Genomic DNA, 57,044 nt, shown 5'->3' with positions numbered 1-57,044 from the left:
GCGGGTCAAAGTGGGGCCGTCGTCAACGGTGACTGTCGTTCTGACGGTCGAAGAAACGCCGCCTGAGAAAGTCATGTCTCTGGAAGAGATCTTTGCGCTCCGCCGTCCTCCCTTCCGTACCAAGGAAGAGATCGACGCCGATCTTCGTCGCGACCGAGACGAGTGGGATGACTGAGCCATCCTCACGTCGCATCTATCTCGATGCAAATGTCTTCATTTACGGCGCGGAGGCTCGTACCGAACTTGCCGAGCCCATACAGAACTTGTTTCGCGCCTTCAATGCCCGTCGTGGGATCGCCGTGACAAGCGAATTAACGCTGGCGGAAGTACTTCCCAAGGCTGCCGACTTTCAAAGGTGTTACTATCTGAATTTGATCGTCTGGAGCGGAATTATTGATCTGTATCCTGTTAGCCGGGACATTCTGATCGAGACGGCATCTTATCGTCGCGCGGCCGGAATGCCGAAGTTGGCGGATGCGGTTCACGTCGTCACGGCGATCAGGGCCAATTGCGCCCGTGTGCTCTCGGCCGATGGCCATATCAAGTTGCCGGAGGAAATGTCATTGCTCGATGCTACCCCGCAAAACGTGGCACGACTCATCAATGAGCTCTCCTGATGGACGCTATCAACCAGCCCTTGCTCTCCGTCGACGACCTCTCGGTCGCGTTTCACCAGCCGAGCGGCGCCACGACGGCGGTCGACCATATTTCGTACCAAATCAAGCGCGGCGAGTGCGTCGCGCTGGTGGGCGAGTCCGGTTCGGGCAAATCGGTCAGCGCGCTGTCGATCCTGAAGCTGCTGCCGTATCCGAGCGCGTCGCATCCCTCCGGCCAAATCCGGTTCAAGGGACGCGAACTGCTCGGGATGTCGGAGCGCGAGATCCGCGGTATCCGCGGCAACGAGATCTCGATCGTTTTTCAGGAGCCGATGACCTCGCTCAATCCGCTGCACACCATCGAGTCGCAGATCGGCGAGATCCTGCAATTGCACGGCGGCGTTCGTGGGAGCAAAGCGCGGGCGCGAATCCTCGAGCTGCTGACCCAGGTCGGCATCCCCGAGCCGGAGACGCGGCTCGCCAGCTATCCGCACCAACTGTCCGGCGGGCAGCGACAGCGCGTGATGATCGCGATGGCGCTCGCCAACGAACCGGATCTGCTGATCGCCGACGAGCCGACCACCGCGCTCGACGTCACCGTGCAGGCGCAGATCCTGGCGCTGCTCGCCGAGATTCGGGCGCGGCTGGGGATGAGCATGCTGTTCATCACCCACGATCTCGGCATCGTCCGTCGCATCGCCGACACCGTCTGCGTGATGCACACCGGCAAGATCGTCGAGCAGGGGCCGGTCGAACAGGTCTTCACCGATCCGCAGCATCCCTACACCAAGGCGCTGCTCGCCGCCGAGCCGAAGCCCGACCCGGCGCCGCCGCGTCCCGAAGCACCGGTCGTGATTTCGACCGACGATCTCAAGGTCTGGTTTCCGATCAAGCGCGGTCTGCTGCGCAAGACCGTCGGCCACATCAAGGCGGTGGACGGCGTCACGCTGGCGATCCGCAAGGGCGAGACGCTCGGCGTGGTCGGCGAGTCCGGTTCGGGCAAGACCACGCTGGGTCTGGCCATGCTGCGGCTGATCTCGTCCGACGGGCCGATCGTATTTCTCGGCAACGACGTCCAGGGCTTGAAGTTCAAGCAGATGCGGCCGTTCCGCCGGGACATGCAGATTGTGTTTCAGGATCCGTTCGGCGCGCTCAGCCCGCGGATGTCGGTGGGTGACATCGTCGCCGAGGGGCTCAGCGTGCATCAGCCCGAGCTCGGCGACACCGAGCGGGAAGCGCGCGTGGTCAAGGCGCTGCAGGACGTCGGCCTCGATCCGGCGACACGCTTCCGCTACCCGCACGAATTTTCCGGCGGGCAGCGGCAGCGCATTTCGATCGCGCGTGCGGTGGTGTTGGAGCCGAACTTCGTCGTCCTCGACGAGCCGACCAGTGCGCTCGACATGCTGTTTCAGGCCCAGATGGTCGATCTGCTCCGCGAGCTTCAGCGCAAGCGCGACCTCACCTACATGTTCATCTCGCACGATCTGCGGGTGGTGGCATCCCTCGCCAGTCATCTGATCGTCATGAAGCAGGGCAAAGTGGTCGAGGAAGGTCCCGCTGCGGATCTGTTCAAGGACCCGAAGACGGACTATACGCGAGCGCTGTTCGCCGCCGCGTTCCGGCTCGAAACCGCTCCGGGCGGCGCCGCCGCGCAATAGGTGCTTGATGAGCGAACGTGACGGAATTGATCAGCTCGCCGATCGCGAGGCCAATGTGATCCTGTCCCCGCCCGAGACGATCGGGAGGGGCTTCATGGCCTACGAGCGCTACGAGGTTTCGCTGCGGCGGGATGGCGAGCCGCCGCTGTTGCAGCAGCGCGACGTGCTGCGCGCCAGCAAGGTCGCAGCGGTAATTCCGGTCGATCTGGCGCGAGACGCGGTGGTGCTGATCCGGCAATTCAGGTTGCCGGCGCATCTCGCTACCGGGCGCGGCGATATGGTCGAAATCGTCGCGGGACGCGTCGATCCGCACGAGACTGCCACCGAAGCGGCCCGGCGGGAGTGCATCGAGGAGATCGGCGTCGCTCCGGATCGGGTCGTGGAGCTGTACAGCGTGCTGCCGACGCCCGGCATCACCGACGAGCAGATCGTGTTCTTCGTCGGGCACGTCGATTCCAGCTCGGTTCTGCAGCGTGCCGGCCTGGCGGAAGAGGACGAAGATACCGAGCCGTTCGTGGTGTCGATCGAGGATGCGCTGGCTGCGCTCGACCGCGGCGCCTTCGCCAATGCGCTATTGGTCAGCGCGATGCAGTGGCTTGCGCTCAATCGTGCTCGATTGCAGGAGTATTTCAGCCGAGCCGCCTGATCGCGGTCAGCGGACTACCGCCGGCTGCGATTCGGGCGATCGCCTGCTGTGCCGGTTCGATCGCCGTGGCCATGTGGAAGGCGTTGGCGTGGACGATGCTGTCCTCGTCACGCGCGATGGCGACGTGACCTTTCCAGAACAAAAGATCGCCGCGCTTCAGCGTCGGCCGCTCGGCGAGCGGCACAGGCGTGCCCAGCGCCGCCTCCTGCATGTCGCTGTCGCGGGGAGCCGCGATCCCGCACCCAGCGAGCGCAGTTTGGACCAGCCCTGAACAATCGATGCCGAGGCTGGTACGACCGCCCCACAGGTAGGGTGTCCCGACGAAGCGATCGGCAATGGTGACGAAGTCGCTCTCGAACCGGTCGAGCGCGACGAGGTGTTGCGGCGGTAGGTACGAGCCGTCCTGTGTCACCGCGAAGCCCGAGTCTTCGCGCAGGATCGCGAGCCGCGCCCCGAGCGGCAGTGTCGTGATCGGCGGCAGTTTGATCGACGGTCCGGGAAACGCGAAGGTTCGGAGTGCCGAGACCTTGTGGGTCGGCTCCGCGGCAGGTCGGCGCAGAGCCGCTTCCGGCAGCCAGCCGACATAGTGATCGATCGCGAGCTGACTCCAGGCCCAGCCGTCCTCGTTGCGATCGTAGACGACGACCCGCTCGCCCAGCAGCGCCTGGGTCTCCAGCGGCGCATCGGGTTGCGGGGCTCGCCGCAGCGGTGCGATCGCGTCGGCGATTTCGAAAGTTTCGCCTTCGACGAACCGCGCGGCGCTCACCCGGCCTTCGAGATGTCTCGCGGCGAGGTCTGGCCGCGCCGGCGTCAGCCTCCGATCGAAACTTGGATCAGCCATAGCGTTCGCTCAGCAACGCAAAGATCGCGCGCGCGGCCTGGCATTCGCCGCCTTCGGGCCGGCCGGGCTTGGCCTTCGGCGTCCAGCCGTAGATGTCGACATGCAGCCAGCTCCTGGCGGCTTCGACGAAGCGCTGCAGGAACAGCGCGCAAGTGATCGAGCCGGCGAAGCCGCCCGACGGCGCGTTGTTGATCGTGGCGACCTTCGAATCCAGCCAGGAATCGTAAGGTCCCCACAGCGGCATCCGCCACAACGGATCGTTCTCCGCCTTGGCGTGACGCGCGACGTCGAGCGCCAAGGCTTCGTCATTGGTGTAATAGGGCGGCAGGTCGGGACCGAGCGCCACCCGTGCGGCACCGGTCAAGGTGCCGAGATCGATCAGCAGATCCGGCGTTTCTTCGTCCGCATAAGCGAGCGCATCGGCCAGCACCAGCCGCCCTTCTGCGTCGGTATTGCCGATCTCGACGGTCGGGCCCTTGCGCGAGGCGAAGATGTCGAGCGGCCGCATCGCGTTGCCAGCGACGGAGTTCTCGACCGCCGGGATCAGCACCCGCAGCCGCAGCTTCAATCCGGCGTCCATGATCATCGCGGCCAGCGCCAGCACGTTGGCGGCGCCGCCCATGTCCTTCTTCATGATCAGCATCGCGCCAGATGGCTTCAGATCGAGTCCGCCGGTGTCGAAGCAGACGCCCTTGCCGACCAGCGTCACCTTGGGATGTGCGGGATCGCCCCAGCAGAACTCGATCAGACGCGGGGCGCGGACCGACGCCATGCCGACCGCGTGGATCAGCGGGAAGTTCCGGGTAACGAGGTCGTCGCCGACGATCGTGCTGAACGTTGCGCCGAACCGCATCGCCAGCGCCTGTGCGGCGTCTGCAAGTTCAGCCGGGCCCATATCGTTCGAAGGCGTATTGATCAGATCCCGAGCCAGCGCCGCAGCGTCTGCGACCCGGCCGATGGCGACCGGGTCGATGCCGTCCGGCGGCACCAGCTTCACGGCCGGCGGTTCGGCCTTGCGGTAGCGGCCGAACTTGTAGGCGCCGAGTGCGAAGGCCAGCGCGGCAAGTCGGGTGTCGTGCGGTGGATCGGCGAAGCGATAGACGCCGGCCGGCAGCAGGTCGGGCAGGGCGCCGGGACGGAACGGATCGTGGCCCTTTGCGCCCGGCTCGTCGAGCCCGAACAGCACGTGGCCGATGTCGCCGTCGGCGGTGGGCAGCGCCAGATATTGGCCCGGCTTGCCGCTGTAGCCGCTCGCCGTGGCGAACCGCTGTGCCGCGTCGGGCAGTCCGGCGCGCACCGCGTCCCAGTTCGATCGGGTGACGAACGAAATCGGAGTGCTCGGCTGGTCGGAAGCAGACTGGAAGATCGCATGCATGAGGGACGGCTCTTTCGAATCGTGGCGGGGCGGCAGCGCCTCGGGGATTAACCCAACATTAGGGTTAACGCTCTATTGCTGGACCAGAATTGGACGGCTTTGTGAGTAACGGTGCCATGCGCGAGCTGCCTTGTCTTGCCCGGTTTGCCACGTCCGCGGTGCTGACCGTCGGGCTGGCGCTCAGTCTGGCCGGGTGCAAGACCATGGCCGACGTCGCTGGCGCACTGGATAGCCGGGCCGAGACCTCGGCCGATCCGCAGCGCCTGGAACAGATCGCGGGCGAGCGCTATCGGTCCCGCCCCAAGGATCCCGACGCGGCGATCGCCTACGGCAATGCGCTCCGCGCGATCGGACAGCGGGCCCAGGCGGTGGCGGTGCTGGAGAAGGCGTCGCTCGCCAACCCGAGCAACAAGGCGGTGCGGGCCGCCTACGGACGCGCGCTCGCCGACAACGGCAATTTCCAGCTGGCGTTCGACACTCTGTCGCGCGCCCACAGCCCCGATAATCCGGATTGGCGCATCCTGTCGGTGCAAGGCACCGTGCTCGACCAGATGGCGCGTCACAACGAGGCGCGGCGCTACTATGCGAGCGCGCTGCGGCTGGCGCCCGGCGAGCCTTCGGTGCTGTCGAACCTCGGCCTGTCCTACGTGCTGACCAAGGAGCTGCCGAAGGCCGAGGAGGCGCTGCGGCAGGCCTATACCAGCGGCCGCGCCGACGTCCGGGTGCGGCAGAACCTGGCGCTGGTGATCGGATTGCAGGGCCGCTTCGCCGAGGCCGAGTCCATCGTCCGGGCTGATCTGCCGCCCGAGGAAGCCGCCGCCAACGTCGCCTATCTGAAGCAGATGCTGAACGGCAAGGAAGCTCCCGGCTCGAGCTCGCGCAGCGCCCTGGCCGCCGAACGTTCCTGACGCGCACCTCGACCCGGCGCGGAGTGTATTCTCTTCATTCTTGGCGACGAAAGCCCGATCGGTCGGAGCCGCTTCGGACCAGGAGATTGCGGATCACTGCATCGCCGCGACACGAATCCCGGTCGGGCCGAGGATCACCACGAACAGCACCGGCAGGAAGAACACGATCATCGGCACGGTGAGCTTGGGCGGCAGCGCGGCGGCCTTCTTCTCGGCCTCGTTCATGCGCATGTCGCGGTTCTCCTGCGCCATCACCCGCAGGCTCTGACCGAGCGGGGTGCCGTAGCGCTCCGACTGCTGCAGCGCCAGGCAGACCGACTTGACGCCGTCTAGCCCGGTGCGGGTCGCCAGATTTTCATAGGCCTGCTTGCGGTCCTGCAGATACGACAGCTCGGCGGTGGTCAGGGTGAATTCTTCGGCGAGCGGGATCGATTGCGATCCGATTTCGATCGACACTCTGCGGAACGCCGCTTCGATCGACATGCCGGACTCGATGCAGATCAGCAGCAGGTCGAGCGCGTCCGGAAAGGCACGCTTGATCGACAGCTGGCGCTTCGTGATTGCGTTCTTCAGGAACAGCATCGGCGCCTGCATGCCGAGGAAGATCGCGGCGATGCAGATGCCGATCTTGATCGTCAGCGGCTGGTCGAGATTGGCGATCACGAACACGTAGAGCGCCGAGGCGATTCCGAACACGATCGGCATCACCAGTCGGAAGAACAGGAACGTGACGTAGGGCGCCTGGCCGCGATAGCCGGCCATCACCAGCTTGTCGCGCGCGGTCTCCTGCGCCAGCCATTTGGTGAGATTGAAATCTTCCACGACGCGCGCCACCAGCTTCTTGGGGGCTTGGCGCAGTGATACTTTCTCGGACTTGGCGAGCCGGTCGCGTTCGCGCTGGCGCAGCCGCTCGCGCTCGCTGCCGACCGCCTTCATCCGCTTGGCGAGGGTTTCGCCGGCGAAGAACGGGGTGACCAGGGTATAGACAGTAGCGCTCGCCGCGATCGCGGCGAGTAGCGTCGCCATGAAGCGCGCGTCGTGGAATTTCTCGATCAGAAAATCGATCATGACGCACCCTCAGAAGTCGAAGTTGATCATCTTCTTCATCACGAAGATGCCCGCCGACATCCACATCGCGGAAATCGCGAGCAGGATACGGCCGGTCGGGTGCGTCCACAGCAGCGAAATGTAGTCAGGCGTGCTCAGATACACCAGCAGCATGACGATCGGCGGCAGCGAACCGATGATCGCGGCGGATGCCTTTGCTTCCATCGACATCGCCTGGATTTTTTCGGACATCTTCTTGCGATCGCGGAGCACCTTGGACAGGTTGCTGAGTGCTTCCGACAGATTGCCGCCCGACTTCTGCTGGATCGCGACCACGATCCCGAAGAAATTGGCCTCCGGGACCGGCATCCGTTCGTACAGGCGAGCGCAGGCCTCGCCGAGCGGCATGCCGATCGCCTGGGTCTCGATGATCGCGTTGAACTCGCTGCGGAGCGGCTCCGGCGAGTCGGCCGCGACCACCTTGATCGAGTCGAACAGAGGCAGGCCCGCCTTGATGCCGCGGACGATGATGTCCACCGCGTCGGGGAGGGCGGCCAGAAACTTCCGTTCACGGCGTCGCTTCAGGAAGCCCAGGATCCAGCGAGGCAGGCCGAAGCCTGCGGCGAAACCGAGACCGGCCGCGGCAAGCAGCCCCGCACCGAAGATCGCGGCGATGCCGAACACCGTCAGGCCGAGAAATGCCGAGACCACGCCGAACTTGGCTGGCGTCCAATCGAGCCCGGCTTGCGACAGCCGCGCGCCGAGCGGAAGCTTCTTCTGTCTCTCGCTTCGCGCTTCGATCTCCTTGAGCGATCCTTCGATCTGCTCGCGACGCGACCGCTGGGCGCGATCGACCTGGCGCACTGCCGGGGTGGTTCGCGCCACCGAGGTCAGCCGCTTCTCGACCTTGGTCTCGCCCGAGAGCATCGGATAGAGGAACACCCATGCCAAGCCGCCGACCGCGATCGCGGCGAAGAAGCCGAGTGCGAGCGTTTGCATCTCCATCGCGGCCGCCTCTCTATGAGTTCGCGACGACCTCCGCGGCGTCGAGCGCCGCGGCGAGTCGTTGCTCTTCGCCGAAGTAGCGTGCGCGCTCCCAGAACCGCGGGCGGCCGATGCCGGTCGCTCGGTGACGGCCGACGATATGACCGTTGGAATCCTCGCCCAGCAGGTCGTAAACGAAGATATCCTGTGTGATGATGGTGTCGCCTTCCATCCCCATCACCTCGGTGATGTGGGTGATGCGGCGCGAGCCGTCGCGCAGGCGCGCGGCTTGGATAACGACGTCGATCGAGGCGCAGATCATTTCTCGGATCGTCCGCGATGGAAGTGCGAAACCGCCCATCGTGATCATCGACTCGCAGCGCGACAGCGCCTCGCGCGGGTTGTTGGCGTGCAGCGTGCCCATCGAGCCGTCGTGACCGGTGTTCATCGCCTGCAACAGGTCGAATGCTTCGGGGCCACGGACTTCGCCGACGATGATCCGTTCCGGTCGCATACGCAGACAGTTGCGGACCAGATCCCGCATCGTGACCTGGCCTTCGCCCTCGATATTGGGTGGGCGGGTTTCCAGGCGCACGACGTGAGGCTGCTGCAGTTGCAGCTCGGCCGCATCCTCGCAGGTGATGATACGCTCTTCGTCGTCGATGTAGTTGGTGAGGCAGTTGAGTAGCGTAGTCTTGCCCGAACCGGTGCCGCCGGAGATCAGCACGTTGCAGCGGACGCGGCCGATGATCTGCAGAATCTGCGCGCCTTCCGGGGTGATCGCGCCGAACTTAACCAACTGGTCGAGAGTCAGCTTGTCCTTCTTGAATTTGCGGATGGTCAGCGCCGGCCCGTCGATCGCCAGCGGCGGAACGATCGCGTTGACACGAGAACCGTCGGCGAGGCGCGCGTCGCAGATCGGAGACGACTCGTCGACGCGCCGGCCGACCTGGCTGACGATGCGCTGGCAGATGTTGAGCAGCTGCTGGTTGTCGCGGAACCGGATGCCGGTGCGCTGAATGCGGCCCGCGACTTCGATGTACACCGTGCCGGCGCCGTTGACCATGATGTCGGAGATGTCGTCGCGCGACAGCAGCGGCTCCAGCGGACCGTAGCCGAGCACGTCGTTGCAGATGTCGTCGAGCAGCTCCTCCTGCTCGGCGATCGACATCACGATGTTCTTGATCGCGATGATTTCGTTGACGATGTCTCGGATCTCTTCGCGCGCGGATTCGCCGTCGAGTTTGGCGAGCTGCGCGAGGTCGATGGCTTCGATCAGCGCACCGAAGATCGTCGCCTTGACCTGGTAGTAGGTCTCGGATCGGCGCGTCTCGATCGCGGTCGGTGGCGGGGGGCTTGCGCGCGTCGGAGCGATCGGCGGCGAGGAGACGACCGGTCGCGAATCGGGGGCGCGCGCCGTCGCCTCCGGCGCAAAGCTCGCCGGCTTTGGGGCTCTGACGTCGTTATCCGGTCCGCGCTTACCAAACACCTCGATACTCCAACATCCGGCTCACTTGGCCCGCAGCTTCTCCAGGATCGGCGCCAGGAACGAGCCCTTGGTCTTCTTGGCCTCACCGCGTCCCGTCAATCGCTGGGCGATCTGCAGGAACAGGTCCGTGGTCTTGTGGTTGGCTGCGATCTCCGCGATCATCTGGCCGTTGTTGGCGGCGGCGCCGAACAACTGCGGATCGAACGGGATCGAGACGATCGGCGGGCTTTCGATCGCCTTGGCGAACTCGCCGGTGGAGATTTCCGGCCGCTTGGGCACACCGACCTGGTTGAGGCAGTACAGCGGCGGTCGATCGTTCGGGCGCGCGGCCTTGAGAAGGTCGATCAGATTCTTGGTGTTGCGCAGGTTCGCGAGATCCGGCGTCGCCACCACCAGGATGTCGTCGGCGGTCGTCAGCGCACGTTTGGTCCATCCGGTCCATTGGTGCGGCACGTCGAGCACGATGCACGGCATCGTGGTGCGCAGCGTGTCGAACACCGCGTCGAACGCGTCCGTGCCAAAATCGTAGACTCGATCGAGCGTCGCCGGTGCGGCGAGCAGGCTGAGGTGGTCGGTACATTTCGACAGCAGCCGGTCGACGAAGGCGGTATCGACCCGTTCCGGTGAAAACACAGCCTCGGCGATGCCCTGCGGCGGGTCCTGATTGTAGTCGAGCCCGGCGGTGCCGAAAGCGAGGTCGAGGTCCGCGACCACCGAATCCAACGCGAGGTCGCGCGCGATCGCCCAGGCGACGTTGTGCGCGATGGTGGAGGCTCCGACGCCGCCCTTGGCCCCGACCACGGCGATGATTCGGCCGACGGCCTTGGCTTCGGGGGCGGAGAACAGGCTGCAGATCGAGTGCACCACGTCGATCGGCTGGACCGGCGCGATCGCATAGTCGCTGACCCCGCGGCGAACCAGCTCGCGATACAGCGTGACATCGTTGACCTTGCCGATGACGATAACCCGGGTGCCTGGGTCGCACACCGTCGCGAGCTGATCCAGCCCGGCGAGCACGTCATTGCGCGCGTCGGTTTCGAGAATGATCACGTTGGGTGTCGGCGCCGAGCGATACGCCTCGATCGCCGCGACCACGCCGCCCATCTGGATCTTGAGATGCGCTTTGGCGAGACGGCGGTCCTCGCCGGCGGCCTGCACCGCCGCGGCGGTCTCCACGGTTTCGCAGAAGGCCTGAACGGATACCCGCGGTGCCGGCGCAATGTGCTCTTCCGGCCCGAGACCTGCAGCCGCGGTCGCCGGGTCATCCTGATTGTGGCGGGAGTAGCTGATCATTGTCCGACGCTGCTCAACTTGGTCTTATCGGTCGTGTCGGGCTTGGTGGTTCGATAGGTATCGTTGGTCACCACGCGCCGTGCGGTGTAGGGCGGAGTCTCGGGACGCGGCTGGACCAGATCCGCCGGATTGTCGACCATTGCGGCCAGATTGCGCTGATTGGCGCAGCCCAGATTCCAGTATTGCCGATTGTCGAAATAGCCCTTGTTCTTGATGCTGGGGCCGAGATCCTCCGGCCACAGACCGCAGGGGCCGGCGACCGCCGCGATCCTGGGATAGATCAACCGGACGGTGGCGAAAGTGCGCGGATCGGCCGGGCGATAGTGCTTCACGGTCACGCCCCGCGGCGGAACGCCGCCGGCGCCGAGGACCGATTGGATTTCCCGCATGGAGTCCGCGGCCGCCCTGGCATTCGGCGTCTCGATCGGCACTTCGGCGATGATGGGGCCGGTGCCCTCGCGCAGCCAGGTCTGGCCGAACTCGGCAACCTGGGCACGTTGCGGCGCTGTCAGACCGCCGCGGCCGTTGCCGACGAACACCTCGACCGTATGGTCGGCTTCGCGGATCGCGATCGGATGGCGCTGCCGATAGTCGGTCGGAATGCTCTGCGTGACTTCGACTTCGCGGTTGGTATGGGTGCAGGCGCCGAGCGACAGCGAGAAACCGATCAGAGCGGCCCCGAGACCGAGGCCGCGCATCGCTTTGGCGGATGTGGGGAGTGTCATCGTCCTGTCCTCGCTCCGCCTAGTCGGTGATGAAGCCGATACGGCCGCGATAGGAGCGCGCCGGCTCGGTGCGGCCCGGAACGCCGTAGAGCTTGTTAATGCTGCCGAGCAGATCGGACTGCGGATCCGAGGCGTCGGCGAAGCCGTCGTCGGGCCGCGACAGGTCCTTCTGCGCCACGGCGCGGACCACATAGGGCGTCACCAGCACCATCAGCTCGGTCTGCCGGTTGATGTAGTCGCGGCTGCGGAACAGCGTGCCGAGCACCGGAATCTGGGCGGCGCCGGGCAATCCGTTGATCGCCTGCTTGGTCTGCTCCTGAATCAACCCGGCCATCGCCAGCGAGCCACCGGACGGAATCTCCACCGTGCTCTCGACCCGCCGGGTCTTGATCGACGGCACCGACAGGCTGCTGATGATGACGGAATTGTCGCTCGAGACTTCCGAAACCTCGGTCATCACCTTCAGGCTGATCCGCCCGGCGGTCATCACCACGGGGGTGAAGTTGAGCAGGATGCCGAATTTCTTGAATTGGACCGACGGCGTGCAGACGCCATTGGTGCAGGTGACGCCGCTGGGAACCGGGAATTCGCCGCCGGCCAGGAAGGTTGCCGGCTCGCCGGAGATCGCGGTCAGGTTCGGCTCGGCCAGGGTCCGCACGACACCGGCGCTCTCCATCGCCCGCAGCGTCGCGGTGACCGACGGCAGCGATCCGAATTTTGTCGTCAGCGCGTTGTCGGAGACCAGCGCGCCGCCCGACTGCGTGAAGGGGTTGGTGTTCTTGAAGTTCACGACGGCGGTGCCGTAGGCCAGGTTGGCGCTGAGATCGACGCCGAGCTGCTTGACGACGTCGCGCTGCACTTCGGCGACCGTGATCTTCAGCATCACCTGGTCGCGTCCGCGCACGGCGATGTTGTTGACGACCTTCTTGTCGTCACCGACCAACCGCGCGGCCAGATCGAACGCCTGCTGGGCTTCGATCGGCGAGCCGACCCAGCCGGTCAGCATCACGCCTTCGCCGAGTCCCTCGACGTGGACGTCGCCGTTGGCGATCGACTGCTTCAGTGCGGCGCGGAGGCCGTTGAGGTCGCGGGTCACCGCGATGTCGTAGGCGGCGATCTGCTGGCCCGACGAGTCGAAGAACACGATGTTGGTCTGACCCACCGTGGCGCCGATGATGTAGGCGCGCTGCGCCGAACGGATCACCGCGTTGGCGATCTTCGGATCTGCGACCAGCACGTCCTTGATGTCGCGCGGCAGGTCAATCACGATCGATTTGCCGATGCCCAGCGCGATCGATTGGGCATTCAGGCCCGAGCTCGACGTCGTGGCCGGACCGGCGCGGTAGTCGCGAGCCTGGACCGCGGTGAAGCTCGGGATCAGCGCCAGGACGGCGGCAGACAGCGCGATCGCCACACTGCTCAGAGGCCGGAAGGGTCGGGTGCCGATTTCGCAGGTCATCTCGGGCCTCGAATCACTTCTGCGACGACGTCTGAGTGGTGACGCCGTAGCGGATGACATTCACGGTGTCGCGTTTGGCGTCGTGTTCGGTGGTTGCGGGCTGGCTGGCATCGGCCAGGCTGCGCAGCGCTAGCGACAAGGTCCCGCTCTGGCGCGCTCGAGCCAGGAATTCGGCTTGTTCCGGCTTCAGCTCCAGCGTGGCGGTCTTGCCGACGACGACCTTCTGGCCGTTCTTCTCTTCGATGGTCTGATCGATTGCGAGCACGCGAACATTGCCGAGAATGATCTCGGAATTGACGCGATCTCCGGAGGGATTGTCCGGGTTCTTCTCGCGCTTGGACAGGATCACGTCGACCCGGTCGTTCGGCAGGATGAAGCCGCCCGCGCCGGTTTCGGGCGAAATCTCGGTCGAGATCGCCCGCATGCCGCTGGGCAGGATCGCCGCCATGAAGCCCGAGCCGTCGGCTTTGACCAGCTTCTGCTCGCGGATCGGTTCGCCGGCGATGAACGGTGACCGCGCGATCGAGCCGACGATGTCGGAGGTGGCGTTGGGTTGATCGTTGCGGCGGATGAAGTTGGAGCTGGCGGTTGCGGCCGGCCAGGTCTGCCATTGCAGATCTCCAGGCGCGACCGCTTGGCCGAGCGGAATGTCGTTCTTGGCGACCAGGACTTCGACCGTCTCCAATTGGGCGACCGACTCGGTCGGAGTCGACGGTTGCGGCCCGGCACTGCTGGCCAGGTAAGCGGCGACGCCGCCGGCACCGACTGCGATGGTCAGGACGACAATGCGCGCGGTATTCATACGCTTCACTTTCCACAGGACACAGGCGGCGCACCCGCCGCAGTAGGGCGAGTTGACCAGCTATTCGTCAAAGCATGGTTAATGAGGCGTATCTAAATCGCGTTAACGCGAAGTTCCCAGGCGATCAGCTCAGCGTGAGCCGGGCGATATCGACGGCCTTGATCCATTGCGTGTGCGGGTAGACCACCAGCGCGCCCAGAGCCAGTGCGATCCCGTAGGGAATGCCGCTCTGCTGGTCGTGCAGGCGCAACAGCCAGCCCTGACCTGCGAGGCCAAAGGGTAGCGGCCATTGCCGGAAGCCGAGCAGCAGCAGCGTCAGCGCGCCGCCGAACAGCGATGCGTAAAGCAGGTAGTCCAGCAGATGCTCGAACCCGAACCACAGAGCCGCGGCCGCGACGACCTTGGCGTCACCGCCCCCGACCCAACCCATCGCGAAACAGCCGAACGCAACGGCGAGTACCAGCGCGCCGGCGCCGAAATGCAACAGGATGTCGTAGGCACCGAGACCGCTGAGCGGCGCAAGCACGAGAAAGCCTGCGACCAGCAGCAGCGAGACCCGATTCGAAATCGTCATCGTCAGCAGGTCGCTCGCCGCGGCGAACGCCATCAAGGCGGGGAACAGCGAGATGCGCAGAAGGTCGGCGATCATCCGGGACCTCGTCTCGACGCGGTGGAAATCTGAGCCGTCGCGGACTCGTTCCGTTAAATTAGTCCGCGAGAATGAACGATATGGAAATGGGTCTGGCCATCACCATAGCGTCAGGACGATCCGGATCAGCACTGCCCCGACCGCGAGAGCGAGCGCTGCGCAGACCGTCTGTCGGGCGGCGACATCGCGCGAGGCCGACGTCGTGCCGTGAGGTGCCGGTTGGATGTGACTGGATCCGGGCATATCCGCTCTTGCGACAGGCGAGGCGGTGAACAAAAAAGACCCCGGAGGGCCGGGGTCTTGATTGGTCGGCTGTTCTGCCGATTACTTCAGCGCGTTCGAGACGCTGGTGAAGGTGGTGCCGAGCTTGGTGCCGACGCCCTGCACGACCGCAATGATCGCGAGAGCGATGCCGGCCGCGATCAGGCCGTATTCAATGGCGGTGGCGCCGGACTCGTCCTTGATGAAACGCGCAACGATGTTCTTCATCGGATAGCTCCATGTACACGTGGCTGTCGAACTCTGATTGGTCTTGCCGGCGTTCTCAGCACCGTGACCATGGGGCTAACCTAGGGGTGGGAAATTGCAGCGCAGTTAATTCGATTGCGTAAACCCGGGGGCATCAGGTGTTTCATCCGCACTTATCCGGGAGGGTAAATGTGCTGTTAATTTGAAGTAATTGCGTCAGCGGAACGTCGTGCTGGCACCTTGTTACCGGGCTGGAGGCGGCCGCCAGCTCCGGTGGTTCAAAACCGGACAAATTGGCTCGAATACGCGCTGTTCGATTTGCGGTTCGTTCATCAATTCACGTCACCTTCGATCCGTCGGGCGCCGGCACCGCTGCGTATCGCTTTCGTCGGCTCGTAAACGTCCCGGAGTTGAGTATGTCGACGTTCCGCCTCACGCGCCGCCTCGGCGCGGTTCTGATCGTTCCTTCGCTGCTGCTCGGACTGGTATCGGCACCGGCGGTGGCGGGCACCGAGGATTCCATCGCCGTCAATGTCGATCAGGCCAAGCTGATCAAGCTGCCGCAAGACATCGCGACCATCGTGGTCGGCAACCCGCTGATCGCGGACGTGACCCTGCAGCCCGGCGGTATGGTCGTGGTCACCGGCAAGGGCTATGGGGCCACCAACGTCATCGCCATGGATCGTAAAGGAACGATCGTCGCCGACCGGGTCATCCAGGTCGAAGGCCCGTCCGACAAGGTGGTGACGGTGTATCGCGGCATCAATCGGGAATCCTACAGTTGTGCCCCGATCTGCCAGCGTCGCGTCACCCTCGGCGACTCCGAAGGCTACTTCAAGTCGACGATCGAGCAGACCGGAAAGCTCAACGAGCAGGTGATCGGAGCGATCGGCTCGTCCAGGACCAACTGACGGATGCGCTCGGCGCACGCCGCCGGGTGCGCCGGTCCGACATGGTCAACGAGAGCTTAATCGCCCGTGGCATTTTGCTTCAATACGGCGAAACACTTCCACAATGTGTTGCGACTAGGCTCCCGGTAGATTTCACCGACTCACCAACGACTCGATAGAGGGTTGCGATCGATGTCGTCCATCGTTGCTCTGGTCCGCCGATTCCGTCGCAACCGCCGCGGTGCGACTGCGGTGGAGTTCGCGATCGTCGCGCCGATCTTCTTCGCGCTGTTGTTCGCAATCATCGAGGTGGCGATGATCTTCTTCGCCAGCCAGCTGCTGGAAACCGCGGTCCAGGATTCGTCGCGGCTGATCCTGACCCGGCAGGCGCAGGACGCATCGATGTCGCAGTCGCAGTTCAGCACCGAGGTCTGCAACCGGGTCAAAATGCTGCTCAACTGCGGGTCGCTCCATATCGACGTGCAGAACTACGGCAGCGATTTCTCGACGGTGAGCATCACCACGCCGATCGACAAGGACAAGAACTTCGTCGACAACATGCAGTACAACATCGGGAAGGCCGGCGACATCATCGTGGTGCGGGCGTTCTATGAATGGCCGCTGTTCGTCATCGGCCTGGGGTTCGATGCATCGAACCTCTCCGGCGGGAAGCGCCTGCTGTCGGCCACTGCGGCGTTTCGCAATGAACCTTGAGCGAGCCGCCGCGATGCGCGTTTCCCCGAAACATCCCGTGCGACGAGCCCGCCTTCTGCTGTCCAGGCTGCGAGCCGATCGCCGCGGCGTCGCTGCGACCGAGTTCGCAGTTATTCTGCCGGTGATGCTGTTGATGTTCCTGGCGACCATCGAGGTCACGTCCGGAATTGCCGTCGACCGCAAAGTGACGCTGGTGGCACGGACGCTGTCGGATCTGGTTTCGCAGGCCACCACGGTCAGCGACAACGACCTGAAGAATGTGTTCGCAGCGAGCTATGGCGTGATGACGCCGTATTCGGCCACGCCCGCCAAGGCGACGATCACCGAGATCTTCGTCGACAAGGACAAGATCGCCAAGGTGCAATGGAGCAAGTCGGGCACGGTCACCCAGAGCGGCAGCTCGGCCACCGCGGCGCTGGCCACATCGACCCGATCGAAGGGCGACACCATCACCATCCCGGACGGACTGAAGGTCGCCAACACCTACCTGATCCTCAGCGAGGTCAGCTACTTGTATCAGCCGACGATCGGCTATCTGGTGCCGAAAGCCGGCCTGAATCTGACGGACGTGTCTTACACCCGGCCGCGGCAATCGCTCTGCGTGCTGTACAACACCACGATCTGTCCGGGCACTTGACGGCCCGGCGCCTCGACCGGGCGGTCACGCTTGCGGGGCGAGACCCGCAAAAGAAAAGGCCGTGCGGTCGGCACGGCCTTTTCCGGTTCAGAACCGAAATCTGCTCAGCTTGCGGCGCGCAGATTGTCGGCCGACGACTTGCCAGAACGACGATCGGCCACGATCTCGTAGCTGATCTTCTGACCCTCGCGCAGGGTGCCGAGACCGGCACGCTCGACTGCGCTGATATGCACGAACACGTCGTTGCCGCCGTCATCCGGCTGGATGAAGCCGTAGCCCTTGGTGGCGTTGAACCACTTCACGGTTCCCATGCTCACGGGTGGTAGTCCCTTCTCAATATAGACACGGTCGAAACCCACTTGGTCTCAGGTGGGCTGGTGAGATCGAATTTTTGGAAGGGTCGTCAGCGTTCTGAACCGGCTGTACCGGTGGATAGCTAATGTCGTCCGGCCGAAAATCGATTAACAGATATTATGCGAAGCCTGCCCCCAAAACAATCCTGGCATGCGCGATTTTTTGAACCAGGCGGTTCCGGGTGAGCGCTCCGGCGCTTTGCCGCCATCGGCAAAGCGCCTTGTTGTCAGGCAGCGCGCCCTCAGCGGCGGCGGAACTGACCGCGCGGCGGGCCGCTACGCGGCGGGCCGCCCGGTCGCTCGTCTTTGTGACGGAAGATCAGCCGGCCCTTCTCCAGATCGTACGGCGACATCTCCACCGTCACCCGGTCGCCGGCCAGCGTCTTGATCCGGTTCTTCTTCATCTTGCCGGCGGTGTAGGCGACGATCTCGTGGCCGGTGTCGAGCTGCACGCGGTAGCGCGCATCGGGGAGGATTTCGGTCACCAGTCCTTCGAACTGGATCAGCTCTTCTTTAGCCATTGGGATCTCCAGATCGGCTTAACGTTAGCGATGCGGTCGTTGTTGGGCTGCCGGGTGGGCGGGCCGGTTCTTGCGCTGCAAGAACGCCACGCCCTGCAGTCCCTCACCGTTGCCACCGTGCTGCGGTCGCGGCGCCGCCTCGTGGCGGTTGCCCTCCTGGCGAGCGGGCCCAGATGGCGGACCGCGACGCCGACGGCGCGGACCTTTGCTGCTGGGCGCAGCGTCGCCGTTGCGCGGCGGATGGCCGTGGGGCGATTGACGGGGGCCGCGATGGGGCGGCGGGGTGGGGGCGGCGTGGGCGCCAGGGGTACGGCGATCTTCCTTGGGCAGCGACACCTTGATCAGCTTTTCGATGTCGCGCAGATACGCCATTTCCTCGCCGGCGCACAACGAGATCGCAGTACCTTCGGCGCCGGCGCGCGCGGTGCGGCCGATGCGGTGGACGTAGGTCTCGGGGATGTTCGGCAGGTCGAAATTGACCACGTGCGACACGCCGTCGACGTCGATACCGCGGGCGGCGATATCGGTCGCCACCAGGGTCCGCAATTCGCCGGTCCGGAACGCCGCCAGCACCCGCTCGCGATAGTTCTGCGACTTGTTGCCGTGGATGGCGTCGGCGGTAATGCCGGCGCGGGCCAGCCCCTTCACCACCTTGTCGGCGCCGTGCTTGGTCCGGGTGAACACCAGCGCCTGGTTGATGTTTTCGTCCTTGAGCAGCTGGGCCAGCACCGCCGGCTTGGCGGAATGGTCGAGCTGGATCACCCGCTGGTTGATGCGCTCGACCGTCGACGACACCGGCGTCACCGCGACCCGGGCCGGATCGCGCAGCATCTGCTCGGCGAGGTCGGCGATGTCCTTCGGCATGGTGGCCGAGAAGAACAGCGTCTGGCGCTTGATCGGGAGTTTCGCGACGATTTTGCGGATGTCGTTGATGAAGCCCATGTCGAGCATGCGGTCGGCTTCGTCGAGCACCAGAAACTCGACCTGGGTCAGCTTCAGGGCGTTGCCCTGGACCAGATCGAGCAGTCGGCCGGGAGTGGCGACCAGCACGTCGACGCCGCCCATCAGGCTGCGCACCTGCCGGCCCATCGGCACGCCGCCGATCGCCAGCGCGGCGCTGAGATGAACGTGGCGGCCATAGGCGTTGAAGCTGTCGAGGATCTGGCCGGAGAGTTCGCGGGTCGGGCTCAGCACCAGCACGCGGCAGGTCTTGGAAGCCGGCTTGATGCGGTTCTGCAGCAGACGATGCAGGATCGGCAGCGCGAACGACGCGGTCTTGCCGGTGCCGGTCTGGGCGATGCCCACGACGTCACGGCCGGCCAGGGCGAGGGGGATCGTCTGTGCCTGGATCGGCGTCGGGGTGTGGTAGTTTTCTTCTTTGAGGGCGCGAGAGATCGGATCGGCGAGGCCGAATTCCTGAAAGGAGGTCAAAAGGTTGGTTCTTTCCATCATGAAAGCGAACGCCCGACGGGGCCCGTCGGGTGCGCTCGGAAACTCTGGGACGCTCGCGTGTCCGGAGCGTCGGCTATGATCGGATGAAAGGCGAACCAGAAACCGCAGTTCAGAACAGAATGCGGGCTCAGAACACGCGGTTCGCGACGACCTGACGATTCTCTAGGTCTCCCCGTCATATGGAACATCGCTGCAGCGCTTTCAAGGTCGAATTGCAGGTTCCGCCTCCGGATCGGCCCGGAACGACAAAAGTGCAAGAATTAATCAGATCGCGAACTACTGCGTAAATTATGTGCTGCATGGCCAATGTGTGGTCAGTCCCCATGCCCAATCGATGAGCGGGTGCGTCCTGGGCGGTCTTCGCCGTGGGGCGAATTGACGTGTGCGATCATGGTCTTACCCGCGCCGGGAGGCATGGCATGCTTCTTGCGACCAACTTGTCGCAGACGGCCGTTGGGGCCGCGCATCATGTCTGCGTCAGGGAGATGATACCTCATGCAAAACCACACCACGCGACTCGGAGCGAAGCCGGTCAGCCGCCGCAGCTGGCTGGCCGCAGCGACCGGCCTGGCTCTGGGTCTGTCGGCGTTCGGACCGGCGAAGGCGGCGGACGACACCATCAAGGTCGGCGTCCTTCACTCGCTGTCCGGCACTATGGCGATCAGCGAGACCACGCTGAAGGACACGGTGCTGTTCCTGATCGACGAGCAGAACAAGAAGGGCGGCGTGCTCGGCAAGAAGCTCGAGGCGGTGGTGGTCGATCCGGCGTCGAACTGGCCGCTGTTCGCCGAGAAGGCGCGCGAGCTGATCACCAAGGACAAGGTCTCGGTGGTGTTCGGCTGCTGGACGTCGGTGTCGCGCAAGTCGGTGCTGCCGGTGTTCAAGGAGCTGAACTCGATCCTGTTCTATCCGGTGCAGTACGAGGGCGAGGAGAGCGAGCGCAACGTGTTCTACACCGGCGCCGCGCCGAACCAGCAGGCGATCCCGGCGGTCGACTATCTGATGAAGGAAGAGAAGGTGAAGCGCTGGGTGCTGGCCGGCACCGACTACGTCTATCCGCGCACCACCAACAAGATCCTCGAGGCGTACCTGAAGTCGAAGGGCGTCGCGCAGGACGACATCATGATCAACTACACGCCGTTCGGCCATTCCGACTGGCAGACCATCGTCGCCGACATCAAGAAGTTCGGCTCGGCCGGCAAGAAGACCGCCGTGGTCTCGACCATCAACGGCGATGCCAACGTGCCGTTCTACAAGGAGCTCGGCAACCAGGGCATCAAGGCCACCGACATCCCGGTGGTTGCGTTCTCGGTCGGCGAGGAAGAGTTGGCCGGCATCGACACCAAGCCGCTGGTCGGCCATCTCGCCGCCTGGAACTACTTCCAGTCGATCAAGACACCGGAGAACGAGAAGTTCATCAAGGACTGGCAGGCCTACACCAAGAACCCGAAGCGCGTCACCAACGACCCGATGGAAGCGCACGTGATCGGCTTCGACATGTGGGTGAAGGCGGTGGAGAAGGCCGGCTCGGTCGATCCGGACAAGGTGATCGACGCGCTGCCGGGCATCAAGGCGCCGAACCTGACCGGCGGCATCTCTGAAATGCTGCCGAACCACCACATCACCAAGCCGGTGTTCATCGGCGAAATCAAGGCCGACGGCCAGTTCGACGTCGTCTGGAAGACCCCGGGCCTGGTGCCGGGCGACGCCTGGTCGAAGGAGCTTCCGGGCTCGAAGGACCTGATCGGCGACTGGGTGACGCTGAAGTGCGGCAACTACAACACCGTGACCAAGAAGTGCGGCGGTCAGGGCACCTGATCCTGCCCTGACGTCCGACAAGCGAAAGGGCGGCGACGCCTGTGCGCTCCGCCCTTTCGACCCTCCGACGCACCCTCATCCTTGCCGGGATATCTCAGTGCCTGTCATCCATCTGTCGCGCCTTCTGTTTGCCGCGGTCGTGATCGCGTTCACTGCTCTGGGGAGCGTTCCGGCGGCGGCCGGTCCCTATGAGGACGCCATCGCGCAATTCGCCCAGGATTCCTTCTCAGACACCGAGGACGCGATCGGCAAGCTGGTCGCCAGCGGCAATCCCCGCGCCGCCGTGATCATCACCGCGCTGCAGGACGGCAAGCTCTACGCCGACCCGGACAGCAAGGCGGCGTTTATCAAGGCCGACGACGGCAAGATCGCCGATGCGGCGACCGGCGATGCGGTCGGTGCGCTGCCGCCTAAGGCGAGCGCGGTCCGACTCAACAACAAGCTGCGCCGCGCCGTCTCCGGTGCGATGGCCGGGCTGACGCTGCTGTCGCCGGACCTCGACAAGCGCATCCAGGCGGCCCAGTCGGTGTTCAAGACCCACGACGAGACCATGCTGCCGACGGTCGAGGCGGCGCTGAAGGTCGAGAAGAACGCCGCCGCCAGGCAGGCCTTCGCCGAGGCGCGCGCCGCGATCCTGCTGTTCAAGACCGACGCCTCCGACGTCGACAAGCTCGAAGCCATCGCCACCATCAAGGCGCGCGGCGATCAGGAGGCGATGGCGCTGCTCACCGGCGTGTCCGGCGAGCAGAGCGCGGCGGTGGCGAGCGGTATCGCCGGCGCCAGGGCGGCGATCGAGCGCAATCTGGCGATGTGGTCGATGGTGCAGAACGCCTGGTACGGGCTGTCGCTCGGCTCGGTGCTGCTGCTCGCCGCGATCGGGCTGGCGATCACCTTCGGTGTGATGGGCGTCATCAACATGGCGCACGGCGAGATGGTGATGTTAGGGGCCTACACCACCTTCGTGGTGCAGGAGACGATCCGCACCTCCTATCCGGCGCTGTTCGACTATTCGCTGCTGATCGCGGTGCCGCTGGCCTTCCTGGTCGCGGGCGCGATCGGCGTGCTGATCGAGCGCAGCGTGATCCGCTTCCTCTACGGCCGCCCGCTGGAGACGCTGCTCGCCACCTGGGGCCTGTCGCTGATCCTGCAGCAGGCGGTGCGCACCATCTTCGGCCCGACCAACCGCGAAGTCGGCAATCCGAGCTGGATGAGCGGAGCGTTCGAGCTCGGCCAGATCACCATCACCTACAACCGGCTGTGGATCCTGTGCTTCACGCTCGCCGTGTTCGTGATCCTCTTGGCAATGCTGCGCTACACCGCGCTTGGCCTGGAAATGCGCGCGGTGACGCAGAACCGCAGGATGGCGGCGTCGATGGGCATCGCCACGTCGCGGGTCGATGCGCTGACCTTCGGACTGGGCTCGGGCATCGCCGGGATCGCCGGGGTGGCGCTGTCGCAGATCGACAACGTCAGCCCCAATCTCGGTCAGAGCTACATCATCGACAGCTTCATGGTGGTGGTGTTCGGCGGCGTCGGCAATCTGTGGGGGACACTGGTCGGCGCGTTCTCGCTCGGCATCGCCAACAAGTTCCTCGAACCGGTCGCCGGCGCGGTGCTCGGCAAGATCGCGATCCTGGTGCTGATCATCCTGTTCATCCAGAAACGCCCCCGCGGCCTGTTCGCGCTCAAGGGCCGGGCGGTGGAGGCATGAGGATGATGGGAATGCACCTCCGCTGTTCCGCTTCGCAGCCTGACTCCCTCTCCCGCTTGCGGGAGAGGGCTGGGGTGAGGGCTCTTGCCACAAGCTCTGTGCTTGTGGACCCCCGCCCCCAACCCCTCCCCGCAAGGGGGAGGGGAGCGCGGCGTGCTCGGGGAAGTCACGCATGACCCCGCACATCCTCACCCGTTCGCTGAACCGCAGCGCGACCGTCTTCCTGCTGATCCTGGCGGCGGTCGGCATCTTGCTGCCGCTACTCAATCTGCTGACGCCGGAAACCTCGGCGCTGCACGTGCCGACCTATCTGATTTCGCTGTTCGGCAAATATGTCTGCTACGCGCTGCTGGCGCTCTCGATCGATCTGATCTGGGGTTATTGCGGCATCCTTTCGCTCGGCCACGGCGCGTTCTTCGCGCTCGGCGGCTATGCGATGGGGATGTATCTGATGCGCCAGATCGGTAGCCGCGGCGTCTATGCCAATCCGATCCTGCCGGACTTCATGGTGTTCCTGAACTGGAAGGAACTGCCGTGGTATTGGTACGGCTTCGACATGTTCTGGTTCGCCGCGCTGATGGTGCTCGTGGTGCCGGGCCTGCTGGCGTTCTGCTTCGGCTGGCTGGCGTTCCGCTCGCGGGTCACCGGCGTGTATCTGTCGATCATCACCCAGGCGATGACCTACGCGCTGCTGCTGGCGTTCTTCCGCAACGATTTCGGCTTCGGTGGCAACAACGGCCTGACCGACTTCAAGGACATCCTCGGCTTCAACGTCCAGGCCGACGGCACCCGCGCGGCGCTGTTCATGCTGAGCTGCCTGGCGCTGGCGATCGGCTTCCTGATCTGCCGGGCGGTGGTGACATCGAAGCTCGGCAAGGTGCTGATCGCGATCCGCGATGCCGAGAGCCGCACGCGCTTTCTCGGCTACCGGGTCGAATCCTACAAGCTGTTCGTGTTCACGCTGTCGGCCTGCATGGCCGGTGTCGCGGGTGCGCTGTACGTACCGCAGGTCGGCATCATCAATCCGAGCGAATTCGCCCCGGGCAATTCGATCGAGGCGGTGATCTGGGTCGCGGTCGGCGGCCGCGGCACGCTGGTCGGGGCGGCGCTCGGCGCGATCGTCGTCAACTACGCCAAGACCGTGTTCACCTCCGGGCCGCTGGCGCCGTATTGGCTGTTCATGCTCGGCGCGCTGTTCGTGCTGGTGACGCTGTTGCTGCCGAAGGGCATCATCGGCACCTTCAATGCCTGGTGGGATGGCCGCAAGGAGAAGGACGCTGCGCGCGACACCGCCGCCGCAGCAGCCGCGGAAAGCGCCGCGCGCGAGGACGGCGTGATCGAACCGAAAGCCGGCGGAGCGACCTCATGAGCATGCTCGAAACCCGCTCGACCTCGGCGATGCTGTATCTCGACGGCGTCCACGTCTCGTTCGACGGCTTCCACGCCATCAACAACCTGTCGCTGACGCTGGAGCCCGGCGAGATGCGGGCGATCATCGGCCCCAACGGCGCCGGCAAGACCACGATGATGGACATCATCACCGGCAAGACCAAGCCGGACAAAGGCGAGGTGGTGTTCGACGGCACTGTCGATCTCACCAAGCTCGACGAGACCGAGATCGCCAAGCTCGGCATCGGCCGCAAGTTCCAGAAGCCGACGGTGTTCGAGAGCCAGACCATCGAGGACAATCTGCTGCTGGCGCTCAATGTCGATCACCGCGTCCGCGGCACGCTGTTCTGGCGCCGGAGCCGGGACGAGAGCGAGCGGATCGAGCGCGTGCTCGACATCATCCGCCTGCGCGACGCCCGCGACCGGCTCGCCGGCTCGTTGTCGCACGGCCAGAAACAGTGGCTGGAGATCGGCATGCTGCTGGCGCAGGACCCGAAAGTGCTGCTGGTCGACGAGCCGGTCGCCGGCATGACCGACGTCGAAACCCAGCAGACCGCCGAACTGCTGCGAGAGATCAACAGCCACGACAAGACCGTGATGGTGGTCGAACACGACATGACCTTCGTCCGCGAACTCGGCGTCAAGGTGACGTGCCTGCACGAAGGCACGGTGCTGGCGGAGGGAAGCATCGACGACGTCTCGGCGAACGAGCGGGTCGTCGAAGTGTATCTGGGGCGATGATGCGCAATCGTCCAATCATGTTTGATCCGGCGTCTCCGCAGTCTCAACCGTCATCGCCCGCGAAGGCGGACGACCCAGTATTCCAGAGCGTCGCGTGTACATCGCAGCGCTGCGGCGTACTGGATCCCCCGCATGCGCGGGGGACGACGTTTGTGGGTAGGACGACTGCAGTGTAATTGAAGCGAGCCGTCGCTGAACTGACGTATTGAGGACGCCATCGATGCTCACCGTCGACAACATCAATCTGTACTACGGCGCGGCGCAGGCGCTCCGCGGGGTGTCGATCGCGGCGGAGCCCGGCAAGGTGACCTGCGTGCTCGGCCGCAACGGTGTCGGCAAGACCAGCCTGCTGCGCGCGCTGGTAGGTCAGCAGCCGATCGCGTCCGGGGCGATCACCTTCGACGGCGCCGACATTTCGCACCTGAAGCCTTACGAGCGGGCGCGGCGCGGCATCTCGCTGGTGCCGCAGGGCCGCGAGATCTTTCCGCTGCTCACCGTCGAGGAAAATCTGAAGACCGGTTATGCGCCGCTGAAGCGCGCCGACAAGTCGATCCCGGACGACGTGTTCTCGCTGTTTCCGGTGCTGAACTCGATGCTGAACCGCCGCGGCGGCGACTTGTCCGGCGGCCAGCAGCAGCAGCTCGCGATCGGCCGGGCGCTGGTGATGCGGCCCAAGCTGCTGCTGCTCGACGAGCCGACCGAAGGCATCCAGCCGTCGATCATCAAGGACATCGGCCGGGCGATTTCGTATTTGCGCAATCTCGGCAACATCGCCATTGTGCTGGTCGAACAATATCTCGATTTCGCCTGCGAGCTCGGCGACAGTTTCGCGGTGATGGACCGCGGCGCAGTGAAATACACCTGCGACCGCGCAAATCTGGACCCCGCCGAGATCAGCCGGCAGATGGCGTTGTGACGTTTGCGCGGCCGATCGGCCGCGGCCGAGGGGATATGCAGACCGACAAGGCCGCCACGGCATCGCAGACCTTTGCGGCCAATCGCGCAGTCGGCGAAGTTGCCGTCGAAGTGCGGGCGGATAGCGGCGCGACCCGCCGCGTCGCCGTGCACGAATCCGGCTCGCTGCGCGTGCGCTTTCCGTCGCCGGAGGGCGAGGGGCTGTCGGCGGTGCTGGTCAATACCGCCGGCGGCGTTGCCGGCGGCGATCGCTTCAGCGTCAGCCTCGACGTTCAGGCCGATGCGCGGCTGACGCTGACCACGGCGGCGGCCGAGAAGGTGTATCGCACCCACGGCCCGGCCGCGCAGCTCGATATCACCCTCAAGGTCGCCAGTGGCGGCCATCTGGCGTGGCTGCCACAGGAGACCATCCTGTTCGACCAGGCCCGCGCCGAGCGCCGGATCGATATCGAGCTTGCGGACGACGCTTCGCTGCTGCTGTCCGAGATGGTGATCTTCGGCCGCTCGGCGATGGGCGAGACGATGCGGCACGGCCGCTTCGTCGACCGCTGGCGGATGCGGCGCGGCGGCAAGCTGGTATTCGCCGAAACCGTCCGGCTCGATGGCGACATCGGCAACCTGTTCGGCCGGCGCGCGGTGATGAACGGCGGCGTCGCGATCGGCACGGCGCTGATCGTGCCGGGCGATGCGGCGCTGGTCGAGCGGCTGCGCGCGGCGGCCGACGCGTTCGGCTCCGAGGTTGGGATTTCGGCGTGGAATGGGTTTGCAATGGCCCGGTTCTGCGCCCAAAATGCCGCGAAGCTGCGCGCCGACATGATGACCGTCCTCGGCCGCGCCGCCGGCCGCGCGCTGCCGCGGTTGTGGCTGAGTTGATCCGCGTCACGCCGAAACCAAGTCCAGGCTCATTCGATCGAGTGCCTCATGAACCTCTCCCCCCGCGAAAAGGACAAGCTGCTGGTCTCGATGGCCGCGATGGTCGCCCGGCGCCGCCTCGAGCGCGGCGTCAAGCTCAACCATCCCGAGGCGATCGCTCTGATCACCGACTTCATCGTCGAGGGCGCGCGCGACGGCCGCAGCGTCGCCGAACTGATGAAGGCCGGCGCGGAGGTGATCACCCGCGACCAGTGCATGGACGGCATCGCCGAAATGATTCACGACATCCAGGTCGAAGCCACATTCCCCGACGGCACCAAGCTCGTCACAGTGCATCAGCCGATCCGATGATTTTGGCACGACGTCTCATCCCGTCATGCCCGGCCTTGTGCCGGGCATCCACGCCTTGCTGCGCAGCGAAGACGTGGATGGCCGGGACAAGCCCGGCGAGGACGACTAACTAAGGAGGTCACATGATCCCCGGTGAACTGTTGATCGAAGACGGCGAGATCGAGCTCAACGCCGGGCGCGCCACGGTGACGCTGACGGTGTCGAACACCGGCGACCGGCCGATCCAGGTCGGGTCGCACTACCATTTCTTCGAAACCAACCCGGCGCTGCGCTTCGACCGCGACAAGGCGCGCGGCATGCGGCTCGACATCGCAGCCGGCACCGCGGTGCGCTTCGAGCCCGGCCAGAGCCGCGACGTGCAGCTCGTCGAACTCGCCGGCAAGCGCACGATCTACGGCTTCCGCGGCGACGTGATGGGCAAGCTGTAGATGACCGATCTCGTACTCGTCTCCCGCGCCGCGGATTTCGCCGCGCGTTGCCACGCCGGGCAGCGGCGCAAGGGTGCGGCGAAGGAGCCCTATGTCAATCACCTCGCCGAAGTCGCCGAACTGCTGGCGGTGGCGACCGACGGCTCCGACGCGGCGCTGGTCGCCGCCGGCTGGCTGCACGACACGGTCGAGGATTCCGGCACGACGCGCGACGAGCTGATCGAACAGTTCGGCGAGGACGTCGCTGCGCTGGTGATCGAATGCACCGACGACAAGACGCTGCCGAAGGCGACGCGCAAGCGGCTGCAGGTCGAGCACGCGCCGCATCTGACCGGCCGGGCGCGGATGATCAAGCTCGCCGACAAGATCAGCAATCTGCGCTCGTTGATCTTTTCGCCGCCCGACGATTGGGAGCGCGACCGGTTGGTCGACTATCTCGATTGGGCCGACCAGGTGGTCGCGGGTTGCCGCGGCGTCAACGTCTGGCTCGAACGCATCTACGACGAAACCGCCTCGTCCGGGAGGGCCGTGTTGTGAGCACCAGGATTGCACGTTCCGTGTATGCCGACATGTTCGGCCCGACCACCGGCGACCGCGTCCGGCTCGCCGACACCGACCTGATCATCGAGGTCGAGAAGGACTACACGACCTACGGCGAGGAGGTGAAGTTCGGCGGCGGCAAGGTGATCCGCGACGGCATGGGGCAGTCGCAGGTGACCAACGCGGACGGCGCCGCCGACACCGTGATCACCAACGCGCTGATCGTCGACCATTGGGGCATCGTCAAGGCCGATGTCGCGCTCAGGGCCGGCATGATCAGCGCGATCGGCAAGGCCGGCAATCCGGACATCCAGCCGAACGTCGACATCGTGATCGGCCCCGGCACCGACGTGATCGCCGGCGAAGGCAAGATCCTCACCGCCGGCGGCTTCGACAGCCACATCCATTTCATCTGCCCACAGCAGATCGAGCATGCGCTGATGAGCGGCGTCACCACGATGCTCGGCGGCGGCACCGGCCCGTCGCACGGCACCTTCGCGACCACCTGCACACCGGGCCCATGGCACATCGGGCGGATGATCCAGTCGTTCGATGCGTTCCCGGTCAATCTCGGCATCTCCGGCAAGGGCAATGCCGCGCTGCCCGGCCCGCTGAAGGAGATGATCGAAGGCGGCGCCTGCGCGCTCAAGCTGCACGAGGACTGGGGCACGACCCCGGCGGCGATCGACAACTGCCTCGGCGTCGCGGACGAATACGACATTCAGGTGATGATCCACACCGACACGCTGAACGAGTCGGGCTTCGTCGAGGACACCGTGAAGGCGTTCAAGGGCCGCACCATCCACGCCTTCCACACCGAAGGCGCCGGCGGCGGCCACGCGCCGGACATCATCAAGGTGGCTGGCCTGCCAAACGTGCTGCCGTCCTCGACCAATCCGACCCGGCCGTTCACCCGCAACACCATCGACGAGCATCTCGATATGCTGATGGTTTGCCACCATCTCGATCCGTCGATCGCGGAGGATCTCGCCTTCGCCGAAAGCCGCATCCGCAAGGAGACCATCGCGGCCGAGGACATCCTGCACGACCTCGGCGCGCTGTCGATGATGTCGTCGGACAGTCAGGCGATGGGCCGGCTCGGCGAAGTCATCATCCGCACCTGGCAGACCGCCGACAAGATGAAGAAGCAGCGCGGCGCGCTGCCGCAGGACTCTTCGCGCAACGACAACTTCCGGGTCAAGCGCTACATCGCCAAGTACACCATCAATCCGGCGATCGCCCACGGCGTCTCCAAGCTGATCGGATCGGTCGAGGTGGGCAAGATGGCCGATCTGGTGCTGTGGTCGCCGGCGTTCTTCGGCGTCAAGCCGGACTGCATCATCAAGGGCGGCAGCATCGTCGCGGCGCCGATGGGCGATCCCAACGCCTCGATCCCGACGCCGCAGCCGGTGCACTACCAGTCGATGTTCGGCGCCTTCGGCAAGGCGCTCACCGCGTCGTCGGTGGTGTTCACCTCGCAGGCGGCGGCCGCCGGCAATCTCGCCCGCGATCTCGGCATCGCCAAGACGCTTTATCCGATCAGCAACGTCCGCAGCGGCATCTCCAAGAAGAGCATGATCCACAACGACGCCACGCCGAAGCTCGAAGTCGATCCCGAGACCTACGAAGTCCGTGCCGACGGCGAACTCCTCACCTGCGCTCCCGCCGACGTGCTGCCGATGGCGCAGAGATACTTCATGTTCTGAGGGCGGGGCGGATGAGAGCGGAGTAGGGCAGAGCGCCACTCCACTAACAAATGTGGTCCCCCGCGAAAGCGGGGGACCAGTATCCCAGAGCGCTCGCCTTAGGCGCTGGATTCCGCAACGAACTCCCTGGAATACTGGGTCGCCCGCCTGCGCGGGCGATGACGGTGGTGTGGGTGGCGACGTTGTGCGCTCACTAGCGCCTCGAGCGTCGAGCCACCCCTTTGCATCCCCGCCGCATCCGCCTAATGTCCGGCGCGCCGGCGCCATGTCCGGCCTTGCAGACACAAACCGCCGGGAGGAATATTCGTGATCTATGTCGTCGCCACTTTGACCGTGAAGCCCGAAATGCGTGCCGAACTGATCGCCGCCGCCAAAGCCTGCATCGCCGAGACGCGCAAGGAGCCGGGCAACATCGCCTACGACCTGCACGAGAGCGTCACCGATCCCGGCAAGATGGTGTTCGTCGAGCAGTGGGAAAACGCCGAGGCGCTGGAGCCGCATCGCAAGGCCGAGCACATGAAGACGTTCGGCCGCGTCGCCGTCACCTGCTTCGCCGCGCCGCCGAAGATCGAGATCATCACGCCGGCGAACGTCGTCACCAGATAGGAGCCTCCATGATCCGCGCCACCGCCGTCCGCGGCCAGCATCGCTGGACCGACACCCCGGCCGACACCGTCGTGCTCGATTTCGACGACCGGCATCGCCGCCGCATGGCGATGACCGGGACCCGGGGCTTGGCGTTCCTGCTCGATCTGGAGCAGGCGGTGGCGCTGCGCGGCGGCGACGCGCTGGTTCTCGACGACGGCCGGCTGGTGGAAGTGGTCGCCGCGCCCGAGCCGCTGCTCGAGATCCGTGGCCGTGATCCGCAGCATCTGGTGCGGCTCGGCTGGCACCTTGGCAACCGCCATCTGCCGACGCAGATCATGGCCAAGGCGTTGCGCATCCGCCGCGACCATGTCATCGCCGACATGGTCCGCGGCCTCGGCGGCAAGGTGGTGGAGATCGAAGCGCCGTTCGACCCCGAAGGTGGCGCCTACGCACCGGCGCACGACAGCGGCGAGGCGGCGCACGGCCATCACGATCATGGGCATCACGGTCATGCCCATCACGATCATGATCACGGCCGCGGCTGCGGTCATGATCATCATGGCCACGATGATCACGTCCACGACGAGCACTGCGGTCATTCGCACGGCCATTCGCACAAGCATGAGCACTGAGCCGGAGGCGTCGGCGCAGCCGCTGCCGGCGGCGCAAAGCGCCGCGCTGTTCCGGCTGATGACCTGGCTGTCGCCGGCGTTTCCGGTCGGGGCGTTCTCTTATTCCAGCGGCATCGAATGGGCGGTAGAGGCCGGCGACGTCACCGACGCCGCCAGTTTGCGCGATTGGCTCGACGCGATGCTGCAGCATGGCGCCGGCTTCTGCGACGCGGTGCTGCTCTGCCATGGCTATCGCGCCACCGAGCGGCATCACGACGCCGGCCTGTGCGCCGTGGCCGAACTCGCCGCGGCGTTCGTCACCTCGGCGGAGCGGCAGCTCGAGACGCTGTCGCAGGGCCGTGCCTTCATCGAGATCGCCCGCAAGGCGTGGGACAGCGACGGCCTCGGCCGTGCGGTGGCGGCCTGCGGCGAGGCGATCGCCTATCCGGTCGCGGTCGGTCTCGTCAGCGCCGCGCACGGCGTGCCGCTGCCGGCGACGCTGCACGCTTTCCTGCACGCGGTGACGTCGAACTGGATTTCGGCCGGGGCGCGGTTGATTCCCCTCGGCCAGACCGACAGCCAGCGCGTGCTCGCCGCGCTGGAGCCCGCGGTGATCGCCACCGGCAGCCGCGCGCTGATCGCCGCGCTCGACGACCTCGGCACCGCCACCTTCCGCGCCGACCTCGCCAGCCTGCGCCACGAGACGCAGTACACGCGGCTGTTTCGGTCGTAGTAACAATCGTCATTCCGGGGCGCTTGCGCAGCAAGCGAACCCGGAATCTCGAAGTTGTTTGCGTGTCAGATTCCGGGCTCGCGCCTGGCGGCGCGCCCCGGAATGACGACGGTGGGTTACAAGAACTCGCCGCAGGACGGCGAGTGATCAGAACTACCCCACCATCCGGTCGCGGCCGGCCCAGAAGCCGGCGCGCAGGACTTTCTTGTCGATCTTGCCGACGCCGGTCATCGGCAGTTCGGGCACGAACTTGACCTGTTTCGGTGCATGCGCCGAGCCCTTGCGGGTCTTCACCAGTTCGATCAGTTCGCGCTCGTCGGGCTTGGTGCCGGGCTTGGCGACCACCACCGCGGTGACGGCTTCGCCCCATTTGTCGTCGGGCACGCCGACCACCGCGACCATCGCGACATCCTGATGCGTCGACAACACGTCCTCGACCTCGCGCGGGAAGATGTTGAAGCCGCCGGACACGATCATGTCCTTCTTGCGGTCGAGAATGTACATGTAGCCGCGGTCATCCTGCTTGGCGATATCGCCGGTGTGCAGCCAGCCGCTCTTCAGCGTTTCGGCGGTCTGCTCCGGGCGCTTCCAATATTCCGCCATCACGTGCGGGGCACGCACGCAGATCTCACCGGCCTCGCCGAGCGGCACTTCCTGATCGTTCTCGTCGAGAATCCGGGCATCGCAGGCCGCGATAGGGAAGCCGCACGACAAGAACAGCTCCGGCTGCTTCGGATCGTGATCGGCCTTGCGCAGCACCGACACCGGATAGCACTCGGTCTGGCCGTAGAGCTGCGAGAACACCGGGCCGATCCGCTCGATGCCTTCGACCAGCCGCGTCGGCGACATCGGCGAGGCGCCGTACAGCACCAGGTCGAGCGACGACAGATCGGCCTTGGCGAGCGACGGATGATCGAGCAGCACGTAGACCATGGTCGGCACGAACAGCGTGAAGTTGATCTTCTCGCGCTCGATCGTCTGCAGCACCGCTTCGGGATCGAACCCCTTCATCATGTGGATGGTGCCGCCGCGGATCAGCGACGGCAGCACCTTGGTGCCGGCGACGTGGCTGATCGGCGCGACCGTGAGATAGCGCGGATCGAACGGGATCTCGAAATCGGCCAGGATCGCGTTGGCGAAGCCGGCGTTCTCGCGATGGTGGCGCAGCGCGCCCTTGGACTTGCCGGTGGTGCCGCCGGTGTAGTTCAGCACCGCGACGTCATCGAGCCGCGCAAAGTCGCGCGGCGTGGCGCTGCCGGCCTGATCCAGCGCGATCAGCAGATCGAGCCCATAGTCGGCACGGCCGATGGTGAAGACGTGGCGCAGGCCGCTGGCCTGGGCGGCAAGTTCGCCGCCGCGCTCCAGAAAGGCCGCGGCGTCGACGATCAGCACCGCGGCTTCGGAATCTTCGATCTGGTCGAGCTGATCCTGGCGCGAGCCGAGTGGATGCAGCCAGGTGATGGCGAAGCGGCAGAGCTGCGCCGCGACGCCGGCGCACCAGGTCTCGGCGCGATTGGCGGTGAGCAGCGCGACGCGCGTGCTGGGCGGCAGGCCGAGCCCCATGAACACCTTCTGGATGCTGCCGATCATGTCGGTGGCGCCGCGATAGCTGAGGCTACCGCCGGGCCAGGCGAACGCGGTGCGCGACGGATAGCGCGCCAGCGCCCGCAATGTCTGCGTGCCCGCGGTCGGAAAGGCGTTGAGCTCGGCAGTCATGGCGTTCGTCTCCCTTGTGTTTTGTCATCGGCTGTTGGGCGTGCCAATGTTCGGCAACGACATTAGCACGGCTAACCAGTGCCGATGCAAACAGAGCAGGAGGAAACTGCCGTGAAATCATCCGACCGTCTGGCGCGCTTCGGCGATCGCCTCAGTTTGCCGCTGATCGCGGCACCGATGTTTCTGGTGTCGGGCGTCGACCTGGTGGCCGCGGCGTGTAGTAGCGGCGTGATCGGATCGTTCCCGACGGTGAATTGCCGCACGACGGAACAACTCGGCGACTGGCTCGGCGAGATCAACCGCCGAATCGCGGCGCACGAGCAGGCGAGCGGCCGGCGCGCTGCGCCGTGGTGCCCCAACCTGATCGTGCACCGCTCCAATGCGCGGCTTGCCGACGATCTGAAACTGCTGCTGCAGTATCGGCCGGAGGTGGTGATCACCAGCGTCGGCTCGCCGCAGCCGGTGATCGCGCCGCTGCACGATGTCGGCGCGATGGTGCTGGCCGACGTTGCGAGCATTCGTCATGCCGAACGCGCGGCGGCGGCCGGCGTCGACGGCCTGGTGCTGCTCACCGCCGGTGCCGGCGGCCAGACCGGGTGGCTCAATCCGTTCGCCTTCGTGCGTGCGGTGCGGCAATTCTTCGACGGCGTGCTCGTGCTCGCCGGCGGCATCAGCGACGGCGTCGCGCTGCGCGCCGCGACGACGCTCGGCTGCGATCTCGGCTACATGGGCACCAAATTCATTGCCACCGAAGAGAGCCTCGCCGATCCGCGCTACAAGACGATGCTGGTGGAGGCGAGCGCCGACGACATCCTGCTCACCAAAGCGTTCACCGGGCTACAGACCAACATGCTGCGGCCCTCGATCGTCGCCGCCGGGCTCGACCCCGACGATCTGCCGGAGCGCGGCGGCATCGATATCGGCAAGGACATCGACGTCGGCGCACGCGAGGATCGGCCGAAGCGCTGGCGCGACATTTGGAGCGCAGGCCATTCGGCGTCCGGCATCAGCGGCATCGTGCCGATCGCCGAACTGGTGGCGCAGACCACGGCCGAATTCCGCAACGCGGCGTAAGCTGCGCCGGCCATCGACGGCCGTGCGGCGCCGTGGCATGCTTCGGCGATAAACAAGAACACTCTCGGGAGACTACGCCATGAGGAGCTTTCGCGTCACCGATTTCGGCAAGCCGCTGAGCGAAGACAACCGGCCGACGCCGGAATTGACCGGCACGCAGGTGCTGGTGCGCGTCAAGGCCGCCGGCATCTGCCACAGCGATCTGCACATCTGGGAAGGCGGCTACGAACTCGGCCACGGCCGCAAGCGGCTGTCGCTGCAGGATCGCGGCGTCGCGCTGCCGCTGACGATGGGGCACGAGACCGTCGGTGAAATCGTCGCCGCCGGACCCGACGCCAAGGACGCCAAAATCGGCGAGGTCGCGCTGGTGTATCCGTGGATCGGCTGCGGCGAGTGCGATGTCTGCAAGGCCGGCGACGAGAACATGTGCCTGAAGCCGCGGTTTCTCGGCGTGTATTGCGACGGAGGCTATTCGGACGAACTGATCGTGCCGCATCCGCGCTATCTGCTCAGCCTCGACGGCCTCGATCCGGTGACCGCGGCGCCCTATGCGTGCTCCGGCATCACCACCTACAGTGCGCTGAAGAAGCTCGATTTCTGCCTCGACAGCCCGATCGTGATCGTCGGCGCCGGCGGACTCGGATTGATGGCGCTGGAGCTGCTCAAGGCGATGGGCGGCAAGGGCGCCATCATGGTCGATATCGACGCAGCCAAGCGCGACGCGGCACAGAAAGCCGGCGCGCTCGGAACCGTCGACGCGGCATCGCCGGACGCGCTGGCGCAGATCGCCGCCATCGCCAAAGGTCCGGTGCGCGGCGCGCTCGATCTGGTCGGCAATCCGCAGACCGCGCAGCTCGGCTTCGATTGTCTCACCAAGGGCGGCAAGTTGGTGATCGTCGGCCTGTTCGGCGGCGGCGCGCCATGGGCGCTGCCGTTCATCCCGATGCGCGCCATCACCATCCAGGGCAGCTACGTCGGCAATCTTGCCGAGACGCAGGAATTGCTTGACCTCGTCCGCGCCAAGAAGGTGTCGCCGATCCCGGTCACCAAGGTGACCTTGCCGCAAGCCTATGACGCGCTGCTCGATCTGCAGAAGGGCAAGCTGGTCGGCCGCGCGGTGCTGACGCCGTAGCGGCGGAACAACTGTTTCCGTCGTTGCGAGCGAAGCGAAGCAATCCAGCCCAGTTGCTCGGCGGTGGATTGCTTCGTCGCTGCGCTCCTCGCAATGACGGCGGAGGCGTCGTGCTATTGGTCGCCCACCGCGATACGCTCGGCTTCCGTGACATCCTCCGGCGTGTTGGCGTTGAAGAACGGATCGTATGGTGTGATCAGCCACTCCACCACGGCGCGCGGATAGCGCGCGGTAAAGTGTTCGACCTTATGGATGTCTTCGTCGATCAGGGCGGTTCGCAATGCGTCGCGCAGCGCGATCGGCCACAGCGCGATCACCGGATGCAGATGGCCCGCGGACGCTGCCACGGCGATGTCGGCATTCTCAGCGCGCCGCGCCTGATCGAGCCGGGGCACCAGATCGCGCGGCAGAAACGGACAATCGCCCGGCACGGTCAACACGTGGTGCGCGTCCGGCTGCGCCGTCGCCGCCCATTCCATCGCTGCCAGCACGCCGGCGAGCGGGCCGGGGAAGCCGTGCACCGTATCGGCGATCACCGGCAGGGCGAAGCGACCAAACCTGCTCGGATCGCCATTGGCGTTGAGCGCCAGCGCGCCGCATTGCGGCTGCAGGCGCTCGATCACATGGGCGAGCAGCGGCCGGCCGGTGATCGACCGCAGCGGTTTGTCGCCGCCGCCCATTCGGCGGGCAAGGCCGCCGGCAAGGATCACGGCGGGTGGTCGAACATCAGCCATTGCGCACTCCGCGCCGCGTCGCGACTGGACGCCCGTGGTTAGCTCACCATGGCGGGTCTCGGCAATAAGAACGAGGCCGAAGGCGATTGACCGCGTGCCGCACCTTCGTCATCGTCCGCCGCCATGGCCAAGACTGTTCTCGATCTCACCGGGCTGAAATGCCCGCTGCCGGTGCTCAAGACCCGCAAAGCGCTGCCGCGTCTGCAGGCCGGCGATCTGCTCGAAGTCCGCTGCACCGATCCGATGGCGCTGATCGATATTCCAGTGCTGATCGGCGAGACCGGCGATCGTCTCATCTCGAGCGGACGCAGCGACCAGGCGATCGTGTTCGTCATCGAGAAGTGTGCGCGCAGCTCCGCTGTGGACGAGTCGATAGGCGAATAGTACCGCGAAGGAACTATCGGCGATCGCCATCATTGGTCTTCGTTCCATACGGAGGAGATCATGGCCCGTAAATATTCCAAGAAGGCGTCCGCCAAGGTCGGCCGCGCGATGAAGAAGCGCAAGGCCGGTACTCTGAAGAGCGGCGGCTCCGGCAAGAAGGTCAAGAGCCGCAAACAGGCGATTGCGATCGGTCTGTCGGAAGCCCGCGCCGAAGACGCGAAGGTGCCGAAGAAGACCGGCAAGAAGGCCGCGAAGACGTCGACCAAGAAGGCGACCAAGTCCGGCCGTAAGACGACGAAGAAGACGACCAAGAAGACCACAAAGTCCAGCAGCAAGAAGACCGGGGCGAAGAAGTCGTCGGGCCGCAAGTCGTCGAAGTCATCCAGCGCGCGAAAATCATCCAGCCGAAAATCGTCGAAGCGCAAGTCCGGGAACTAGACGTCGTCGGACTAATTCACCCGCACCCAAGCGCGAGTCATTCCGGGGCGCCGCGCAGCGGCGAACCCGGAATCCGAAGATTCAGGGCACTGGTGGTTCGGCAGTGCTGCGGCAAAACAACTTCGAGATTCCGGGTTCGCGAACTGGCGCTCGCGCCCCGGAATGACGGTGTGGGGCAGAGCTGCGAGGCGTTCTAAGCTGTCAGAGCAGCATTGTAGAAAGCACGATCGGAGCCAGCCTCACCCCGCCTTGCGTTGCCGCGCGTTGGAGCGGCGGGCTTTGGTGCTGGTGCGGGCGGAGGAGCGGGAGGCCTTGCGGCGGCTGTGGGCCTTGCCGGTTTCGGCGCTGGACTTGCCGCCTTCGAGACTCTGCTTCAGCGCATCCATCAGGCTGACGACGTTGCTCTCCTTTTCCTCCGGCTCGGGGAGCTTGATCGACTTGCCGGAGGCCTTGCGCTTGACCAGCGCCTTGAGCGCGGTCTCGTACTCGTCCTTGAACTTCTTGGGATCGAAGTGTGCCGCCTTGGTATCGAGGATGTGGCCGGCGAGTTCGATCATGTCCTTGGAGATTTTCGGCGACTTGATGCCGTCGAAATACTCGTCCGCATCGCGCAGCTCGTAAGGGTAGCGCAGCGTGGTCGCGAGCAGGCCCTTGCCGAGCGGCTCGATCGCCAGCACGTGCTCGCGATTGGTCAGCACGATCCGGCCGAGCGCGACGCGGCCCTTGTCCTTCATGGCGTCGCGGATCACCGCGAAAGCGTCGGTGCCGGCCTTGCCGTCGGGCACGATGTAATACGGGCGGTCGAGATAGCGCTGATCGATCTCGTCGGCCGGCACGAAGCTGTCGATGTCGATGGTGTGGGTGCTCTCGATCTGCACCGCTTCGAACTCGTCCTTCTCGATCTCGATGTACTTACCCTTGCGCACCTCGTAGCCACGCGCCTTCTGGTCCTTCTCCACGACATCGCCGGTGCCTTCGTCGATCATCTGCTGCTTCAGCCGGTTGCCGGTTTCTGCATTGATCATGTGGAAGCGCGTCTTCTCGCTGCTGGTCGTGGCCGGATACAGCGCGACCGGACAGGTGACCAGCGACAGCTTCAGCGTGCCCTTCCAGTAGGCGCGAGGCATGGGATTCTCCGAGGGCTCGAGGTGTCGCGACCGGGCGGTCAGGACGATGCTATCATGGGTGGAACTTGAACGGGCATCCCGGGTTTTGGTTCCGACCATGCCCAGCCTGTCGGCGGTGAGTAAGGAGCGACGGTGGCCAGCAACAAGCTCAGCATCTACCGCAAGAAACGCGATTTCGAGCAGACCGCGGAGCCGCGCGGCGACGTCAAGGTGGCGCCGTCGAAGCAGCGACGGTTCGTGATCCAGAAGCACGACGCCACCCGTCTGCACTACGACCTGCGCCTGGAATATGGCGGCGTGTTCAAGTCCTGGGCGGTGACCAAGGGACCATCGCTCGATCCGCACGACAAGCGCCTCGCCGTCGAGGTCGAAGATCATCCGCTCGACTACGGCGACTTCGAGGGCACGATCCCGAAGGGCCGGTATGGCGGCGGCACGGTGCAGCTTTGGGACCGCGGCTATTGGGAGTGCGACGATCCCGAGCGCGGCTTCAAGAAGGGCGATCTGAAGTTCACCCTGCACGGCGAGAAGCTGCATGGCAGCTGGGTGCTGGTGCGGATGCGGCACGACCGCACCGGCGGCAAGCGCACCAATTGGCTGCTGATCAAGCACCGCGACGACGACGCCCGCGAGGGCGACGCCAATACCGTGCTCGACGAAGACCGCTCGGTCGCCTCGGGCCGCGCCATGGAGACGATCGCGGAGGGCAAGGGCAAGGCACCGAGGCCGTTCATGCTGCGCAAGGCGGCCGCGAAGGTGACGGCGGACGCGGTGTGGGATTCCAACACCGGGCTCGCCGCCGACAAACGGGCGGAGACCGGCGCTGCGAAGAAGACGACCGAGGCCAAGCCTAAGACGCCTGTGAAAGCGAAAGCTGCCACGTCCGCGAAACCCGCGGCGCGGAGTAAGCCGGCGGCGCATGGCAAGCGCGCGGCGATGCCGGACTTCGTGCCGCCGCAGCTCTGCACCTCGGTGGAGCGGCCGCCCGGCGGCGACGGCTGGGGCCACGAGATCAAGTTCGACGGCTACCGGATGCAGCTCCGCGTCGAGCACGGCCAAGCCAAGCTTCTGACGCGCAAGGGCCTCGACTGGACCGCCAAATTCAGCGCGATCGCCGAAGAAGCGGCATCGCTGCCGGACGCGATCATCGACACCGAGGTGGTGGCGCTGGATTCGCACGGCCAGCCGGATTTCGCGGCGCTGCAGGCAGCGCTGTCCGACGGTGCCACCGACAATCTGATCTGCTTCGCGTTCGACCTGCTGTATGCCGAGGGCGAGGATCTGCGCCGGCTGCCGCTGTCCGAGCGCAAGGAGCGGCTCGACGCTTTGCTGAAGGCCGCACGTGGCCGCCGCAAGGAAGGCCTGATCCGCTATGTCGAGCATTTCGAGACCGGCGGCGATGCCATTCTGCAATCGGCCTGCAAGCTGTCGCTCGAAGGCATCGTGTCGAAGAAGCTCGATGCGCCGTATCGCTCCGGCCGCAGCGAGGGCTGGACCAAGGCGAAGTGCCGCGCCGGCCATGAGGTGGTGATCGGCGGCTGGAAGACCACGAACGGCAAATTCCGCTCGCTGCTGGTCGGCGTGCATCGCGGCGACGATTTGGCCTATGTCGGCATCGTCGGCACCGGCTTCGGCCAGGATGTCGTCAAGCGCATCCTGCCCGGGCTGAAGGCGCACAAAGCGGACAGCAGCCCGTTCAGCGGCGCCAATGCGCCGAAGAAGACCCGCGAGATGCATTGGGTGACGCCCGATCTAGTCGCGGAGATCGAGTTCGCCGGCTTCACCGGTGGCGGCATGGTGCGGCAGGCGGCTTTCAAGGGGCTGCGCGCCGACAAGCCGGCTGCGGAGGTCGAAGCAGAGGAGCCGCAGCAGGTCGAGCTCGCCGAGCCGAAGCCGAAGCGCGGCGCCCGCAAGGCCGCCAAGAAGCCTGCGAAGAAGCCCGCCAACAAGGCGGCGACCAAAGCCGCGGCGCCGCGGAAGGCCGATGCGGCACGGTCGGAAGTGATGGGCGTGGTGATCTCCAAGCCCGACAAGGAGTTGTGGCCGGCGAGCGACATCAGCGGCGCGGTGACCAAGCGTGATCTGGCCGATTACTTCGCCGCAGTCGGCGACTGGCTGATCCCGCACATCAAGGGGCGGCCGTGTTCGATCGTGCGCGCGCCGGACGGCATCGGCGGCGAGCATTTCTTTCAGCGCCACGCCATGCCGGGCATGTCGAACCTGATCGATCTCGCCAAGGTCTCGGGCGACCGCAAGCCGTATGTGCAGATTGACCGCGTCGAAGGGCTGATCGCGGTGGCGCAGATCGGCGGCGTCGAGCTGCACCCGTGGAACTGCGCGCCGAACCGCTACGACGTGCCCGGACGGCTGGTGTTCGATCTCGATCCTGCGCCCGAGGTCGGATTCGACGAGGTGATCGGCGCCGCCAAGGAGATGAAGCAGCGGCTCGAAGCGCTGGGGCTCGCGACGTTCTGCAAGACCACCGGCGGCAAGGGGCTACATGTCGTGGTTCCGCTGAAGCCGGACGACAGCATCGACTGGAAGGCCGCCAAGACCTTCGCGCAGACGGTGTGCGCGCAGATGGCCGAGGACAGCCCCGAGCAGTATCTGCTCAACATGTCGAAGCAGAAGCGCAAGGGAAAGATCTTCCTGGATTACTTGCGCAACGACCGGATGTCGACGGCGGTCGCGGTGCTGTCGCCGCGGGCCCGCACCGGCGCGACGGTGTCGATGCCGGTGAGCTGGGCGCAGGTGAAAGCCGGGCTCGATCCGAAGCGCTACACCATCGAGACCGCTCCGGCGCTGATCAAGCGCGCCAAGGCATGGGCGGACTACGATGCCGCCGCAGCCCCGCTGAAGCCGGCGATCAAGGCGCTGACCTCGGGCCGGAGGTAAGAGAGCGGAAGCAGGCGACCAGTCGTCGATACGCGATGGCCGGGCGTTCAAGCCCGGCCACGACCGTGTCGATCAGCGAACGGACGACGCCGTGCGTCAGATCTTGCCGAGCAACAGCAGGATCAGCAGGATCACGATCACCAGGCCGAGACCGCCGCCGCCGTAGTAACCGGTGCCGTAGAACGGTCCGCCGCCGACGCCGGTGAAGCCGCCTAGCAAGGCGATGATCAGGATGATCAGGATGATTGTGCCGATGGACATCTTGCTCTCCTTGTCGTGGCGGGTCGCCCGAGTGCTCCGCCTGTCGGACATGAGAACACGGCGTCACACCGAAGGTTCCGCGGTCGAAACTCGGCACGGCGCGCGACGCCCTGTTGTTTTCGCAATGCTCGCCTAGATAGGGAGTAACCGATCCGCTCCAATGACGAGGACGTCGCGATGTCAGCTCCGCTTGTCGTATCGATTCCCCATCGCCTCGGCCGCGCCGAGGCGCGCCGCCGGCTGCAGACCGGCCTCAGCCGCGCGGCGATCAACGTGCCGGTCCTGAAGGTGGACGAGGAGACTTGGCGCGGTGACCAGATGCTGTTTCGCGTCCGCGCGCTCGGTCAGGTCGCCGCCGGCCACGTCGATGTCGCCGAAGATCATGTGCGGCTCGAAGTGCATCTGCCCTGGCTGCTGCAGAAATTCGCCGACGCGGCGAAGGTCGCGATCCAGAAGCGCGGCCATCTGATGCTGGAGAAGAAGTAACAAGTTGCGTGCGCCGCACCAAATTATGGCGTTGCAGCAAGTAGTTATCGGCATATTGCGTTAAGTTGTAAGTAACCGAATCTTGGAATCCTGGTGTTGCGGGTGAGGGAACCGGTTTTCCTGATCGGCACGAACCCCGTCAGGCCGTCCGGCTCCAGCTCCCGGGCGGCCTCGGCGTTTATGCGGTACGGACGCGAGATTTCACGGGCCGACCGCATTCAAGACTGCGCCTGTCTTCCAAGACATCTCCCCGAGTCATTCCGGGGCGCAGCGCGAACCCGGAATCTCGATGCGCGCAGGGCTTGGCGGGAGTCGGTGCAGGCGGCAGATTCCGGGTTCGCTCGCTGCGCGAGCGCTCCGGAATGACGGGGCCGGGGTCGTTGATAGCTCTGCCGAGAACTTGCGCCGTGCTCAGCCGCGTCGTGGGCGTTTGGAGCCGGCGATCCGGGCGCGGCGGACTGCGACCGGGATGTGGCTGAACAGCTCGCGCAGCGGCAGTTCGCCGGTGCTGTTGTCGCCCTCGGCGGCTTCGACCACATAGCCTCTGCTATCCACCGCACCATCGAAGGCGTTGCCGGTCGGCCATTGCCGGCCTTCGCCGGACAGCGGCGCGAACACCTTCCCGACCACGACGATCAGGGCTTCGGTGCCGCGCGTGCGGGCGAACGCAATGACGTGATCGCGATGCGGCCCGGAGACCGCGAGTGGCCGGTAGTCACCGTCCGCGAACAGCCCGGCGTGCTCGCGCCGCAGCCGCAGCAGATGGTGGGTCCAGGCCAGCTTGACGCGGCCGTCGCGCCAATTGGCGGTCAGAGTTTCCCAGTCCGGATGGTCGTCCAATGACTCCAGCGCCGCGGCGCGGGCGTCGAAATCCACCGGCCGGCGGTTGTCGGGATCGACCAGCGAGAAGTCCCAGAACTCGGTACCCTGATAGAAATCCGGCACGCCCGGCATCGCCGCCTTCAGCGTCACCTGACTGAGGCTGTTGAGTGCTCCGAGCAGCGACAGCCGCTGGTGCAGATTCTCGACCGACTCCAGGAATGCACCGGACAGCGAGGGATCGAGAATGCGGTCGATGAAGGTGCGAACGCCCTCTTCGTAAGCGAGGTTGGGGTTGAGCCAGTTGGTCTCCTGTTTGCCCTCGCGCGCGGCCTTCAGCGCAAAGCCCTGGAAGCGGTCGGCGAAATCCGGATCGGACGTCAGCGGCCATGCGCCGAGTAGCGCCTGGTACAGCATGTATTCGAACGCCGCCGAGGGCGCGCGCATCTCGCTGTCGATCACCAGATGCGGCGCGTTCAGCACTTTCCATTTCGCCACCACGCCGGCCCATTCGCCGGGCATCTCGGCGAGCGCGAGCAGCCGCGCGCGGGCGTCCTCGCCGCGCTTGGCGTCGTGGGTCATGGTCGCGGTCATGCCGTGCGGCCAGTCCTTGGCGCGGCGCTGCATCAGCGTGTGAAACGCGGCGACCGGCAGCTCCGGCGCGGCGGGATCGCCACCGACTTCGTTCAGCGCCAGCAGCCGGTTATAGCGATAGAATGCGGTGTCCTCCAGCGACTTGGCCATGGTTGGCCCGGTGAACTGCTGCACCTTGAGGGCGAACCGGCGCACCCGCGGCTTGGAGTGCGGCGCGCGGCCCGGCTGCACCAGCTCGGTCGTGAGCGCGTCCTTGAGAAAATCGAAGATGCCGTCATCGGCGCCGAACCAGTCGGCGCGCGCCTTGGCGATGGTGTGTTCGATCAGCTCACGATCGATCCGCGTCGGGCCGCCGCCGGTCAGATAGGTGCGGTACACCGGGAAGTGCAGCACATAGAGCTCGAACGCCTGGCGCAAATTGTCGGCGGAGAAATCCCGGGTCGAGTAGTGACCCGACGCGATCCGCGCCAGCAGCCGGGTCAGCACGGTGAATTCGCTGAGCAGCAGCGTCTCCAGCACCCGGCGCTTGGCGGCCTTCAGCACCGGATCGAACGCCGGCGAGATGTTGCTGATCTGGCGCCACACTTCCTCCAGCGGCTTCAGGCCGGCGCCGTCGAGCAGCACGCGGGTGATGACGTTGAGCCATTCGTAGCCGGTGGTGCCGTGCACGCCGGCGAAGCGATGCAGCTCCTCGCCCTCGCCGAGGATCTTCTCGATCACGGTATAGAGCGGCGGCGCGTCCGGCCCCTGGGCGTCACGCGCCAGCCGGCGCAGCCGCTGGAAATACTGCGCCGGATCGCGCAGGCCGTCGATGTGGTCGAGCCGCAGGCCGTGGAGCTGACCGTCCTGAAGCAGCTTCTTCACCCGGCTGTGGATCGCCGCGAACGTGGCGGCATCCTCGACCCGAAGGCCGGCGAGAGTGTTGACGTCGAAGAACCGGCGATAGTTGATCTCACTCGATGCCAGTTGCCAATGCCCGAGCTTGTAGTGCTGGCGCTCCAAGAGATTGTGCAGCGCCTGGATCTGCTGGGTGCGGCCCTCGCCGGCCCGGTAGGCGTCGAGTCCGCGCGCGATCATTTCGGCCGCGCCGGGTATCGCCTTCAGCGCCGCCTTGAATTCCGGCGCTTCGTTGCGTGAGGGGCGGCGCAGCCCGGTGTAGCGCGCGGCGAGCTCCAGGATCGCGCGGCCCGTGTCGGTCTCGGCGGCGTCGGCCTCGCGCACCACGGTGCGCAGGATCTCGCTGTAGCGCTCCGGCGCAATCGGCAGCCGGTGTTCGTAGTACCACGCAGAAAAGCTGCCGCTCGCGGCATCGAAGCGCAGCTCGATCTCGCCGCCTTCAAGCGCCTTGCCGTAGGACGAGCCGATGATCGGCAGCAGCACGCCGCCGCGGGCGCGGAACGGCAGCATCTCCCAATCGATGTCGAATGATGCGGCGTGCGGCGAGGCCGGCCCCCATTCCAGCACGTCGAGCCACCACGGATTGTCGGCGTAGTGGACACCGACATGGTTCGGCACGAAATCGAGGATCAGGCCGATGTCGGCCTGCTCCAGCGCGGCACTGAGCCGCGTAAAACCCTCTTCGCCGCCCAGTTCGGGATTAAGCCGGGTGTGGTCGACGATGTCGTAGCCGTGGGTCGAGCCCTTGCGCGCCTTCATGAACGGCGACGCATAGACGTGCGAGATGCCGAGCCGCTTCAGATACGGGACGATGGCGGCGGCGGAATCGAAATTGAAATCGGCAGTGAGTTGCAGGCGATAGGTGGCAGTGGGTATCGCAGGAGGCATTAGGGATGCTCGAGGCGCCAGGACACCGCCCAAGGCGGAATGATCCGGGTGCAATCGCCGCCCCATAAAATTGTTCCCGTCGCCGACGGTTTGCCGCCGTCGCGTTCCTGGTCCGACAGGTTGGCGACGAGGTCGAGCATGGCGCCGTCCGCGAGCCGCCATTGTGCGGTCAGCAGCCCGCCGTCCGCGATCTCGGCGGTGCCGAAGCGTGCGCCGGCGAGCCGTGGCACGATCGCGTTGCGGCGGACTTGCAGCAGCCGCGATACCAGCGCCAGCCGCTGCGCGCCGTCGCCGCCGTCGCGCTCGCGCCAGTCGAGCACGGCGCTTCGGAACGCGTCTTCGCTGAGCGGGTCGGGAACGTCGTCGCCGTATTTCTCGTAGGCGCCGGCGAATTCCTTGCGGCGGCCGGCGCGCACCGCCTCGGCGAGATCGCCGTGGAAGTCGCAGAAGAACGGAAACGGCGCCCGTGAGCCCCAGTCCTCGCCCATGAACAGCATCGGCACGGTGGGCGCCAGCAGCGTGATCGCCAGCGCCGCCTCGATCGCTTCGGGCCGTGCCAGGCTTTCCAACCGATCGCCGAGCGCGCGGTTGCCGATCTGATCGTGGTTCTGCAGGAAGTTGACGAAGGCGAGCGGCGCCAGCTCGCCACTCGGCTCGCCGCGCGCCGTACCGCCGCGATGCGCGGATGGCTCGCCCTGATAGGCGAAGCCGGAGCCGAGCGCGCGGGCGAGATGGCGCAACGGAGCATCGGCGTAGTCGGAATAGTAGCCCTGGCGCTCGCCGGTCAGCGCGACGTGCCATGCGTGATGATAATCGTCGTTCCACTGCGCGCGATACTGGCCGCGCGGCGGGTCGGTGACCGGATCGAGCACGGCGGCGATGTTGTCGTCGTTCTCCAGCACCAGATGGATGTGCCGGCCGGTTTCGGCCGCCAGCTTGCCGGCCTCGCGCGACAATTCGTACAGCATCGGGATCTCGCCCTGATCGGGGATCGCATGCACCGCGTCGAGCCGCAACCCGTCGAACCGGTAGTCGCGCAGCCAGTGCAGGGCGTTCTCGATCGCGAAGGCGCGAACCTCGGGAGCGTAGTAGTTGATCGCGTTGCCCCACGGCGTGTGTGAGTCCGAGAAGAAGCCGGGCGCGTAGCCGCCGAGGTAATTCCCCTCCGGGCCGAAATGATTGTAGACCACGTCGAGAAACATCATCAGGCCGCGGGCATGCGCCTCGTCGATCAGCGCCTTGAGGTCTTCTGGGCGGCCGTAGGCGCTGTCCGGTGCGTACCACAGCACGCCGTCGTAGCCCCAATTGCGCCGCCCGGGGAAGTCGGCAAGCGGCATCAACTCCAGCGCGGTGATGCCAGTGGCGACCAGATGATCCAGCCTGTCGATCATCGCGCGGAAGCTGCCTTCGGGCGTGAAGGTGCCGACATGGGCTTCCAGCAGCACGGTCTCGGCCCAGGGACGGCCGCGCCACTCATCGACGCGCCAGTCGTAGGCGGCGTGGTCGATCACTTCGCTCGGGCCGGCGATGTCGTCGGGCTGAAACAGCGAACCGGGGTCCGGCACCTCGAGGTCGCCGTCGATGCGGAAGCGATAACGGGTGCCGCCGCCGAGCCCGGCGATCTCGGCCCGATACCAGCCGGTCTCGTCGCGGCGCATCGGACGCGCCGCGCCTCCGTCCAGCATCACCTCGACCTTCTGGGCCTTCGGCGCCCACAGCCGGAATTCGACGCCGCCCGCGGTAATCCGCGGCCCGAAGCTGCGGCCGCTCATGCCGTCACCCCGGCGAAAGCCAGCACCGAGCGCGGCGGCGCTGAGCTGACGCTGCCGCATTTCAACGGCGCGACCTGCACGGTGTCCTTGGTGGTGTCGAACAATTGGTGCCAGCTCGGATAATCGGTCGTCTTCGGCAGATGGAAATCGATCGCTTCGGCGCCGGAGTTCAGCACGATGAAGATCGCGTCGCCGCCGGGCTCGCTCGGGCTCAGCATGTAGGCGAGGAAACGGCCGTCCGGAAACGCCCAATCCTGCTCCGTCATCTCCGCCGCCGACGGCGTCAGCCACAGCACCCCGTAGCTGCCGTCAGCACGGCGTCCATCGAGCCAGCGCCGCGAGCGGAGCTGAGCGAAGCGGCGGCGGATGTCGGTCATCAGCCCGATGAACTCGACCATGTCGTCGTCGGTATTGGCGCCGCCCCAGCCGACCCAGCCGATCTCGTTGTCCTGGCAATAGGCGTTGTTGTTGCCGTCCTGCGAATTGCCGACCTCGTCACCGGCAAGCATCAGCGGCACACCCTGGGCCAGGAACAGACAGGCGAGCTGGTTCTTGCGAAGCTGGCGGCGCAGCGCGAGTATCTTTGGATCGTCGGTCGGTCCCTCGACGCCACAATTGATGCTGTGGTTGTCGTTGGAGCCGTCACGATTGTGCTCGCCGTTGGCTAAGTTGTGCTTCTGCTCGTAGCTGAACAGGTCGGCCAGGGTGAAGCCGTCGTGCACGGTGACGTGGTTGACGCTGGCGCGGGGCATGCGGGCGTCGCGATTGAAGATATCGGACGATCCGGTCATGCGCCGCGAGACGTCGCCGATCAGGCTGCCTTCGCCGCTCCAGTAGCGCCGCATCACGCTGCGATAGCGGTCGTTCCATTCCGACCATTGCGACGGGAATGCACCGACCTGGTAGCCGCCCAAGCCGAGATCCCACGGTTCGGCGACCAGCTTCACGCCTGCCAGCACCGGATCCTGACGGATCGCCGTGAAGAAGCCGGAATTGCGATCGAAGCCGTTCGGACCGCGTGCCAGCGTGGTGGCGAGATCGAAGCGGAAGCCGTCGACGTGGCAGACTTCGACCCAATAGCGCAGGCTGTCCATCACCATCTGCAGCACCCGCGGATGGGTGAGGTTCACCGAATTGCCGCAGCCGGTGAAGTCGTCGTAGTAGCGCGGGTTGTCGGGCTTCAGCCAGTAGTACGAGGCGTTGTCGATGCCGCGGAACGACAGCGTCGGACCGAGGTGGTTGCCCTCGGCGGTGTGGTTGTAGACGACGTCGAGCAGCACCTCGATCCCGGCGTCGTGCAGTCGGGCCACGGTGGTCCGGAACGCGTCCAGCGGGTTGTCCTTGTCCGGCGCGTAGCGGGCCTCCGGCGCGAAGAACGAGATCGTGTTATAACCCCAATAGTTCACCAGCTTCTTCTCGACCAGAACGCGGTCATCGACAAAGCCGTGGACTGGCAAAAGTTCAATCGTGGTGACGCCGAGCCGTTTGAAATGTGCGATCATCGACGGGCAGGCCAGCCCGCCGAAGGTGCCGCGCAGTCCCGGCGGCACATCCTCGCGCAACTGGGTGAGGCCTTTGACGTGGGCCTCGTAGATGATGGTGTCTTCCCAGCGCACGCCGGGCCGGGTCTCGCGGCGGCCGCTGCCGACGGTTTCGTCGACGACCACGGCCTTCGGCATGCCGCGCGCGTTGTCGCGGCGGTCGAACGACAGGTCCTCGCGGGGTGAACCGGTGCGATAGGCGAAATGCGCCTCGCTCCACACCAGTCGTCCGCTCAACCGCCTGGCATACGGATCGAGCAGCAGCTTGTGGGCGTTGAAGCGATGGCCGTGATCCGGGTCGTACGGGCCGTGCACCCGATAGCCGTAGAGCTGGCCGGGTGAAACGTCGTTGAGGTAGCCGTGCCAGACGTCTTCGGTGCGCTCCGGCAGCTCGATCCGTTCCAGCTCGCGCCGGCCCTGAGCGTCGAACAGGCAGAGTTCGACCTTGTGGGCGTTGGCGGAGAACAGGGCGAAATTGGTGCCGCGCCCGTCCCAGGTCGCTCCGAGACGGGAGTCGGTTCCGGCGGTGAGGCGCATAGCGAGTGTCCCGATCACGAAGTTCGCATAGCCTGCGATTGTCTTTGTTAGCGAACTTCGAAATCGAAGGACACTGGTAAATCTGCTGTTCGGAACGGGTTTGTGCACAACGATGGCACGCGCGTACGCGGTGGCACCATCCGACTGTCACATTGCAGTCCTGCAATTCCGTCGACATCAGCACAGCAGCCGCTGCTGCCGACGGCCCTGGTCGAGCCGGTCGGCAGTGAGCCGCATCGCGACGCGTCAATCCTCCGGTGTCAGGAAGATCGCCGCGAGCGGCGGAATCGTCAGGCTGAGTTCCGGCACCAGGCCGTCACGAGGGCGGACCTCGCCGCCGTTACCGACATTGCTGCCGCCGTACACCGCCGAATCCGAATTGAATACTTCGCGCCAGCGGCCCGGGAACGGCACCCGGACGCGATAATCCTGATACACGTTCGGCGAGAAGTTGACGATCACCAGACAGCGCGAGCGAGTGTCGTTGCCCTTGCGCATCCAGGCGAACACGTTGCGATTGGCATCCTCGGTGATCAGCCATTCGAAGCCGAACGGATCGCAGTCGAGCTGATGCAGCGCCGGCAGCGACCGGTACAGATTGTTGAGATCGCGGATCAGCGCCTGCACGCCGGCGTATTTCGGGTATTCGAGCAGGTGCCAGTCGAGCGAACGGTCGTGGTTCCATTCGCGCTCCTGGCCGAACTCGCTGCCCATGAACAGCAGCTTCTTGCCGGGATGAGCGAACATGAACGCGTAGTAGGCGCGCAAATTGGCGAACCGCTGCCACTCGTCGCCCGGCATCCGTCCCAGGATCGAGCGCTTGCCGTGCACCACTTCGTCGTGCGACAGCGGCAGGATGAAGTTCTCCGAGAACGCGTAGTGCAGCCCGAACAGGATCTGGCCGTGGTGATATTTGCGGTGGATCGGATCCTTGCTGATGTAGTTCAGCGTATCGTGCATCCACCCCATGTTCCACTTGTAGCCGAAGCCGAGCCCGCCGAACTCGACCGGGCGCGACACTTGCGGCCAGGCGGTGGATTCCTCCGCCGCGGTGGTGGCGTTGGGGAAATTGGCGTAAACCTGGGCGTTGAAGCGGCGCAGGAAATCGATCGCCTCGATGTTCTCGCGGCCGCCGAACTTGTTGGGAATCCAGCCCCCGGCCGGGCGGCTGTAGTCGAGATACAGCATCGACGCCACCGCATCGACGCGCAGCCCGTCGATGCCGTAGCGCTCCAGCCAGAACAGCGCGTTGGCGGTGAGGAAATTCACCACTTCGGTGCGGCCGTAATTGTAGATCAACGTGCCCCAGTCGAGATGCCGCCCCTGCATCGGGTTGGCGTGCTCGTACAAAGCGGTGCCGTCGAAATTGCCGAGGCCGTGCGGATCGTCGGGGAAATGGCCCGGCACCCAGTCGAGGATCACGCCGATGCCCGCGGCGTGGCAGGCGTCGACCAGCGCGCAGAAGTCTTCCGGCGTTCCGAACCGTGAGGTCGGCGCGTACAGGCCGGTCGGCTGATAGCCCCACGAGCCGTCGAACGGATGCTCGCTGACCGGCAGGAATTCAACGTGGGTGAAGCCCATGTCGCGCACATAGGCCGGAAGCTGCTCGGCCAGTTCGCGATAGGTCAACCACTGGTCGCCGTCCTTGCGGCGCCACGAGCCGAGATGCACTTCGTAGATCGACATCGGCGCCGACAGCGCGTTGATGTTCTCCGGGGCCGGCCGCGGCTTTGGCAGCGTGGTGGCATCGACCACGATCGAAGCGGTCTTCGGCCGCAGCTCGGCGGCAAAGGCGAGGGGATCGGACTTCTGCGGCAGTTGCTCGCCATGCGGGCCGGAGAGGTCGAATTTGTAGTGATCGCCGGCGCAGGCGCCGGGGATGAACAGCTCCCAATAGCCGTTGCCGCGCACCCGCATCTGATGGCGAAGCGGATTCCAGTAGTTGAAATCGCCGACCACGCTGACGCGGCGCGCATTCGGCGCCAGAACCACGAAGGCGACGCCGGCGACACCCTCGAGCTCCATCGGATGGGCGCCCAGCTTGTCGTAGAGCCGCTGGTCGGTGCCTTCGCCGAGCAGATACAGATCGAAGTCGGTCAGGATCGGCGGAAAGCGGTAGGGATCCTGCAACTCGACCGTCGCCTCTCCGAACCGGGCGCGCAGCGTGTAGCGCGGCGCGGCGCCGGGCAGCGGTCCGGCAAACAAGCCGGACGGATGGATCTGTTCGAGCGACGCCGAGTCGCCGTTGTCGCCGACCACCTCGACGGCGGTCGCATCGGGGAGCAGCACCCGGACAACGGTACCGTTGTCCTCGGGATGGGGGCCGAGATAGCGGAACGGATCGGCATGACGGGCTTCGAGAACTGCGTAGGCTTCGTCGCTCAATTGCACGGTCATGAAAGCTCCTCGGGAGGCGGCGACAGGATGCGCAGAATGCCGGCCAGCGGCACCCGCACCCAGTCGGGACGATGCGCGATCTCGTAGTCGATCTCGTACAACGCCTTTTCAATCAGGAAGAAGTCGAGCAGGCGGTTGGCGGCCGCAGCGTCGGCCGGCCAGACCGGGCTGTCGCCCATGGTCTGGCGGTAGCCCTCGAGGAAGGCCGCGGTAGCACGGATCCGCCACAGGTCCAGCGCTTCGGTCAGCCGGCCCGGCTCGTCGGAGACAGCCTTCAACGCACGGTCGAGCGCCGCGGTCGTCGAGTAGTCGATCGAGCGAACCAGGCCGGCGACGTCGCGCGCCGCCGGAGCCTTGGCGCGCCGCTCCTCGAGGGTTCGGCGCGGTTCGCCTTCGAAGTCGATGATGTAGACATCGTCCTTGACGATCAGCATTTGCCCGAGGTGGAAATCGCCATGGTGGCGGATGTTCAAGCCGCCATCGCCGCCGGGCAGGTCGTGGATGCGGTTCATCAGCACATCGCGTGCCGCCACCAGTTCGTCGACCAGCGCCCTGTCCGCATCCTTCAACATATCGCGCCGACGCCGCAACTCGTCCAGCACCCGCTCCGCCGCGGCCGAGACGGTCTCCGTCCAGTGTCGCGAGTTGTCGGGGGCGATCGGCTCCGGCGCGAAGTCGGGCACATCGGGATGACCGGCGAGCGCGATATGCATCTCAGCCACGCGCCTGCCGGTCTGCTGCATGAAATGCAGATAGGGCGCGAGTTGGTCGCTCTCGGTATTCTCTTCGGCGCGGATCAGTACACGCTGTTCGTCGATATAGCGATCGAGGTAGCCGGAGGTGACAGTCCAGCCGTCACCCTGGTTGCCGACGAATTCGTGCACCACGGCGATCGCACTGGTGGTGTCGCCCTCGACCAGTTCGACGCTCCCGAGCAACGCCGGGGTATTGGAGTAGCCGGCTACCTCGGTCAGGAAGCGCCCCATCTCCAGTTCGGGATTGATGCCGACCTGCAGACGCCGATACAGCTTGACGACATAGTCTTCGTCGACCAGGGCGGTCGAATTCGACTGCTCGGTCTCGACGGCCCGGATGTTCTGGAACGGCCCGGCCGGCCGATCCGCGAGCCGGGAGCCGGGGCGGAATTCCAGACGGTCGCCATTGTCGCCGACCACGGTGAGGGCGCTGCGAACGTTCTCCAGCAACAGATCGACGAACGACGGGTCGGCGGCGACGTCGAGCAGGGTGCCTTCCCGGGCGCCCTGGCGGACCGCTGCAAATGCGCGGGGATTATAGCGTTCGCGATCGAACCGCACCCAGTCGATTTGCATCGGCAGCAGATAGCGCGACGTCGCACCGCGCAGCGTCGCCTCGAAGAACGCCAGCCACGGACGGTTGTCGCCCTCGTTGGCGAACGGGATTGCCGAGGTGAGCCGCGGATGGATCGCGCGCGGATTGCGCTCCGGGAACCAGCGGGTGCGGGACAGGAACGTCGGCAGCACTTCGTGCTCGAACATCGAGCGGGTGCGGCCGAGCGTCATCCAGGTCGAGCCGAGCGGCACCACCAGGGTGATGAATTCCGGCACCGTCGAGGCGGGCGCGACGTGGGCTGCGGTGCCGGGCTCTTCCAGTCTGAACCAGTAGAAACCGAACGGCGCCAGCGTAATCATGTAGGGCAGCTCGCCGATCGCCGGGAATTTGGTGCGGCCGAGCATTTCCTGTGGCACCCGGTCCTTCCACGGCGACAGATCGAGCTCGGTCGCCTGCGCGGCACGCGACAAGTTCGCGACACACAGAATGACTTCGTCCTGATGCTGCCGGACATAAGCGAGCACCGCGCGGTTGCTCGGGCGGATGAAGGTCATGCTGCCGCGGCCGAACGCCGACGTTGATTTTCGCACCGCGATCAGCCGCTTCATCGCGCTGAGCAGCGACGACAGGCTGCGCTGCTGCGCCTCGACGTTGACCGAAGCGTAGCCGTATACCGGGTCCATGATCGGCGGCGCGTACAGCCGCGCCGGGTCGGCGCGCGAGAACCCGCCATTGCGATCGGGCGACCACTGCATCGGCGTGCGCACGCCGTTGCGGTCGCCGAGATAGATGTTGTCACCCATCCCGATCTCGTCACCGTAGTAGATGATCGGGGTGCCGGGAAACGACAGCAGCAGCGAGTTCATCAACTCGATCTTGCGGCGGTCATTGTCCATCAGCGGCGCCAGGCGGCGGCGGATGCCGACATTGATCCGCGCCCGCGGGTCGGCCGCATAGGTCTTCCAGAGGTAGTCGCGCTCCACATCGGTGACCATTTCGAGCGTCAGCTCGTCGTGGTTGCGCAGGAACATCGCCCACTGACAGTTGGCCGGAATCTCGGGCGTCTGCCGCATGATGTCGGTAATCGGGAAGCGGTCCTCCTGCGCGATCGCCATGTAGATCCGCGGCATCAGCGGGAAGTGATACGCCATATGACATTCGTCGCTGTCGCCGAAATACTGCTGGACGTCCTCGGGCCACTGATTGGCCTCGGCGAGCAGCAGCTTGCCCTTGGCGTAGGTGTCGAGCTCGGCGCGCAGCCGCTTGATCACCGCGTGCGTCTCGGGAAGGTTCTCGTTGTTGGTGCCGTCGCGCTCGCACAGATAGGGAATTGCGTCGAGCCGGAAACCGTCGACGCCGGTGTCGAGCCAGCGCTTCATCACCTTGACGACGGCGCTGACGACGCGCGGATTGTCGAAGTTCAGATCGGGCTGGTGCGAGAAGAACCGGTGCCAGTAATACTGGCCGGCTTCCGGATCCCAGGTCCAGTTCGACTTCTCGGTGTCGGTGAAGATGATGCGCGTACCTTGGTACTTCTGGTCGGTGTCGCTCCAGACGTACCAGTTCCGCGCGCTGGAGTTCTTCGGGCTGCGCCGCGCCCGTTTGAACCATCTGTGCTCGTCGGAGGTGTGGTTGATCACCAGCTCGGTGATCACGCGCAGATTGCGCTTCTTGGCCTCGACGATGAAGCGGCGGAAATCCTTCATCGTGCCGAAATCGGGATTGATCGCGCCGTAGTCGGCGATGTCGTAACCGTCGTCGCGCTGCGGTGACGGGTAGAACGGCAGCAGCCACAGCGTGTTGACGCCGAGATCCTGCAGATAATCGAGCTTCTCGGTGAGGCCGGCGAAGTCGCCGATGCCGTCGTTGTTGCTGTCGGCGAACGCCTTGACGTGCAACTGGTAGATGATGGCGTCCTTGTACCAGAGCTCGTCACTGCCCTCCACGCCCGGCTTGTCGATCGGGGTGATCGATGACATCTCGTTCATGGCTTACGCACTCACGCCAGACAACGGAACAGCAGCGCCGGATCCCGATGCGGATCGATCCGCAGGTTGATCCCACCCCAGTCGAGCGCGTGGCGTTCTCCGGTCAGCAGGTTCTCCACCGCCACCACCGGACGGCGCTCGCCGGCGACTTCGATCTGGACGTCGCCAAGCGGCAGCCAGAATTCATGGTAGTCGGCGCTGAGCGCGATCGCCACCGCCACCGCGTTGGTGCCGTCGACGGAGGTCTTGACGAAGCCGGTCACATTCGGGTCCTGCACGTCGAGGAAGCGAAGATTGCTGGTCTGGTGCAGCGCCGTGTTGGCGCTGCGAATGCGGTTGATGTCCCGAATAAACGGCTTGATGTTGCCGGGCTTGTCCCAGTCGCGGATCTTGATCTCGTATTTCTCGGAATCGAGATATTCCTCTTTGCCGGGGATCGGTTCGTGCTCGAGCAGCTCGAAGCCGTTGTAGATGCCATAGGTCGATGACAGCGTTGCGGCGAGAACGAGGCGGGACTTGAACATCCACGGCTCTCCGCCCTGAAGATGATAGGGCAGGATGTCCGGCGTATTGGTGAAGAAGTTCGGCCGGTAATAGTCGCGCTCCGGATAGCGGGCGAGCTCGCGCAAGTATTCCTCGATCTCCCACTTCTGAGTGCGCCAGGTGAAGTAGGTGTAGGACTGGGTGAAGCCGAGCTTGGCCAGCCCCTTCATCAGCTTCGGCCGGGTAAAGGCTTCGGCGAGGAAGATGACGTCGGGATGGCGAAGCTGCACTTCGCGGATCAGCCATTCCCAGAACCGCAGCGGCTTGGTGTGCGGATTGTCGACCCGGAAGATTTTCACGCCCTGATCGACCCAGAACAGGATGACGTCGCGCAGCGCGTTCCACAGCGAGCCGGCGTCTTCGCAGGAGAAATCCGGGTTGACGATGTCCTCGTATTTCTTCGGCGGATTTTCGGCGTATTTCATCGAGCCGTCGGGGCGACGCTTGAACCAGTCCGGATGCTGCTTGAGCCATGGATGGTCCGGCGAACACTGCACGGCGATGTCGAGCGCAACCTCGATGCCGACCACTTCGCAGGCGGCGACGAAGGCGCGGAAGTCCTCGATCGTGCCGAGCTCCGGATGCACCGCGTCGTGGCCGCCTTGTTCCGCGCCGATCGCGTAGGGACTGCCGGGATCGCCGGGCTCGGCCTTGAGCGAGTTGTTGCGGCCCTTGCGGTTGGTGTGGCCGATCGGATGGATCGGGGTGAAATACACCACGTCGAAGCCCATCGCGGCGACGTCCGGCAGTCGGGCGATGCAGTCACCGAAGGTGCCGTGGCGCCCGGGATCGCGTCCCTGGCTGCGCGGCACCATCTCGTACCACGCGCTGAAGCGCGCCCGCGGCCGGTCGATCATCAGCGGCAGCGGAGCGGTGCGGGTGAGGTCCGGCCGTGCCTGACTGTTCGCCATTGCGTCCAGCAATTCCGGCACCAGCAGCGGCGCGATGTCGCCGGACCGCAGATATTCCTCGCAGCGTTGCTGAATCATCCGCAACACCTCCGGATCGTCGGTCTGCGCCTTGGTCAGCAGTCCGGCGCCTTCCAGCGCATCCAGCGACAGATCCTGGCCGGCCTTCAGCTTCAGCTCGGCACCGTGCCGCCAGGTGGCGAATTCGTCGGTCCAGGCTTCGATGGCATAGACGTGACGGCCGAGTTGCTGCGGTGTGAACGTCGCCGACCAGCGATCGTTGACGTCGAGCCCCATCGGCACACGTTGCCAGGTGCTGTCCTGCTCGCGGCGCCAGATCAAGGCGGCCGCGATGACTTCATGGCCGTCCCGGTAGATGTCGGCCCATACCTCGATCGGCTCGCCGACAATTCGTTTCACCGCAAATCTTCCGCCGTCGATCAGCGGATAGATGTCTTCGATGTGAAAAGCGCCGCCCTGAGCGGCGGCTTGAATCGCTTGCGTCGACTTGTTCACAATTGCCCACGATCGATTGAGTGAGGTGATGCCCGCGATCTAGGACGCTCGTCCCATGGCGAACCAGCGGGTCCCAGTCTACAAAGCTTCTCGACCGAGCTGGTTCCAATGGAACTCACCCTACGCAATTGCGTTCGATATGACTATCCTGGGACAGGTGGATTCGCGGCGCACC

Annotated in this window: 51 protein-coding genes (1 of these 51 only partly in view); 27 read left to right on the top strand and 24 right to left on the bottom strand. The window is 65.4% G+C overall.

Annotated features, from left to right (window positions below; all coding sequences use genetic code 11):
• The 4 genes in view from DWA33_RS16350 to DWA33_RS16335 are tightly spaced (at most 7 nt apart) and all read left to right on the top strand, a layout consistent with a single transcriptional unit that may run on beyond the window.
• Window positions 1–175, top strand: the 3' portion of a protein-coding gene (locus tag DWA33_RS16350) for a hypothetical protein (RefSeq protein ID WP_114359237.1). 53 nt of this gene lie to the left of the window's left edge; the window shows 175 of its 228 coding nt (coding positions 54–228); its start codon lies off the left edge, out of view; the stop codon is at window positions 173–175.
• Window positions 168–617 carry a type II toxin-antitoxin system VapC family toxin gene (locus tag DWA33_RS16345; protein ID WP_114359235.1) on the top strand — a complete coding sequence of 150 codons (450 nt, stop codon included), beginning with the start codon at window positions 168–170 and terminating at the stop codon, window positions 615–617. The genes DWA33_RS16350 and DWA33_RS16345 overlap by 8 nt, the downstream gene beginning before the upstream one ends.
• Window positions 617–2,254, top strand: a complete 1,638-nt coding sequence (locus DWA33_RS16340) for an ABC transporter ATP-binding protein (protein WP_114359233.1) — start codon at window positions 617–619, stop codon at window positions 2,252–2,254. Before DWA33_RS16345 ends, DWA33_RS16340 begins: the two co-directional genes overlap by 1 nt.
• A 7-nt stretch (window positions 2,255–2,261) precedes the next feature.
• Window positions 2,262–2,900, top strand: a complete 639-nt coding sequence (locus DWA33_RS16335; protein WP_114359231.1) for an NUDIX domain-containing protein — start codon at window positions 2,262–2,264, stop codon at window positions 2,898–2,900.
• On the opposite strand, the gene DWA33_RS16330 is transcribed toward DWA33_RS16335, so the two are convergent.
• Both DWA33_RS16330 and DWA33_RS16325 read right to left on the bottom strand, forming a co-directional pair.
• Complete coding sequence (locus tag DWA33_RS16330; protein ID WP_114359229.1) at window positions 2,884–3,741, bottom strand: C40 family peptidase; 858 nt, start codon at window positions 3,739–3,741, stop codon at window positions 2,884–2,886. The two genes, DWA33_RS16335 and DWA33_RS16330, sit on opposite strands and share 17 nt — an antisense overlap.
• Window positions 3,734–5,116 (bottom strand): leucyl aminopeptidase family protein, encoded by a 1,383-nt coding sequence (locus DWA33_RS16325; protein ID WP_114359227.1) that lies wholly within the window; start codon window positions 5,114–5,116, stop codon window positions 3,734–3,736. The genes DWA33_RS16330 and DWA33_RS16325 overlap by 8 nt, the downstream gene beginning before the upstream one ends.
• Before the next feature lie 116 nt (window positions 5,117–5,232).
• Between DWA33_RS16325 and DWA33_RS16320 the strand changes: the two genes are divergently transcribed.
• Window positions 5,233–6,024 carry a tetratricopeptide repeat protein gene (locus DWA33_RS16320; protein WP_114359225.1) on the top strand — a complete coding sequence of 264 codons (792 nt, stop codon included), beginning with the start codon at window positions 5,233–5,235 and terminating at the stop codon, window positions 6,022–6,024.
• Between the two features lie 93 nt (window positions 6,025–6,117).
• Here the strand turns inward: DWA33_RS16320 and DWA33_RS16315 are convergent, their stop codons facing one another.
• The 9 genes from DWA33_RS16315 to DWA33_RS16275 form a co-directional block, all read right to left on the bottom strand.
• The gene (locus DWA33_RS16315; protein WP_114359223.1) at window positions 6,118–7,092 is read right to left on the bottom strand and encodes a type II secretion system F family protein; all 975 of its coding nucleotides are present in this window, start codon (window positions 7,090–7,092) and stop codon (window positions 6,118–6,120) included.
• A 9-nt stretch (window positions 7,093–7,101) separates the two neighbouring features.
• On the bottom strand, window positions 7,102–8,076 hold the full coding sequence (locus tag DWA33_RS16310) for a type II secretion system F family protein (RefSeq protein WP_114359221.1): 975 nt from the start codon (window positions 8,074–8,076) through the stop codon (window positions 7,102–7,104).
• 13 nt (window positions 8,077–8,089) lie between these two features.
• Window positions 8,090–9,544, bottom strand: a complete 1,455-nt coding sequence (locus DWA33_RS16305; protein WP_114359219.1) for a TadA family conjugal transfer-associated ATPase — start codon at window positions 9,542–9,544, stop codon at window positions 8,090–8,092.
• 21 nt (window positions 9,545–9,565) lie between these two features.
• A complete protein-coding gene (locus DWA33_RS16300) occupies window positions 9,566–10,837 on the bottom strand; it encodes a CpaE/TadZ family protein (protein ID WP_114359217.1) in 1,272 nt (423 codons plus the stop codon).
• On the bottom strand, window positions 10,834–11,562 hold the full coding sequence (locus DWA33_RS16295) for a CpaD family pilus assembly protein (RefSeq protein ID WP_114359215.1): 729 nt from the start codon (window positions 11,560–11,562) through the stop codon (window positions 10,834–10,836). The genes DWA33_RS16300 and DWA33_RS16295 overlap by 4 nt, the downstream gene beginning before the upstream one ends.
• 19 nt (window positions 11,563–11,581) lie before the next feature.
• Window positions 11,582–13,021, bottom strand: coding sequence for a type II and III secretion system protein family protein (locus tag DWA33_RS16290; RefSeq protein WP_114359213.1), 1,440 nt, complete (start codon window positions 13,019–13,021; stop codon window positions 11,582–11,584).
• A gap of 13 nt (window positions 13,022–13,034) precedes the next feature.
• Complete coding sequence (cpaB, locus tag DWA33_RS16285; RefSeq protein ID WP_114359211.1) at window positions 13,035–13,823, bottom strand: Flp pilus assembly protein CpaB; 789 nt, start codon at window positions 13,821–13,823, stop codon at window positions 13,035–13,037.
• 124 nt (window positions 13,824–13,947) lie between these two features.
• On the bottom strand, window positions 13,948–14,472 hold the full coding sequence (locus DWA33_RS16280; protein ID WP_114359209.1) for an A24 family peptidase: 525 nt from the start codon (window positions 14,470–14,472) through the stop codon (window positions 13,948–13,950).
• 324 nt (window positions 14,473–14,796) lie between these two features.
• Window positions 14,797–14,961: a Flp family type IVb pilin gene (locus DWA33_RS16275; RefSeq protein ID WP_114359207.1), complete on the bottom strand. Its 165-nt coding sequence runs from the start codon at window positions 14,959–14,961 to the stop codon at window positions 14,797–14,799.
• 395 nt (window positions 14,962–15,356) lie between these two features.
• Here DWA33_RS16275 and DWA33_RS16270 point away from each other — a divergent pair, with 395 nt between their 5' ends.
• From DWA33_RS16270 to DWA33_RS16260, 3 genes are all read left to right on the top strand, one after another.
• Complete coding sequence (locus DWA33_RS16270) at window positions 15,357–15,851, top strand: pilus assembly protein N-terminal domain-containing protein (protein WP_114359206.1); 495 nt, start codon at window positions 15,357–15,359, stop codon at window positions 15,849–15,851.
• A 171-nt stretch (window positions 15,852–16,022) separates the two neighbouring features.
• On the top strand, window positions 16,023–16,544 hold the full coding sequence (locus DWA33_RS16265) for a TadE/TadG family type IV pilus assembly protein (protein ID WP_114359204.1): 522 nt from the start codon (window positions 16,023–16,025) through the stop codon (window positions 16,542–16,544).
• A 13-nt stretch (window positions 16,545–16,557) separates the two neighbouring features.
• Window positions 16,558–17,181 carry a TadE/TadG family type IV pilus assembly protein gene (locus DWA33_RS16260; RefSeq protein ID WP_114359202.1) on the top strand — a complete coding sequence of 208 codons (624 nt, stop codon included), beginning with the start codon at window positions 16,558–16,560 and terminating at the stop codon, window positions 17,179–17,181.
• A gap of 104 nt (window positions 17,182–17,285) precedes the next feature.
• Here the strand turns inward: DWA33_RS16260 and DWA33_RS16255 are convergent, their stop codons facing one another.
• The 3 genes from DWA33_RS16255 to DWA33_RS16245 form a co-directional block, all read right to left on the bottom strand.
• Window positions 17,286–17,498 carry a cold-shock protein gene (locus DWA33_RS16255; RefSeq protein WP_011440687.1) on the bottom strand — a complete coding sequence of 71 codons (213 nt, stop codon included), beginning with the start codon at window positions 17,496–17,498 and terminating at the stop codon, window positions 17,286–17,288.
• A gap of 278 nt (window positions 17,499–17,776) precedes the next feature.
• Window positions 17,777–18,055: a translation initiation factor IF-1 gene (infA, locus tag DWA33_RS16250; protein ID WP_011159210.1), complete on the bottom strand. Its 279-nt coding sequence runs from the start codon at window positions 18,053–18,055 to the stop codon at window positions 17,777–17,779.
• Window positions 18,056–18,079: 24 nt separating this feature from the next.
• Window positions 18,080–19,504 carry a DEAD/DEAH box helicase gene (locus tag DWA33_RS16245; RefSeq protein WP_181902424.1) on the bottom strand — a complete coding sequence of 475 codons (1,425 nt, stop codon included), beginning with the start codon at window positions 19,502–19,504 and terminating at the stop codon, window positions 18,080–18,082.
• Window positions 19,505–20,002: 498 nt separating this feature from the next.
• On the opposite strand from DWA33_RS16245, the gene urtA reads away from it, so the two are divergent.
• The 13 genes from urtA to DWA33_RS16180 all read left to right on the top strand — a co-directional run bounded on the left by urtA (window position 20,003) and on the right by DWA33_RS16180 (window position 31,911).
• On the top strand, window positions 20,003–21,325 hold the full coding sequence (urtA, locus tag DWA33_RS16240; RefSeq protein WP_114359198.1) for an urea ABC transporter substrate-binding protein: 1,323 nt from the start codon (window positions 20,003–20,005) through the stop codon (window positions 21,323–21,325).
• Window positions 21,326–21,437: 112 nt separating this feature from the next.
• Window positions 21,438–23,036, top strand: coding sequence for an urea ABC transporter permease subunit UrtB (urtB, locus tag DWA33_RS16235; RefSeq protein WP_430707901.1), 1,599 nt, complete (start codon window positions 21,438–21,440; stop codon window positions 23,034–23,036).
• A 172-nt stretch (window positions 23,037–23,208) separates the two neighbouring features.
• Window positions 23,209–24,405 carry an urea ABC transporter permease subunit UrtC gene (gene urtC, locus DWA33_RS16230; protein WP_114359194.1) on the top strand — a complete coding sequence of 399 codons (1,197 nt, stop codon included), beginning with the start codon at window positions 23,209–23,211 and terminating at the stop codon, window positions 24,403–24,405.
• Window positions 24,402–25,166: an urea ABC transporter ATP-binding protein UrtD gene (gene urtD, locus DWA33_RS16225; RefSeq protein WP_114359192.1), complete on the top strand. Its 765-nt coding sequence runs from the start codon at window positions 24,402–24,404 to the stop codon at window positions 25,164–25,166. The genes urtC and urtD overlap by 4 nt, the downstream gene beginning before the upstream one ends.
• 220 nt (window positions 25,167–25,386) lie before the next feature.
• Window positions 25,387–26,082: an urea ABC transporter ATP-binding subunit UrtE gene (gene urtE, locus DWA33_RS16220; RefSeq protein ID WP_114359190.1), complete on the top strand. Its 696-nt coding sequence runs from the start codon at window positions 25,387–25,389 to the stop codon at window positions 26,080–26,082.
• A 35-nt stretch (window positions 26,083–26,117) separates the two neighbouring features.
• Window positions 26,118–26,954, top strand: coding sequence for an urease accessory protein UreD (locus DWA33_RS16215; RefSeq protein ID WP_114359187.1), 837 nt, complete (start codon window positions 26,118–26,120; stop codon window positions 26,952–26,954).
• 48 nt (window positions 26,955–27,002) lie between these two features.
• Window positions 27,003–27,305 carry an urease subunit gamma gene (locus tag DWA33_RS16210; protein ID WP_013501452.1) on the top strand — a complete coding sequence of 101 codons (303 nt, stop codon included), beginning with the start codon at window positions 27,003–27,005 and terminating at the stop codon, window positions 27,303–27,305.
• A 122-nt stretch (window positions 27,306–27,427) separates the two neighbouring features.
• Complete coding sequence (locus tag DWA33_RS16205; RefSeq protein ID WP_114359185.1) at window positions 27,428–27,733, top strand: urease subunit beta; 306 nt, start codon at window positions 27,428–27,430, stop codon at window positions 27,731–27,733.
• Window positions 27,734–28,270, top strand: a complete 537-nt coding sequence (locus DWA33_RS16200; protein ID WP_114359183.1) for an HD domain-containing protein — start codon at window positions 27,734–27,736, stop codon at window positions 28,268–28,270.
• Window positions 28,267–29,979, top strand: coding sequence for an urease subunit alpha (gene ureC, locus DWA33_RS16195; RefSeq protein ID WP_114359181.1), 1,713 nt, complete (start codon window positions 28,267–28,269; stop codon window positions 29,977–29,979). The genes DWA33_RS16200 and ureC overlap by 4 nt, the downstream gene beginning before the upstream one ends.
• Before the next feature lie 306 nt (window positions 29,980–30,285).
• Window positions 30,286–30,585 (top strand): putative quinol monooxygenase, encoded by a 300-nt coding sequence (locus DWA33_RS16190; protein ID WP_011159198.1) that lies wholly within the window; start codon window positions 30,286–30,288, stop codon window positions 30,583–30,585.
• Window positions 30,586–30,593: 8 nt separating this feature from the next.
• Window positions 30,594–31,199, top strand: a complete 606-nt coding sequence (locus DWA33_RS16185) for an urease accessory protein UreE (protein WP_114359179.1) — start codon at window positions 30,594–30,596, stop codon at window positions 31,197–31,199.
• Complete coding sequence (locus DWA33_RS16180) at window positions 31,189–31,911, top strand: urease accessory protein UreF (protein ID WP_114359178.1); 723 nt, start codon at window positions 31,189–31,191, stop codon at window positions 31,909–31,911. The genes DWA33_RS16185 and DWA33_RS16180 overlap by 11 nt, the downstream gene beginning before the upstream one ends.
• Before the next feature lie 153 nt (window positions 31,912–32,064).
• Here the strand turns inward: DWA33_RS16180 and DWA33_RS16175 are convergent, their stop codons facing one another.
• A complete protein-coding gene (locus DWA33_RS16175) occupies window positions 32,065–33,627 on the bottom strand; it encodes an AMP-binding protein (protein WP_114359176.1) in 1,563 nt (520 codons plus the stop codon).
• An 84-nt stretch (window positions 33,628–33,711) separates the two neighbouring features.
• On the opposite strand from DWA33_RS16175, the gene DWA33_RS16170 reads away from it, so the two are divergent.
• Both DWA33_RS16170 and DWA33_RS16165 read left to right on the top strand, forming a co-directional pair.
• A complete protein-coding gene (locus DWA33_RS16170; RefSeq protein ID WP_181902423.1) occupies window positions 33,712–34,701 on the top strand; it encodes an NAD(P)H-dependent flavin oxidoreductase in 990 nt (329 codons plus the stop codon).
• Window positions 34,702–34,780: 79 nt separating this feature from the next.
• Window positions 34,781–35,833 carry an alcohol dehydrogenase gene (locus DWA33_RS16165; protein ID WP_114359174.1) on the top strand — a complete coding sequence of 351 codons (1,053 nt, stop codon included), beginning with the start codon at window positions 34,781–34,783 and terminating at the stop codon, window positions 35,831–35,833.
• Between the two features lie 113 nt (window positions 35,834–35,946).
• On the opposite strand, the gene mobA is transcribed toward DWA33_RS16165, so the two are convergent.
• The gene (mobA, locus tag DWA33_RS16160) at window positions 35,947–36,567 is read right to left on the bottom strand and encodes a molybdenum cofactor guanylyltransferase MobA (RefSeq protein ID WP_114359172.1); all 621 of its coding nucleotides are present in this window, start codon (window positions 36,565–36,567) and stop codon (window positions 35,947–35,949) included.
• 123 nt (window positions 36,568–36,690) lie between these two features.
• On the opposite strand from mobA, the gene DWA33_RS16155 reads away from it, so the two are divergent.
• On the top strand, window positions 36,691–36,951 hold the full coding sequence (locus DWA33_RS16155; protein WP_114359170.1) for a sulfurtransferase TusA family protein: 261 nt from the start codon (window positions 36,691–36,693) through the stop codon (window positions 36,949–36,951).
• Between the two features lie 60 nt (window positions 36,952–37,011).
• Window positions 37,012–37,389: a DUF6496 domain-containing protein gene (locus DWA33_RS16150; protein WP_114359167.1), complete on the top strand. Its 378-nt coding sequence runs from the start codon at window positions 37,012–37,014 to the stop codon at window positions 37,387–37,389.
• Between the two features lie 239 nt (window positions 37,390–37,628).
• On the opposite strand, the gene ku is transcribed toward DWA33_RS16150, so the two are convergent.
• Window positions 37,629–38,516: a non-homologous end joining protein Ku gene (ku, locus tag DWA33_RS16145; RefSeq protein ID WP_114359165.1), complete on the bottom strand. Its 888-nt coding sequence runs from the start codon at window positions 38,514–38,516 to the stop codon at window positions 37,629–37,631.
• Between the two features lie 132 nt (window positions 38,517–38,648).
• Here ku and ligD point away from each other — a divergent pair, with 132 nt between their 5' ends.
• On the top strand, window positions 38,649–41,411 hold the full coding sequence (gene ligD, locus DWA33_RS16140; RefSeq protein ID WP_114359164.1) for a DNA ligase D: 2,763 nt from the start codon (window positions 38,649–38,651) through the stop codon (window positions 41,409–41,411).
• 96 nt (window positions 41,412–41,507) lie between these two features.
• Here ligD and DWA33_RS16135 read toward each other — a convergent pair whose 3' ends face one another.
• Window positions 41,508–41,672 (bottom strand): DUF3309 family protein, encoded by a 165-nt coding sequence (locus DWA33_RS16135; RefSeq protein ID WP_013501467.1) that lies wholly within the window; start codon window positions 41,670–41,672, stop codon window positions 41,508–41,510.
• A gap of 177 nt (window positions 41,673–41,849) precedes the next feature.
• Between DWA33_RS16135 and DWA33_RS16130 the strand changes: the two genes are divergently transcribed.
• Window positions 41,850–42,158 carry a polyhydroxyalkanoic acid system family protein gene (locus DWA33_RS16130; protein WP_114359162.1) on the top strand — a complete coding sequence of 103 codons (309 nt, stop codon included), beginning with the start codon at window positions 41,850–41,852 and terminating at the stop codon, window positions 42,156–42,158.
• 411 nt (window positions 42,159–42,569) lie between these two features.
• On the opposite strand, the gene treY is transcribed toward DWA33_RS16130, so the two are convergent.
• The 6 genes from treY to DWA33_RS16100 form a co-directional block, all read right to left on the bottom strand.
• Window positions 42,570–45,356: a malto-oligosyltrehalose synthase gene (treY, locus tag DWA33_RS16125; protein WP_114359160.1), complete on the bottom strand. Its 2,787-nt coding sequence runs from the start codon at window positions 45,354–45,356 to the stop codon at window positions 42,570–42,572.
• Window positions 45,356–47,128: a malto-oligosyltrehalose trehalohydrolase gene (gene treZ, locus DWA33_RS16120; RefSeq protein ID WP_114359268.1), complete on the bottom strand. Its 1,773-nt coding sequence runs from the start codon at window positions 47,126–47,128 to the stop codon at window positions 45,356–45,358. Before treZ ends, treY begins: the two co-directional genes overlap by 1 nt.
• Entirely contained in the window at window positions 47,125–49,206 is a 2,082-nt protein-coding gene (gene glgX / locus DWA33_RS16115) for a glycogen debranching protein GlgX (protein WP_114359158.1), read from the bottom strand. The genes treZ and glgX overlap by 4 nt, the downstream gene beginning before the upstream one ends.
• A gap of 246 nt (window positions 49,207–49,452) precedes the next feature.
• The gene (gene glgB / locus DWA33_RS16110; RefSeq protein ID WP_114359156.1) at window positions 49,453–51,603 is read right to left on the bottom strand and encodes a 1,4-alpha-glucan branching protein GlgB; all 2,151 of its coding nucleotides are present in this window, start codon (window positions 51,601–51,603) and stop codon (window positions 49,453–49,455) included.
• Complete coding sequence (treS, locus tag DWA33_RS16105) at window positions 51,600–54,902, bottom strand: maltose alpha-D-glucosyltransferase (RefSeq protein WP_114359154.1); 3,303 nt, start codon at window positions 54,900–54,902, stop codon at window positions 51,600–51,602. The genes glgB and treS overlap by 4 nt, the downstream gene beginning before the upstream one ends.
• Before the next feature lie 11 nt (window positions 54,903–54,913).
• The gene (locus DWA33_RS16100) at window positions 54,914–56,869 is read right to left on the bottom strand and encodes an alpha-1,4-glucan--maltose-1-phosphate maltosyltransferase (protein ID WP_114359152.1); all 1,956 of its coding nucleotides are present in this window, start codon (window positions 56,867–56,869) and stop codon (window positions 54,914–54,916) included.
• Window positions 56,870–57,044 lie beyond the last annotated feature (175 nt).

The sequence above is a fragment of the Rhodopseudomonas pentothenatexigens genome (assembly GCF_900218015.1).
In the GTDB taxonomy this organism is placed as follows: Bacteria; Pseudomonadota; Alphaproteobacteria; order Rhizobiales; family Xanthobacteraceae; genus Rhodopseudomonas; species Rhodopseudomonas pentothenatexigens.
Note: the sequence above shows the minus strand (reverse complement) of the source record. Positions and strands in the feature narration are given on the sequence as shown.

Coding starts and splice junctions, on each gene's coding strand:
- infA (WP_011159210.1), bottom strand. CDS start 18,055: ATGGCTAAAGAAGAGCTGATCCAGTTCGAAGGACTGGTGACCGAAATC.
- DWA33_RS16150 (WP_114359167.1), top strand. CDS start 37,012: ATGGCCCGTAAATATTCCAAGAAGGCGTCCGCCAAGGTCGGCCGCGCG.
- treY (WP_114359160.1), bottom strand. CDS start 45,356: ATGCCTCCTGCGATACCCACTGCCACCTATCGCCTGCAACTCACTGCC.
- treZ (WP_114359268.1), bottom strand. CDS start 47,128: ATGAGCGGCCGCAGCTTCGGGCCGCGGATTACCGCGGGCGGCGTCGAA.
- DWA33_RS16155 (WP_114359170.1), top strand. CDS start 36,691: ATGGCCAAGACTGTTCTCGATCTCACCGGGCTGAAATGCCCGCTGCCG.
- DWA33_RS16185 (WP_114359179.1), top strand. CDS start 30,594: ATGATCCGCGCCACCGCCGTCCGCGGCCAGCATCGCTGGACCGACACC.
- DWA33_RS16300 (WP_114359217.1), bottom strand. CDS start 10,837: ATGATCAGCTACTCCCGCCACAATCAGGATGACCCGGCGACCGCGGCT.
- DWA33_RS16320 (WP_114359225.1), top strand. CDS start 5,233: ATGCGCGAGCTGCCTTGTCTTGCCCGGTTTGCCACGTCCGCGGTGCTG.
- DWA33_RS16170 (WP_181902423.1), top strand. CDS start 33,712: ATGCAAACAGAGCAGGAGGAAACTGCCGTGAAATCATCCGACCGTCTG.
- urtD (WP_114359192.1), top strand. CDS start 24,402: ATGAGCATGCTCGAAACCCGCTCGACCTCGGCGATGCTGTATCTCGAC.
- DWA33_RS16215 (WP_114359187.1), top strand. CDS start 26,118: ATGCAGACCGACAAGGCCGCCACGGCATCGCAGACCTTTGCGGCCAAT.
- urtE (WP_114359190.1), top strand. CDS start 25,387: ATGCTCACCGTCGACAACATCAATCTGTACTACGGCGCGGCGCAGGCG.
- DWA33_RS16265 (WP_114359204.1), top strand. CDS start 16,023: ATGTCGTCCATCGTTGCTCTGGTCCGCCGATTCCGTCGCAACCGCCGC.
- DWA33_RS16175 (WP_114359176.1), bottom strand. CDS start 33,627: ATGACTGCCGAGCTCAACGCCTTTCCGACCGCGGGCACGCAGACATTG.
- DWA33_RS16245 (WP_181902424.1), bottom strand. CDS start 19,504: ATGGAAAGAACCAACCTTTTGACCTCCTTTCAGGAATTCGGCCTCGCC.
- ku (WP_114359165.1), bottom strand. CDS start 38,516: ATGCCTCGCGCCTACTGGAAGGGCACGCTGAAGCTGTCGCTGGTCACC.
- glgB (WP_114359156.1), bottom strand. CDS start 51,603: ATGACCGTGCAATTGAGCGACGAAGCCTACGCAGTTCTCGAAGCCCGT.
- DWA33_RS16310 (WP_114359221.1), bottom strand. CDS start 8,076: ATGGAGATGCAAACGCTCGCACTCGGCTTCTTCGCCGCGATCGCGGTC.
- DWA33_RS16290 (WP_114359213.1), bottom strand. CDS start 13,021: ATGACCTGCGAAATCGGCACCCGACCCTTCCGGCCTCTGAGCAGTGTG.
- DWA33_RS16295 (WP_114359215.1), bottom strand. CDS start 11,562: ATGACACTCCCCACATCCGCCAAAGCGATGCGCGGCCTCGGTCTCGGG.
- glgX (WP_114359158.1), bottom strand. CDS start 49,206: ATGCGCCTCACCGCCGGAACCGACTCCCGTCTCGGAGCGACCTGGGAC.
- DWA33_RS16200 (WP_114359183.1), top strand. CDS start 27,734: ATGACCGATCTCGTACTCGTCTCCCGCGCCGCGGATTTCGCCGCGCGT.
- DWA33_RS16325 (WP_114359227.1), bottom strand. CDS start 5,116: ATGCATGCGATCTTCCAGTCTGCTTCCGACCAGCCGAGCACTCCGATT.
- DWA33_RS16275 (WP_114359207.1), bottom strand. CDS start 14,961: ATGAAGAACATCGTTGCGCGTTTCATCAAGGACGAGTCCGGCGCCACC.
- DWA33_RS16345 (WP_114359235.1), top strand. CDS start 168: ATGACTGAGCCATCCTCACGTCGCATCTATCTCGATGCAAATGTCTTC.
- DWA33_RS16165 (WP_114359174.1), top strand. CDS start 34,781: ATGAGGAGCTTTCGCGTCACCGATTTCGGCAAGCCGCTGAGCGAAGAC.
- DWA33_RS16205 (WP_114359185.1), top strand. CDS start 27,428: ATGATCCCCGGTGAACTGTTGATCGAAGACGGCGAGATCGAGCTCAAC.
- cpaB (WP_114359211.1), bottom strand. CDS start 13,823: ATGAATACCGCGCGCATTGTCGTCCTGACCATCGCAGTCGGTGCCGGC.
- DWA33_RS16335 (WP_114359231.1), top strand. CDS start 2,262: ATGAGCGAACGTGACGGAATTGATCAGCTCGCCGATCGCGAGGCCAAT.
- DWA33_RS16260 (WP_114359202.1), top strand. CDS start 16,558: ATGCGCGTTTCCCCGAAACATCCCGTGCGACGAGCCCGCCTTCTGCTG.
- DWA33_RS16315 (WP_114359223.1), bottom strand. CDS start 7,092: ATGATCGATTTTCTGATCGAGAAATTCCACGACGCGCGCTTCATGGCG.
- urtA (WP_114359198.1), top strand. CDS start 20,003: ATGCAAAACCACACCACGCGACTCGGAGCGAAGCCGGTCAGCCGCCGC.
- DWA33_RS16330 (WP_114359229.1), bottom strand. CDS start 3,741: ATGGCTGATCCAAGTTTCGATCGGAGGCTGACGCCGGCGCGGCCAGAC.
- mobA (WP_114359172.1), bottom strand. CDS start 36,567: ATGGCTGATGTTCGACCACCCGCCGTGATCCTTGCCGGCGGCCTTGCC.
- treS (WP_114359154.1), bottom strand. CDS start 54,902: ATGAACGAGATGTCATCGATCACCCCGATCGACAAGCCGGGCGTGGAG.
- DWA33_RS16180 (WP_114359178.1), top strand. CDS start 31,189: ATGAGCACTGAGCCGGAGGCGTCGGCGCAGCCGCTGCCGGCGGCGCAA.
- DWA33_RS16130 (WP_114359162.1), top strand. CDS start 41,850: ATGTCAGCTCCGCTTGTCGTATCGATTCCCCATCGCCTCGGCCGCGCC.
- DWA33_RS16210 (WP_013501452.1), top strand. CDS start 27,003: ATGAACCTCTCCCCCCGCGAAAAGGACAAGCTGCTGGTCTCGATGGCC.
- urtC (WP_114359194.1), top strand. CDS start 23,209: ATGACCCCGCACATCCTCACCCGTTCGCTGAACCGCAGCGCGACCGTC.
- DWA33_RS16280 (WP_114359209.1), bottom strand. CDS start 14,472: ATGATCGCCGACCTTCTGCGCATCTCGCTGTTCCCCGCCTTGATGGCG.
- DWA33_RS16270 (WP_114359206.1), top strand. CDS start 15,357: ATGTCGACGTTCCGCCTCACGCGCCGCCTCGGCGCGGTTCTGATCGTT.
- DWA33_RS16135 (WP_013501467.1), bottom strand. CDS start 41,672: ATGTCCATCGGCACAATCATCCTGATCATCCTGATCATCGCCTTGCTA.
- DWA33_RS16340 (WP_114359233.1), top strand. CDS start 617: ATGGACGCTATCAACCAGCCCTTGCTCTCCGTCGACGACCTCTCGGTC.